Source organism: Streptomyces sp. NPDC056169 (assembly GCF_042268445.1).
GTDB lineage: Bacteria > Actinomycetota > Actinomycetes > Streptomycetales > Streptomycetaceae > Streptomyces.
Genome location: NZ_JBHJUO010000011.1, coordinates 113,417 through 168,179 on the forward strand (window position 1 = coordinate 113,417; position 54,763 = coordinate 168,179).

Annotated in this window: 52 protein-coding genes and 1 other RNA gene (1 of these 53 only partly in view); 19 read left to right on the forward strand and 34 right to left on the reverse strand. The window is 73.8% G+C overall.

Annotated features, from left to right (window positions below; translation table 11 throughout):
• The first annotated feature begins 25 nt into the window (after nt 1-25).
• Both ACFC0G_RS19335 and ACFC0G_RS19340 read left to right on the forward strand, forming a co-directional pair.
• Nucleotides 26-973 (forward strand): nucleotide disphospho-sugar-binding domain-containing protein, encoded by a 948-nt coding sequence (locus ACFC0G_RS19335; protein ID WP_376404720.1) that lies wholly within the window; start codon nt 26-28, stop codon nt 971-973.
• 126 nt (nt 974-1,099) lie between these two features.
• Entirely contained in the window at nt 1,100-1,354 is a 255-nt protein-coding gene (locus tag ACFC0G_RS19340; RefSeq protein WP_376404722.1) for an acyl-CoA carboxylase epsilon subunit, read from the forward strand.
• Between the two features lie 126 nt (nt 1,355-1,480).
• On the opposite strand, the gene ACFC0G_RS19345 is transcribed toward ACFC0G_RS19340, so the two are convergent.
• Together ACFC0G_RS19345 and ACFC0G_RS19350 are read right to left on the reverse strand one after the other, a co-directional pair.
• A complete protein-coding gene (locus tag ACFC0G_RS19345; RefSeq protein WP_376404724.1) occupies nt 1,481-2,467 on the reverse strand; it encodes an MBL fold metallo-hydrolase in 987 nt (328 codons plus the stop codon).
• A complete protein-coding gene (locus ACFC0G_RS19350) occupies nt 2,464-4,062 on the reverse strand; it encodes a class I adenylate-forming enzyme family protein (protein WP_376404726.1) in 1,599 nt (532 codons plus the stop codon). Before ACFC0G_RS19350 ends, ACFC0G_RS19345 begins: the two co-directional genes overlap by 4 nt.
• Before the next feature lie 226 nt (nt 4,063-4,288).
• On the opposite strand from ACFC0G_RS19350, the gene ACFC0G_RS19355 reads away from it, so the two are divergent.
• The gene (locus tag ACFC0G_RS19355; protein WP_376404729.1) at nt 4,289-4,735 is read left to right on the forward strand and encodes a nuclear transport factor 2 family protein; all 447 of its coding nucleotides are present in this window, start codon (nt 4,289-4,291) and stop codon (nt 4,733-4,735) included.
• A gap of 82 nt (nt 4,736-4,817) precedes the next feature.
• Here ACFC0G_RS19355 and ACFC0G_RS19360 read toward each other — a convergent pair whose 3' ends face one another.
• The gene (locus ACFC0G_RS19360; RefSeq protein ID WP_376404731.1) at nt 4,818-5,591 is read right to left on the reverse strand and encodes a cyclase family protein; all 774 of its coding nucleotides are present in this window, start codon (nt 5,589-5,591) and stop codon (nt 4,818-4,820) included.
• Nucleotides 5,592-5,831: 240 nt separating this feature from the next.
• Here ACFC0G_RS19360 and ACFC0G_RS19365 point away from each other — a divergent pair, with 240 nt between their 5' ends.
• A complete protein-coding gene (locus ACFC0G_RS19365; protein ID WP_376404733.1) occupies nt 5,832-6,296 on the forward strand; it encodes a nuclear transport factor 2 family protein in 465 nt (154 codons plus the stop codon).
• 170 nt (nt 6,297-6,466) lie between these two features.
• Here ACFC0G_RS19365 and ACFC0G_RS19370 read toward each other — a convergent pair whose 3' ends face one another.
• The 12 genes from ACFC0G_RS19370 to ACFC0G_RS19425 form a co-directional block, all read right to left on the reverse strand.
• A complete protein-coding gene (locus ACFC0G_RS19370) occupies nt 6,467-6,730 on the reverse strand; it encodes an acyl carrier protein (RefSeq protein WP_376404735.1) in 264 nt (87 codons plus the stop codon).
• A gap of 16 nt (nt 6,731-6,746) precedes the next feature.
• The gene (locus ACFC0G_RS19375) at nt 6,747-7,658 is read right to left on the reverse strand and encodes a 4'-phosphopantetheinyl transferase family protein (protein ID WP_376404737.1); all 912 of its coding nucleotides are present in this window, start codon (nt 7,656-7,658) and stop codon (nt 6,747-6,749) included.
• Entirely contained in the window at nt 7,655-9,388 is a 1,734-nt protein-coding gene (locus ACFC0G_RS19380) for an acyl-CoA dehydrogenase family protein (protein WP_376404739.1), read from the reverse strand. The genes ACFC0G_RS19375 and ACFC0G_RS19380 overlap by 4 nt, the downstream gene beginning before the upstream one ends.
• Before the next feature lie 4 nt (nt 9,389-9,392).
• Entirely contained in the window at nt 9,393-10,367 is a 975-nt protein-coding gene (locus ACFC0G_RS19385) for an aromatase/cyclase (RefSeq protein ID WP_376404741.1), read from the reverse strand.
• Nucleotides 10,368-10,457: 90 nt separating this feature from the next.
• Nucleotides 10,458-11,252, reverse strand: a complete 795-nt coding sequence (locus ACFC0G_RS19390) for an SDR family NAD(P)-dependent oxidoreductase (RefSeq protein ID WP_361970487.1) — start codon at nt 11,250-11,252, stop codon at nt 10,458-10,460.
• The gene (locus ACFC0G_RS19395; protein WP_376404744.1) at nt 11,225-12,433 is read right to left on the reverse strand and encodes an acyltransferase domain-containing protein; all 1,209 of its coding nucleotides are present in this window, start codon (nt 12,431-12,433) and stop codon (nt 11,225-11,227) included. The genes ACFC0G_RS19390 and ACFC0G_RS19395 overlap by 28 nt, the downstream gene beginning before the upstream one ends.
• Entirely contained in the window at nt 12,430-13,653 is a 1,224-nt protein-coding gene (locus tag ACFC0G_RS19400) for a ketosynthase chain-length factor (protein ID WP_376404745.1), read from the reverse strand. Before ACFC0G_RS19400 ends, ACFC0G_RS19395 begins: the two co-directional genes overlap by 4 nt.
• Complete coding sequence (locus ACFC0G_RS19405) at nt 13,650-14,918, reverse strand: beta-ketoacyl synthase (RefSeq protein ID WP_024758999.1); 1,269 nt, start codon at nt 14,916-14,918, stop codon at nt 13,650-13,652. The genes ACFC0G_RS19400 and ACFC0G_RS19405 overlap by 4 nt, the downstream gene beginning before the upstream one ends.
• A gap of 67 nt (nt 14,919-14,985) precedes the next feature.
• A complete protein-coding gene (locus ACFC0G_RS19410; protein ID WP_376404748.1) occupies nt 14,986-16,218 on the reverse strand; it encodes a ketoacyl-ACP synthase III family protein in 1,233 nt (410 codons plus the stop codon).
• Between the two features lie 47 nt (nt 16,219-16,265).
• Entirely contained in the window at nt 16,266-17,759 is a 1,494-nt protein-coding gene (locus tag ACFC0G_RS19415) for a DHA2 family efflux MFS transporter permease subunit (protein WP_376404750.1), read from the reverse strand.
• Between the two features lie 220 nt (nt 17,760-17,979).
• A complete protein-coding gene (locus ACFC0G_RS19420; RefSeq protein ID WP_376404752.1) occupies nt 17,980-18,654 on the reverse strand; it encodes a response regulator in 675 nt (224 codons plus the stop codon).
• A complete protein-coding gene (locus ACFC0G_RS19425) occupies nt 18,651-19,937 on the reverse strand; it encodes a histidine kinase (protein WP_376404754.1) in 1,287 nt (428 codons plus the stop codon). Before ACFC0G_RS19425 ends, ACFC0G_RS19420 begins: the two co-directional genes overlap by 4 nt.
• A gap of 169 nt (nt 19,938-20,106) precedes the next feature.
• On the opposite strand from ACFC0G_RS19425, the gene ACFC0G_RS19430 reads away from it, so the two are divergent.
• On the forward strand, nt 20,107-21,264 hold the full coding sequence (locus ACFC0G_RS19430; RefSeq protein WP_376404756.1) for a serine hydrolase domain-containing protein: 1,158 nt from the start codon (nt 20,107-20,109) through the stop codon (nt 21,262-21,264).
• Nucleotides 21,265-21,364: 100 nt separating this feature from the next.
• Here the strand turns inward: ACFC0G_RS19430 and rnpB are convergent.
• An RNA gene (rnpB, locus tag ACFC0G_RS19435) (RNase P RNA component class A) lies at nt 21,365-21,763 on the reverse strand.
• A gap of 30 nt (nt 21,764-21,793) precedes the next feature.
• Complete coding sequence (locus ACFC0G_RS19440) at nt 21,794-22,372, reverse strand: Uma2 family endonuclease (RefSeq protein WP_376404758.1); 579 nt, start codon at nt 22,370-22,372, stop codon at nt 21,794-21,796.
• A gap of 134 nt (nt 22,373-22,506) precedes the next feature.
• On the opposite strand from ACFC0G_RS19440, the gene ACFC0G_RS19445 reads away from it, so the two are divergent.
• Nucleotides 22,507-23,256, forward strand: a complete 750-nt coding sequence (locus ACFC0G_RS19445; RefSeq protein ID WP_376404760.1) for a MerR family transcriptional regulator — start codon at nt 22,507-22,509, stop codon at nt 23,254-23,256.
• Complete coding sequence (locus ACFC0G_RS19450; RefSeq protein WP_376404762.1) at nt 23,253-24,107, forward strand: hypothetical protein; 855 nt, start codon at nt 23,253-23,255, stop codon at nt 24,105-24,107. The genes ACFC0G_RS19445 and ACFC0G_RS19450 overlap by 4 nt, the downstream gene beginning before the upstream one ends.
• Here ACFC0G_RS19450 and ACFC0G_RS19455 read toward each other — a convergent pair.
• The gene (locus tag ACFC0G_RS19455) at nt 24,052-25,494 is read right to left on the reverse strand and encodes an RNB domain-containing ribonuclease (RefSeq protein ID WP_376404764.1); all 1,443 of its coding nucleotides are present in this window, start codon (nt 25,492-25,494) and stop codon (nt 24,052-24,054) included. The genes ACFC0G_RS19450 and ACFC0G_RS19455 overlap by 56 nt on opposite strands.
• A gap of 93 nt (nt 25,495-25,587) precedes the next feature.
• Between ACFC0G_RS19455 and yaaA the strand changes: the two genes are divergently transcribed.
• A complete protein-coding gene (yaaA, locus tag ACFC0G_RS19460; RefSeq protein ID WP_376404766.1) occupies nt 25,588-26,355 on the forward strand; it encodes a peroxide stress protein YaaA in 768 nt (255 codons plus the stop codon).
• Nucleotides 26,356-26,418: 63 nt separating this feature from the next.
• Nucleotides 26,419-27,084, forward strand: coding sequence for a bifunctional 4-hydroxy-2-oxoglutarate aldolase/2-dehydro-3-deoxy-phosphogluconate aldolase (gene eda, locus ACFC0G_RS19465; protein ID WP_376404768.1), 666 nt, complete (start codon nt 26,419-26,421; stop codon nt 27,082-27,084).
• Here the strand turns inward: eda and ACFC0G_RS19470 are convergent.
• The 5 genes from ACFC0G_RS19470 to ACFC0G_RS19490 form a co-directional block, all read right to left on the reverse strand.
• Nucleotides 27,074-27,883: a GNAT family N-acetyltransferase gene (locus ACFC0G_RS19470; protein WP_376404770.1), complete on the reverse strand. Its 810-nt coding sequence runs from the start codon at nt 27,881-27,883 to the stop codon at nt 27,074-27,076. The two genes, eda and ACFC0G_RS19470, sit on opposite strands and share 11 nt — an antisense overlap.
• An 82-nt stretch (nt 27,884-27,965) precedes the next feature.
• The gene (locus ACFC0G_RS19475) at nt 27,966-29,537 is read right to left on the reverse strand and encodes a histidine phosphatase family protein (RefSeq protein ID WP_376404772.1); all 1,572 of its coding nucleotides are present in this window, start codon (nt 29,535-29,537) and stop codon (nt 27,966-27,968) included.
• Nucleotides 29,537-30,277: a zinc ribbon domain-containing protein gene (locus ACFC0G_RS19480; protein WP_376405217.1), complete on the reverse strand. Its 741-nt coding sequence runs from the start codon at nt 30,275-30,277 to the stop codon at nt 29,537-29,539. Before ACFC0G_RS19480 ends, ACFC0G_RS19475 begins: the two co-directional genes overlap by 1 nt.
• Nucleotides 30,274-31,092 carry a Nif3-like dinuclear metal center hexameric protein gene (locus ACFC0G_RS19485; RefSeq protein WP_376404774.1) on the reverse strand — a complete coding sequence of 273 codons (819 nt, stop codon included), beginning with the start codon at nt 31,090-31,092 and terminating at the stop codon, nt 30,274-30,276. The genes ACFC0G_RS19480 and ACFC0G_RS19485 overlap by 4 nt, the downstream gene beginning before the upstream one ends.
• A gap of 65 nt (nt 31,093-31,157) precedes the next feature.
• A complete protein-coding gene (locus ACFC0G_RS19490) occupies nt 31,158-32,195 on the reverse strand; it encodes an ABC transporter substrate-binding protein (protein WP_376404776.1) in 1,038 nt (345 codons plus the stop codon).
• A 263-nt stretch (nt 32,196-32,458) separates the two neighbouring features.
• On the opposite strand from ACFC0G_RS19490, the gene ACFC0G_RS19495 reads away from it, so the two are divergent.
• Nucleotides 32,459-33,598: a hypothetical protein gene (locus ACFC0G_RS19495; protein ID WP_376404778.1), complete on the forward strand. Its 1,140-nt coding sequence runs from the start codon at nt 32,459-32,461 to the stop codon at nt 33,596-33,598.
• A 281-nt stretch (nt 33,599-33,879) separates the two neighbouring features.
• Here the strand turns inward: ACFC0G_RS19495 and ACFC0G_RS19500 are convergent, their stop codons facing one another.
• The 3 genes from ACFC0G_RS19500 to ACFC0G_RS19510 form a co-directional block, all read right to left on the reverse strand.
• The gene (locus ACFC0G_RS19500) at nt 33,880-34,824 is read right to left on the reverse strand and encodes a 3-oxoacyl-ACP reductase (RefSeq protein WP_024758182.1); all 945 of its coding nucleotides are present in this window, start codon (nt 34,822-34,824) and stop codon (nt 33,880-33,882) included.
• 113 nt (nt 34,825-34,937) lie between these two features.
• A complete protein-coding gene (locus ACFC0G_RS19505; RefSeq protein ID WP_376404781.1) occupies nt 34,938-36,014 on the reverse strand; it encodes a Zn-dependent alcohol dehydrogenase in 1,077 nt (358 codons plus the stop codon).
• A gap of 41 nt (nt 36,015-36,055) precedes the next feature.
• Complete coding sequence (locus tag ACFC0G_RS19510) at nt 36,056-36,928, reverse strand: MaoC/PaaZ C-terminal domain-containing protein (RefSeq protein WP_376404783.1); 873 nt, start codon at nt 36,926-36,928, stop codon at nt 36,056-36,058.
• Nucleotides 36,929-37,234: 306 nt separating this feature from the next.
• Between ACFC0G_RS19510 and ACFC0G_RS19515 the strand changes: the two genes are divergently transcribed.
• The 4 genes from ACFC0G_RS19515 (at nt 37,235) to ACFC0G_RS19530 (ending at nt 40,833) form a co-directional block, all read left to right on the forward strand.
• Entirely contained in the window at nt 37,235-38,176 is a 942-nt protein-coding gene (locus ACFC0G_RS19515; RefSeq protein WP_376404785.1) for an ATP-binding cassette domain-containing protein, read from the forward strand.
• Nucleotides 38,173-38,892 (forward strand): ABC transporter permease, encoded by a 720-nt coding sequence (locus ACFC0G_RS19520; RefSeq protein ID WP_376404787.1) that lies wholly within the window; start codon nt 38,173-38,175, stop codon nt 38,890-38,892. The genes ACFC0G_RS19515 and ACFC0G_RS19520 overlap by 4 nt, the downstream gene beginning before the upstream one ends.
• A 13-nt stretch (nt 38,893-38,905) precedes the next feature.
• Nucleotides 38,906-40,063, forward strand: a complete 1,158-nt coding sequence (locus ACFC0G_RS19525) for a sensor histidine kinase (protein ID WP_376404789.1) — start codon at nt 38,906-38,908, stop codon at nt 40,061-40,063.
• 137 nt (nt 40,064-40,200) lie between these two features.
• The gene (locus tag ACFC0G_RS19530; RefSeq protein WP_376405218.1) at nt 40,201-40,833 is read left to right on the forward strand and encodes a response regulator; all 633 of its coding nucleotides are present in this window, start codon (nt 40,201-40,203) and stop codon (nt 40,831-40,833) included.
• 22 nt (nt 40,834-40,855) lie between these two features.
• On the opposite strand, the gene ACFC0G_RS19535 is transcribed toward ACFC0G_RS19530, so the two are convergent.
• The 5 genes from ACFC0G_RS19535 to ACFC0G_RS19555 all read right to left on the reverse strand — a co-directional run bounded on the left by ACFC0G_RS19535 (nt 40,856) and on the right by ACFC0G_RS19555 (nt 48,315).
• A complete protein-coding gene (locus tag ACFC0G_RS19535) occupies nt 40,856-42,154 on the reverse strand; it encodes a phospholipase D-like domain-containing protein (RefSeq protein ID WP_376404791.1) in 1,299 nt (432 codons plus the stop codon).
• Nucleotides 42,155-42,179: 25 nt separating this feature from the next.
• Nucleotides 42,180-43,670, reverse strand: coding sequence for an MFS transporter (locus ACFC0G_RS19540; protein WP_376404793.1), 1,491 nt, complete (start codon nt 43,668-43,670; stop codon nt 42,180-42,182).
• Between the two features lie 192 nt (nt 43,671-43,862).
• Complete coding sequence (locus ACFC0G_RS19545) at nt 43,863-45,062, reverse strand: lipid-transfer protein (RefSeq protein WP_376404795.1); 1,200 nt, start codon at nt 45,060-45,062, stop codon at nt 43,863-43,865.
• 13 nt (nt 45,063-45,075) lie between these two features.
• Nucleotides 45,076-47,238 carry an acyl-CoA dehydrogenase gene (locus ACFC0G_RS19550; protein WP_376404797.1) on the reverse strand — a complete coding sequence of 721 codons (2,163 nt, stop codon included), beginning with the start codon at nt 47,236-47,238 and terminating at the stop codon, nt 45,076-45,078.
• A 99-nt stretch (nt 47,239-47,337) separates the two neighbouring features.
• Nucleotides 47,338-48,315 (reverse strand): endonuclease/exonuclease/phosphatase family protein, encoded by a 978-nt coding sequence (locus ACFC0G_RS19555; RefSeq protein WP_376404799.1) that lies wholly within the window; start codon nt 48,313-48,315, stop codon nt 47,338-47,340.
• Nucleotides 48,316-48,449: 134 nt separating this feature from the next.
• Between ACFC0G_RS19555 and ACFC0G_RS19560 the strand changes: the two genes are divergently transcribed.
• On the forward strand, nt 48,450-48,854 hold the full coding sequence (locus ACFC0G_RS19560; RefSeq protein WP_376404801.1) for a DUF4259 domain-containing protein: 405 nt from the start codon (nt 48,450-48,452) through the stop codon (nt 48,852-48,854).
• A 77-nt stretch (nt 48,855-48,931) separates the two neighbouring features.
• On the opposite strand, the gene ACFC0G_RS19565 is transcribed toward ACFC0G_RS19560, so the two are convergent.
• Nucleotides 48,932-49,210 (reverse strand): DUF397 domain-containing protein, encoded by a 279-nt coding sequence (locus ACFC0G_RS19565; protein WP_376404803.1) that lies wholly within the window; start codon nt 49,208-49,210, stop codon nt 48,932-48,934.
• Nucleotides 49,170-50,018 (reverse strand): helix-turn-helix domain-containing protein, encoded by an 849-nt coding sequence (locus ACFC0G_RS19570; protein WP_376404805.1) that lies wholly within the window; start codon nt 50,016-50,018, stop codon nt 49,170-49,172. Before ACFC0G_RS19570 ends, ACFC0G_RS19565 begins: the two co-directional genes overlap by 41 nt.
• A 135-nt stretch (nt 50,019-50,153) precedes the next feature.
• Between ACFC0G_RS19570 and ACFC0G_RS19575 the strand changes: the two genes are divergently transcribed.
• Together ACFC0G_RS19575 and ACFC0G_RS19580 are read left to right on the forward strand one after the other, a co-directional pair.
• Complete coding sequence (locus ACFC0G_RS19575; RefSeq protein ID WP_376404808.1) at nt 50,154-50,510, forward strand: ATP-binding protein; 357 nt, start codon at nt 50,154-50,156, stop codon at nt 50,508-50,510.
• Between the two features lie 47 nt (nt 50,511-50,557).
• Nucleotides 50,558-51,190: a class I SAM-dependent methyltransferase gene (locus ACFC0G_RS19580; RefSeq protein WP_376404810.1), complete on the forward strand. Its 633-nt coding sequence runs from the start codon at nt 50,558-50,560 to the stop codon at nt 51,188-51,190.
• A gap of 6 nt (nt 51,191-51,196) precedes the next feature.
• On the opposite strand, the gene ACFC0G_RS19585 is transcribed toward ACFC0G_RS19580, so the two are convergent.
• The gene (locus tag ACFC0G_RS19585) at nt 51,197-52,591 is read right to left on the reverse strand and encodes a hypothetical protein (protein ID WP_376404812.1); all 1,395 of its coding nucleotides are present in this window, start codon (nt 52,589-52,591) and stop codon (nt 51,197-51,199) included.
• A gap of 741 nt (nt 52,592-53,332) precedes the next feature.
• Here ACFC0G_RS19585 and ACFC0G_RS19590 point away from each other — a divergent pair.
• Nucleotides 53,333-54,262 (forward strand): N-acetylmuramoyl-L-alanine amidase, encoded by a 930-nt coding sequence (locus ACFC0G_RS19590; protein WP_376404814.1) that lies wholly within the window; start codon nt 53,333-53,335, stop codon nt 54,260-54,262.
• A 112-nt stretch (nt 54,263-54,374) separates the two neighbouring features.
• Nucleotides 54,375-54,763, forward strand: partial view of a hypothetical protein gene (locus ACFC0G_RS19595; RefSeq protein WP_376404816.1) — the 5' portion only. Its footprint extends 499 nt past the window's final position; only the first 389 of its 888 coding nucleotides appear in the window; the start codon lies at nt 54,375-54,377; its stop codon lies off the right edge, out of view.

The window sequence follows — 54,763 nt, forward strand, 5'->3', positions numbered from 1 at the left end:
CACGGCGCGGCCGGAGGGGGAACCCATGCGTGTCCTGTTCACCGCGCGGCACTCCGTCTCGCACCTGCTCGCGATGACGGCCGCCGCGCAGGCCTGCGCGGCCGCGGGCCACGAGGTCCGCACGGCCGGGCCGCCCGGCGCCCCGCTCTCCGCCGCGCTGCGCGGCACGTCGCCGCCCGGCCCCGGCTGGCACCCCGACCTGGTGGTGTCGGCGGAGGACGGCGACGCGACGGCCGGGGTGCTCCCCGGTGCGCGGGTCGTACGGTGGACGCCGCTCGACCACCGGAGCGCCGACGGGCCGGCGCCGGTCCGCATCGACCCCTGCCCGCCCGGGCTGCGCGACGGCGCCGACGCGGGTGCCGGGTCGGACGCGCTTTCCGTACGTCAACCCACCTGCCACGCCGGGCAGTTGCCGTACGCGCTGCGCGATCCGCACCATCTGCTGCGGGTGTGTCTGCGCCCCGGCCCGCCCGGTTCCCCGCGGAGCTGGTCGCCCGAGCGGCTGCAGCTCGTCGCCCGGGCCGCGCTCGGCCTGGACGTCGAGCTGATCGTCCTGGTGCCCGCCGCCGAGCGGGCCCGCATGGGCGGCACGCTCGGGCCCCAGGTCCGGTTCGCGGAACCGGAGTTGCTCGGCCCGGTCCTGGCCACCTGCGTGGCCGTCGCCCATGAGGGCGGCCCCGACGTGACCCTGGAGGCCGCCGCCCACGGCGTCACGCAACTGGTGATCTCCGACGCCCGTCCGGCGGGCGACCGGCTGGACCGGATCGGCGCCGGGCGGCGGCTCGTCGCCGCCGAGGAGCCCGGGGAGACCGGGAGTCCGCTGCGGCTGCGCCGCCATCTCGCCGACCTCCTCTACGGGGGCCGGGCCCTGGCGACCGCCCAGCGGCTGCGCTCCGCGATCGCCGCCCTGCCCTCGCCCGAGGCCTTCGCCGGCCGCCTTGAGGACCTCGCCGCCCTGCCGGACAGGCCCTAGAAGGCGTCCGGCCCCACCCCGTACACCTGCCGTCCGGCCGGGCCCCGTACACCTGGGCCCAGGTCCGCCTCACCCACCGTCCGTCCGCCCGAGGGGCCCGCCCCTCCCCCGCAGGAGGCCACCGCCATGAGCGCATCGACCCCGTTCCCGCTTCCGCCGCACCCGGCGGACTCCACCGCCACGCCGGTCCGCCCCCTGCGGATCCTGAACGGCAACCCCACGCCGGAGGAGGTCGCCGCCGTGACCGCCGCCCTGCTCGCGACGCTGCACCGCGAGCCGCCCCGCCCGCAGAGCACCGGGTCCGACCGCGCGGCGCGCTGGAGCAGGTCGCACACCTCGCAGGCGGCGGGCTCCTGGCGCTCGGTGCCCCGGGGCCGCTGACGGATCGGGCGACCGGTCCCCCGGAGCGACCGGCCCCACATACGCGTACGCGCCGGACGGGATGCCCTCACATCCCGTCCGGCGCGTCCGGCTCGAACGGCTCATACGCCGCGTACGGCTCGACTCCTACGGCCCCGGCGGCGGCAGCGACCGCCCCTCGCCGACCGCCAGCGGCCACAGGTCCGCCGGGTCGCGGCCGGTCTCCCGCCAGGCGGCGCGGGCCCGTTCGAGCGGGTCGAGCAGCGGCTCGCCCGACAGCGCGAACGTGCCCCAGTGCATCGTCGCCATCCTGGCTGCGCCCGCGTCGAGGCAGCCGCGCACGGCCTCCTCCGGGCTGACGTGCGCGTGGGAGAGGAGCTCGCGCGGTTCGTACGCGCCGATCGGCATCAGCGCCAGGTCGATGCCGGGGAAGGCCTCCCCGATCTGCCCGAAGTGCGGCCCGTACGCCGTGTCCCCGGCGAAGTAGACGCGGTGCCCGGGGCCGGACAGCACCCACCCCGACCAGAGGGTGCGGCACAGGTCGAAGGGGCCGCGACGGCTCCAGTGGCGGGCCGGGACGCAGCCGAACCGGACGCCGCCGAGCTCCGCCTCCTCCCACCAGTCCAGCTCGGTGACCTCGCCGAACCCGCGTTTCCTGAACCACCGTCCGAGCCCGGCGGGCACGAACACCGGTGTCGTCCGCGGCAGCCGGCCGATCGTGGCGGCGTCGAGGTGGTCGTAGTGGCTGTGGCTGATCACGACGGCGTCGACCGGCCCGACCGCGTCCCACTCCACTCCCGGCGGCGTGAGCCTGCTGCCCGCCCCGAGGATGGCGTCCGACCACACGGGGTCGGTGAGCACGGTGAGCCCGCCGATCCGTACGACGTAGGTGGCGTGCCCCACCCAGGTGGCCGACGTCGTGTCCGGCGCGGAGCCGAACCCGGCGTGCCGCTCGGGGTGTACGGGGATGAGCGCGGCCTGCGACTTGTCCGGCCGGAGCTTCCCCGCGACGACGGCGGCCAGCATGTCCCGGGGGCTCGGCAGCGGATCGGCGAGCCGGTGCCGGTACCCGTCGGCGCGGTCGCGGGTCGCCCCGAGCGGCCGCCGCACGATCTCGGGCCGGACCTCGGTCATCCGGAGACCGCCGCCTCTGCGGGGCGGGTGCCGAGGGCGCGCAGGGCCGCCTTGTCCAGCTTGCCGTTGGGCAGGCGCGGCAGGGCGCCGACGCGGACCACGCGGTGCACCCGGTCGGTCTCGGGGCCGTCCTCGGCGGCGAGTCGCTCCTCCCACGTGTCCTCGGCCCCGTCCCGTACCGCCACGAACGCCGTGGTCAGCAGCGGCCCGTCGGTGCCCGGTCCGGGGAGGCCGAGCACCGCGCACTCCCGGACGGCGGGGTGCGCCGCGAGGCGGCGCTCCACCCGGCCGGGCGAGACGAGGGCGCCCGCGTGGTGGTAGAGGTCGACGACCCGGTCGAGGACGTACAGGTCGCCCTCGGGCGAGAGCCGGCCCGCGTCGCCCGTGGCGAACCAGCCGTCCGGCCCGGCGGCCGGGGCCACCGCGAGCCGCCCCTCGGCGTCCGGCGAGACGTAGCCGAGCGCGACGTGCGGGCCGGAGATCTCGATCTCGCCGAGACCGCCGTCCGTGACCGGCTCCCGGGTCGTCAGGTCGACGATCCGGGTCGCGGCCTCCGGCAGGGCGGGGCCGACCGAGCCCTCGGGAGCGCCCGCGGCACCGGCGGAGTGGGCGAGGCCCGCCGTCTCCGTCAGCCCGTACCCCTGGACGAGGGGCGCGCCGAAGGACGCGCTCAGCCGGTCGGCGGTGGCGGGCGGCAGCGGGAGCCCGCCCGTGCCGACGAGCCGGACGTCCGGCAGGGCCAGGGCCGCCGGCTCGGGGTGCTCGGCGAGGCCGGCCAGTTGGAACGGCAGGGCGTAGAAGTGGGTGGCGCGCCGCTCCCGGGCCAGCCGGACCGCGCCGGCCGGGTCCGGGCCCGCCGCGAGGAGCTGGGTGGCACCGGCGGTGACGGCGGCGTTGAGGTGCATCGGGTGGTAGAGCGGCAGCGCGTTGAGGACGACGGCGTCCGCGCCGACGCCGTGCGCCGCGCCGATCTGCCGGGCGCCGGTGAGCAGGTTGCGGTGGGTGAGGGCGACGCCCTTGGGCCGGCCGGTGCTGCCGCTGGTGAACATGATCGCGGCGATGTCGTCGGGTGTGGTCGGGGCGCTTTCGTACGCCGGCACGTCGCTCCCCGGCGCGTCGCTCTCCGCCGCGTCGTTCTCCGCCGCCTCTTCCGCTCCCGGCAGCTCCTCGAAGGTCACCACGGCCCGCAGCGACGGCACCGCCGCCAGCGCCGGGCCGACCTTGGCCCGTACATCCGCCGCGAGCACCACGGCCGCCGCCCCGACGGAGCCGAGCAGCCCCTGCCAGACGGGCGGCGGGAGGAAGGGGTTGACGGGCGCGACGATGTGACCGGCGCGGGCCACCGCGTAGTAGACGGCGGGGAAGTCGGCTCCGAGGACCGAGGACACCGCGACGACCTCGCGCCGCCCGGTGCCGAGCAGGGCGACGAGCCGGGCGGCGATCGCGTCGACGCGCGCGTCGAGCTCCGCGTACGTCAGGGCGGTGCCGGCGGCCTCCACGGCGACGTGCCGCCCGGACCGGCGTGCGGCCTCGCGCGGCAGCTCGCCCAGCAGGACCGGCGCCCCCTCCGAGAACCCAAGACGCTGTACGACCACGACGACTCCCCCATTTCCCTTCACCCGGCAGATTCCGGAAGCCTCTCCAGCCGCCCTTGAGCGGGCGTCGAGCGGTGGTGAACAAGGGCCGCCCGAGCGCCCGCCGAGCCGCCGGGGCCAGCCTGCACCCCCACGCCCCGCGCACCCGGCGCGCCGCGCCCGGCGCCCAGCACTCGGCGCCCGATGCCCGACGCCCGACGCCCGACGCCCCGACCGAGGAGCCTTCGTGTCCGCTACCGCCGCCGCCCGCCGCCAGTCCCTCCTGGACTTCTACGCCCGCCAGATGCACGCCGCCGACGGCGACGACGTCGACGCGTACGTGGGCACGTTCACCGACGACACCGTCTTCCGGAGCAACGCGCTGCCCGGCCCGGTCCAGGGCCGGGAGAAGATCCGCGCGGCGACCCGCAGGCTGGGCGAGGCGCGCCGCGCCGACGGGGTCGTACGGCGGCACCTGCTGACCTCCCTGGCCGTGACCGAGCTTGCGGACGGCGCGCTGGCCACCCGCGCGTACGTGCTCCTGGTGGAGACGGCCCGGGAGGGCGCCCCGCAGGCGTACCTGAGCACCGTCATGGAGGACGAGGTGGTCGCGGCGGACGGCGGGTGGCAGGTGCGCCGGCGCGACGTGCTCCGCGACGACCTCCCGCCGCTGGGGGATGTCGCCGCGGCCTGACGGCGGAAGCGGGAACGGCAAGAGAAACGGGGCGGAACCCTTACTCCAGGGTTCCGCCCCGCTCCGCGTCCCGCGTCTCCGGTCACTCGGGGACGTGCGCCACCGCCCGGGTCCAGCCCGCCCCGGCCCGGGCTATCTTGACGGGGAAGCAGGTGACGGTGAAGCCGAACGGGCGCGGCAGGCTCTCCAGGCCGGCGAGCCGCTCGATCTGGCAGTACTCGACCTCCCGGCCGGCGAAGTGCGCGGGCCACAGCACGTCGCGGTCGCCGGTCTCCTGGAACGTCTTGATGATGTGCCCGAAGGGGGCGTCCAGGCTGAAGGCGTCGGTGCCGATGACGCGGATGCCCAGGTCGAGCAGGTAGCGCACGGCCGAGCCGTCGAGTCCGGTGAAGTCGGTGAAGTAGCTCTGGGTGCCGACGCGGGCGGCGGCGCCGGTGTCGAGCAGCACGATGTCCAGCGGCTGCGGCTCGTACCCGATGTCGGCCACGGCCTTCCGCAGCCGGTCGGCGCCGACCGTGCCGGTGCCCGCGTCCCGCAGGTCGAGGACGAAGGCCGGGCGGTGGAACCAGTCGAGCGGCATCTGGTCGATGGTGCGGGGCACCCCGTAGGTGCCCCGCGACCCGTAGTGGGCGGGGGCGTCGACGTGGGTGCCGGTGTGCGCGGTGAGGGTGAGGAAGTCGTTGGTGAGGAACTCCCCGTCGGGCAGCACCGAGGTGTCGAAGTCGACGCCGAACACCCGCTTCATGCCCTCGGCCATGTGCCGGGCGCCCTCCTCGGCGGACATGATCGTGTGGGTCACGGTGTCCGGCTCCCAGAACTCGCCGTCCACCGGCGAGGAGAGATCGATCAGAGGCATGGGCATGCTCCTTGGCAGTGGGCGGGCGGAGGCCGGGCGGCGGAGGCCGCCGAATCCCGCGATCAGGGCTCGGGCGGCCGCTCGCCATCGTCGGACGGCGTCCTCGTACGCCCCTGGAGGGACTGTGAACCGGCCGCTCTTCAGCAGCGGCCGAGCCCTCTTCGAGGCGCCCCGGCGACCGTGGTGGCGGGGCACGGGCCGACCGCGTCCGCCGACCGCCCCACCACCGGAGGGAACACCATGCCGACCGTCCAGTCCGACGCCCCCGCCACCGGAGCGCAGACCGAACTCCGCCACGAGGTCGAGGAGTTCTACGCCCGGCACTTCCAGGCCGGGGACGGGGGCGACGCGGTCGCCTGGGCCGAGGGCTTCGCCGTGAACGGCTCCTTCAGCTCCAACGCCCGCCCCGAGCCGGTGGTCTCGCGCGCCGTCATCCTGCCCGCCGTCACCGCGATGTTCGCGGCCCGTACGGCGGAGGGCGTGCAGCACCGGCACATGCTGACCCAGCTGACCGCCGAGCCGCGCGAGGACGGCACCGTGCTCACCCGCTCGTACGTCCTCGTGACCTCGACGGCCCGCGAGGGCGGTCCCACCCTGCTGGCCAGCACCCTCGTCACCGACGTCCTGAACCGCGAGGACGGCGCGCTGCGCATCCTCAGCCGGCACGTCGACCGCGACGACCTGCCGCCGACGTCCGCGCTCTGATTCGCCGGCCGCACCGCGCGCTCACCCGCACACCCACCCGACTCCGTGCCCCGGTCCCATCCCCCGTGACCGGGGCACGGTCATGCCCGCGAAGGCGCACGGCGGACGGCGAAAAGGGGCGGGGCCCGGCCACCTTCCGGTGGTCGGGCCCCGCCCCTCTACCGCCCCGTTCAGGCGGCGACCGCCACGGCCTCCGCGCCGTTGACCAGGTCGAGCAGGAGCGCCGGCGTCTCCGCCTCGGCCACGACGTCGTCGGGGAGGGCCACTCCGAAGTCGCGCTCGATCCGGCCGGTCGCCTGGAGCAGGGCCAGCGAGTCGTAACCGAGCTCCACGAAGGGGGTGTCGAGGATGTCGCCCCCGAGGTCCACGCCCTCCTCCTCGCCCGCGCTCTCGCGGAGGATCTGCAACAGGGTGTCAAGCGTCAGCCGGGCCATGGTGGAAGTCCCTTCCCTACAGGCTCTGTTGAGCCACTTGATAAGCTTTTTGATTTCTTACAAGGAGATTCTCGGCCGTCTTCCTCGACGACCGATCGAGCGGATCTGAACACTCCGCATCTCCCTCCTGCCGGGTGTCGCGCACCGCGAGACCCACCAGGTGGGTGCCGCCCAGCGGCTGGGTCGTGAACCGCCAGGCCGGGTCGGCCACGGGCGTCCCGTCGAACCGCAGCAATTCCGCCTCTCCCCCGTCCGCCTTGCCTCCGTCCGCCCCCTCTCCCCCGTCCGCCCCCTCTCCTCCGTCCGGCCGGAAGCCGAAGGACGTGAAGGGGAGCAGCCGCCCCTGGGCCAGGGCCTTGGTGTACGCCTCCTTGAGCACCCAGAGCCGCAGCAGCCGGGCGTCGCGCTCCGCCTCCGGCAGCCGGGCGAGCGCGTCCCGTTCGGAGGGTGCGCACATCCGGGGCTCCAGGCCCGTGTCGTACAGCCGGCGGCCCGCGTCCTCCACGTCGACGCCGACGCCTCCGACGACGGTGACCGCGACGCACAGCAGGTCGCCGGTGTGGCTGAGGCTGAGCGCGACCCCGGGCCTGCCGCGTACGAGGGGGCGGCCGGTGAGTCCGTAGGCGAGTTCGAGGCCGTCCGGCGCCGTCCGCAGGGCCTGCGCCGCCGTGTACTTGAGCAGCAGCCGGCCGGCGGCGAACCGCTCGGCATCGGCCCCGTGCCGGGCCTCGTACCGTGCCCGGTCGTCGCCGAGCAGCGCCCGCAGCCGCGCGGGGTCGGTCAGGCCGGGGTGCCACGGCGCCACCCGGGACCACGCGACGGCGGTGCCGCAGCGCGCCAGGTCCCGGGCGACCGGCGCCCACGGCCCGCGGGGCCCCGGTACGTGCCGGGGTACGGGCGCGGCGGCGAGCTCTGGTGCCGGGCTCATCCCGCGAGCACCCGGTCGTCGAGGTCGTAGCTGCGGGCCTCGGCGGCCCGGCGCAGGACCTCCTCGCAGAGGCCGGCCTCGACCCCGGGCGGGAGCGGCGGGGCGGACCTGCCGAGGCGGCGCAGGATCCGGTGGAGGGCGACGGCGAGCCAGCCGGGGTCTGCGGCGCGGGTGTCCGGGGGGCTCTCCCGCCAGACGCCGAAGCCGGCGGCGGCGGCGAGCAGCAGGGCGTACCTGTCGGTGAGCGGGAACACCCGGGACGGGTAGGGGCCCGCCCCGAACCTGCCGAGGCCGGCGCAGGCCTCCTGGAGACGGACGGTCTCGGCGGCGAGCAGCCGGAGCTGGGCCCGGAGCGAGCGGAGTACGGGATCGTCGCCGGCGAGCCGGTGCTCGCCGGGCGCCTCGGCGAGGAGGGCGCAGAGCCCGTCCCGGCCGTCGGCGGCGGTGAACACGGCGGGGTCCAGGGGCGGCAGCACGGGCCCCGGGCGGAAGAGCGCGGCGGGCGGGGGCGCTTCGCCGGTCCAGCGGCCGCTGCCGATCCATCCCAGGTGCTGGGCCATGACGGTCTGGCAGACAACGTTGCCGACGTGGCCGAAAGTGACCGTGGGGAAGTCCCGTACGTGCTTCTGGAGGATGGCGTAGGCGCCGTCCCGTGCGTGGAAGGCGCCGCCCAGGATCACGGAGAGGGCGTTGAGGTTCTCCTCGACCCCCGCCGGGACGAGGTACTTGGCGGCGGCGGCCAGCACCGGGGAGCCGCCCGGCAGCAGGTGGAGGGCGCGGGCGGCCGTGCGGGCGAGGGCGTCGGCGAGCAGGAGGTCGGCGAAGGCGCCCGCGACGGCGGTCCGCGCGTACGAGACCTGCGGCAGCGGACGGCTGAAGGGCCGCTGCTCCGTCGCGTAGAGGGCGGCGGTGCGCAGGGCGGTGTCGGAGACCCCGATGACCATGGACGGGACGGCCGCGTGGATGAGCGGGAAGACGGAGAGGCTGTGGCGCACGCCGCCGCCCCAGCTGCCGAGCAGCGCGGTGCGGGGCAACGGGCGCTCGGTGAACTCCAGGCTGCCGACGCGCAGTCCGCGCATCCCGGCGGCCGGGCGGGTCTCGCCGCGGCGCACCCGCGGGCCGGTGAGGGCGGCCGCGTCGAGCAGGAAGAGCGAATGCCCGCGTCCGGTGTCGTCGCCCTCGTCGGTACGGGCGAAGGCGACGACCAGCCGGGCGTCCTGGGCGTTGTGGACGGCGCGCTTGCGGCCGTCGAGCCGGTAGCCGTCGGCGGTGCGCCGGGCGTGCAGTTCGTCGCTGACGAAGTCGTTGCCGTGGGCGAACCGGTGGTACGCGATGGTGGCGCGGCCCCCGTCGAGCAGGGCCTCGGCGGTCCTGGCCCGCTGGGCGTCGTCGCCGAAGGCCCAGACCGCGGTGGCGGCCATGAAGGAGGTGAGCGCGCTGCCGACGCCCAGTGCGGCGTCGCGGCGGAACAGGGCGCGCAGGACGGGCCCGAGCTCGTCGGTGCCGTGCAGCCGGCCTCCGAGGGAGGCCGGCACGAACTCGGCGTTCAGACCGAGGCGGTCGTAGAGCGCGACGCCCGCCGGGGGCAGGACGCGCTCCTCGTCGGCGGCGAGCACCGCGGCCCAGCCGACCGGGTTGGCCGGGTCGCGGGGATCGCCGAGCGCGGCTTCGACGGCGTCGATCCGCACGCCGACCGGGACCGCCGGCCCGGTCCCGCCCAGCGTGCTCATGGGGTCACGCCCGGGCGGCCTCGGCGTACGCCTTGGCGTGCCGAAGCGTGGTGGAGCTGTTCGTGCCGAGGGCGTGGCGCACGAGGGACCGGGCCTCGGCGAGCGTCGCGCTCTCGCCGAGGGCCTGCCGGACACCGGCGGGGTCCAGGGTCACGGTGTGCCAGGAGGTGGCCGTGACCTCGTCGCCGTGCTGGACGATGGTCCAGCGCCCGGTGTGGCCGGCCATGACCGGCGGCACCTTCAGCTGCTTGTAGACGAGCAGGCCCCGCTCGGGGAAGCTCACGCGGACGGACCGGGTGTTGTGGAGGGAGCCGTCGGGGCTGCGGGTGTCCATGTCGAGGACCTGGATGCCGCCGTCCTCCTCGGTGAAGCGGGTGGCGGCGACGTGCGGCAGCCGGTCGGGCCACTGGTCGGCGCGGTCGAGGAACGCGTACACGTCGCGGGCGGAGCCCTGGATCCGCTCGCTGTCGCTGAAGGTGAAGGTCAGCTCCTCCCCCTCGCCGCCCGCGGCGGCCTGCTCGGCGGTGTCCCGCAGGGCGGCCAGCTCCTTCACGCTGTTGGTCCCGACGGCCCTGGCCACCCACTCGGCGGCCTCGGGGTCGTCGTCGACGACGGCGTAGTCGTGCAGCAGGACCACCCGGCAGCCGCCGGCCCGGTCCTCCTCCACGCGCCATTCGCCGCCCATCGTGGCCACCGGCGCCGAGGAGACGACCTGGCGGAAGACGATCGTGCGCGCGGTGCGGTCCAGGGTGCGCCGCGAGGCCCAGGAGCGGACCTCGCCGTTGGCGAAGGCCCAGATGCGCAGGTCCTGGTCGGTGCCGTCGTCCTGGGTGACCTCGGCGTACACGGTGGGGCCGAAGACCTGGGGCCACCGGGTCACGTCCGCCACCAGGGCGAAGACCTCCTCGGGCGGGGCTGCGACGACGGTCTCGTGCCGGGTGACGTGGACGGTCGGGGCGGTCGGGGCGGTGGTGGTCAAGGCGGACTTCCTTCCGGGGGCGAGGGCCGGCGCCACCGCAGGGGGCGGCGCCGGGAGAGGGTGCGGGCGGCCGGGGCCGCCGCGTGCGGGTCAGTAGTTGCCCAGGCCGCCGCAGACGTTGAGGGCCTGCGCGGTGATCGACGCGGCGGTGTCGGAGGCGAGGTAGCCGACGAGGCCCGCGACCTCTTCCGGGGTGGAGTAGCGGCCGAGCGGGATCTTCGCCTGGAACTTCTCCAGGACCTGCTCCTCGGTGGTGCCCCAGTGGTCGGCGTACCCCTGGCGCACCCGGCCCGCCATGGGCGTCTCGACGTAGCCGGGGCAGACCGCGTTGACGGTGATGCCGGCGCGGGCCTGGGCGAGCTCCAGGCCGAGGGCCTTGGAGAAGCCGACGACGCCGTGCTTGGAGGCGGAGTACGGGGCGGCGAGGACGACGCCCTGCTTGCCGCCGGTGGAGGCGATGCTGATGATCCGGCCCGCCTTGCGCTCCAGCATGCCGCCGGTGGTGAGCGCCTCGCGGGTCAGGCGGAAGACGGCGTTGAGATTGGTCTCGATGACGTCCTCCCACAGCTCGTCGGAGAGTTCGGCGGTGATGCCGCCGCCGCCCCGGCCCGCGTTGTTGACGAGGACGTGCAGGGGGCCGAAGCGGTCGACGGCGGCCCGGACGACGTCCTTGGCGTCCTGCTTGGAGGTGACGTCGGCGCGGATGCCGTCGGCCTCGTGGCCGGCGCTCCGCAGCTTGTCGACGACGGCGCGGACGTCGTCCTCGTTGCGGGAGCAGACGAAGACGGCGTGCCCCTGCTCGGCGAGGAGTTCGGCACAGGCGAGACCGATTCCGCTGGTGCCGCCGGTGATGAGGGCTACGCGGCGCCCGCTGTTGCTGTCCATCTCTGGTCCTCTCGCTCTCGCGTGGAAGGGGTGGTGGGGTCGACGGGGACTACGGGGGCCACGGGGGCTCCGGGATCGACGAGGCCGTCCGTGGGGGCGCGGTGCCCGAGCCGATGCCCGTGCTCCCGCAACTTCCGTGCCACGGCCGCCAGTTGCTTGATGTCGAGCGGGGCTCCCGCCCGTACCGGGGAGAGGGGTACGACGGCCGATCCGTTCCGCGTGACGGCGGGGTGGCGGCGGGCGAGCATGGAGAGCCCTTGGCCCGGGCCCGCCTCGACGAGGAGGAAGGGGCCGCCGCCGACGGGCCCTTCGCCGTCGAGGAGGTGGCTGAGCGCCGGTCCGAAGAGCACGGTCCTGGCCGGCTGCATCGCCCAGAACCCCGGGTCGCTCAGCTGTGGTTCGGCCAGGGCTCGCGTGGTGTATCCGGAGACGACGACGGTCCGCGGCGCCTTGTAGGCGATCCGCTCGTACGCGGGCCGGGTGCTCGCGCAGGCCGCCTCGACGGAGGGGCTGTGGAAGCCGGTGGTGGCCTTGGCCCGCATCCAGGTCAGCTTGCCCGCGTCGAGGGCGTCGGTGACGGCGGACAGGTGGGGCTCGGGTCCGGCGATCATCACCTGGGAGGGCGCGTTGACGGCGCCGACGACGACCTGCGAGGTGAGCCAGGGCGTGAGCAGCGCCGGGCTCGCGGCCACGGCGGCCATGCCGCCGCGCGGGGCGGTGGCGAGCGCCCGTACGCGGGCGTCGAGCGCGGCCACCGCGTCGGGCAGGTTCATGATCCCGGCGAGGACGGCGGCCGCGTACTCGCCGGCGCTGTGCCCGACGAGCGCGACGGGCCGGACGCCCCAGGAGGCGAGGAGGGTGCCGTAGGCGACGTCGAGGGCGAAGAGGAGGGGCTGGGCGCGGGTGACGTCGTCGATGTCGACGAGCGGCCGCTCGGCCAGCCAGTCGTCCCGCACCCGCCGCCCCTCGGCCCCGAGCAGCCCGAGGACCTCGTCGACGACCCGGGTGAAGACCCCTTCGGTGCCGTAGAGGCCGTGGGCCATGCCGGGGTACTGGGAACCCTGCCCCGGCAGCATGAGGATGACGGGGGTGGGCGCCGGCGCACCGGCCGGGGTGGGCGCCGCCGCGTCCACCGAGGTCGACGCCGCCGCACCCACCGAAGTGGGCGCCGCGCCGTTCACCGGGTGCTCCCGCTCCCGCGTAGCACGACGGCGCTGTTGAAGCCGCCGTGGCCGCGGGCGACGACCAGGGCCGTGCGGAGCCGGGCCTCGCGGGCGGCGCCGGTGACCAGGTCGAGGCCGTACGCGGGGTCGGCGGCGTCGACGTACGGGGTCGGCGGGATCACGCCGTCGCGCAGGGCGAGCAGCGCGGTCGCCGTGTCGAGGGAGCCGCCGCCGGCGAAGAGCCGGCCGGTGCCGGCCTTCGGCGCGGTGACGGGCACGCCGCGGGCGCCGAAGACGGCGACGAGCGCGTCGGCCTCGGCCCGGTCCCGGTCGGGCACGCCGGCCGCGTCGGCGAAGACGACGTCCACGTCGGCGGGGGCGGCCCCGGCCTCGGCGAGGGCCGCGCGGATCGCCCGCTCCAGGCCGGGGGGCCGTCCGGAGCCGGGCTTCGGGTCGAGGGTGGCCGCGTATCCGGCGATCTCCCCGTACACCTGGTGGGCACCGCGGGCGCGGGCCGCCTCGGCCTCCTCGACGACGAGGAGCGCCCCGCCCTCGCCGGGCACGTAGCCGGACGCCTCGGCGGAGAACGGCAGGTAGGCGCGCTCGGGGTCGTCGACGCGGCTCAGCTCGCCGGTGGCGATCTGGGCGACCCAGCCCCACGGGCAGAGCGCCCCGTCGACGCCGCCGGAGACGACGAGGCCGGTGCCGCGGCGCAGCTGGCGCCGGGCGTGGCCGAGGGCGTCGATGCCGCTGGCCTGGTCGGTGACGAGGACGCCGCTGGGGCCGCGCAGGCCGTGCCGGATGGATATCTGGCCGGTGTTGACGGCGTAGAACCAGGCGAAGGACTGGTAGGCGGAGACGTACTCCTTGCCCTTGCTCCACAGGTTCTGGAGCTCGCGGTGGCCGAACTCGACGCCGCCGCCGGAGGCGCCGGTGATGACGCCCATGCCGTACTCGTCGAGCGCGGCGGTGTCGACGGCCGCGTCGGCGAGCGCCTCGTCGGCGGCCTTCAGGGCGAGCCGCGTCATGTGGTCGGTCTGCGGGATGAGCCTGCTGGGCAGGTGCTCGGCGGCGTCGAAGCCGTCGACCTCGCCGGCGATCCGCGTGGGGTACTGCGTGGCGTCGAAGCGGGTGAGGGGGCCGAGACCGCCCTGCCCGTCGAGCGCGGCCTTCCAATAGGCCTCGACGCCCAGGCCGTTGGGCGCGGTGACGCCGATGCCGGTCACTACCGCGGTCACGGGTTCCTCCTGTCGGGGTCGGCGAGGACCATCGCGGTCTGGAAGCCGCCGAAGCCGCTGCCGACGCTCAGGACGACGTCGGTGCGGTGGTCGCGCGCGGTCAGCGGCACGTAGTCCAGGTCGCAGTCGGGGTCGGGGTTGTGGAGGTTGGCGGTGGGCGGGACCACGTTGTGCTCGATGGCGAGCGCGCAGGCCGCGATCTCCAGGGCGCCGATCGCGCCGAGCGAGTGCCCGATCATCGACTTGATGGAGCTGACGGGTACGTCGTAGGCGTGGGCGCCGAGGCTCCGCTTGAAGGCGGCGGTCTCGTGGCGGTCGTTCATCTTGGTGCTGGAGCCGTGCGCGTTGACGTAGTCCACGGCGTCCGGGGAGATCCGGGCCTCGCCGAGGGCGCGGTCGATGGCCTCGGCCATCTCCCGTCCGTCGGGCTTGAGTCCGGTCATGTGGTACGCGTTGCAGCGCGAGGCGTAGCCCGCGATCTCGGCGTAGATGTGGGCGTTCCGGCGCCGGGCGCTCTCCAGCTCCTCCAGGACGAGGACGGCGGCGCCCTCGCCGAGCACGAGGCCGTTGCGGGTGAGGTCGAAGGGCCGGGAGGCGGCGTTCGGCTCGTCGTTGCGCGGGGTGGTGGCGTGAATGGCGTCGAAGCAGGCGGAGGTGATCGGGGAGATCGGGGCCTCCGTCGCTCCGGCGATCATCACGTCGGCGCTGCCCTCGCGGATGAGTTCGGCGGCGTGCCCGAGGGCGTCGAGGCCGGAGGTGCAGCCGGTGGAGACGACGGCGGAGGGGCCTTCGGCGCCGGCCTGCCAGGCGAGTTCGGCCACCATGGAGCTGGGCACGAAGTGGCGGTAGAGGTCGGCGACCGCGTACTCGTGGTCGACCTCCCACTTGCGTCCGCCGTCGCTGACGACGACGTACTCGCGCTCCAGGCTGGTGGTGCAGCCGACGGCGTTGCCGAGGGTGGAGCCGATCCGGCCGGGGTCGTGGGCGGAGAGGTCGAGCCCGCTGTCGGCGAGGGCCTCCCGGGCGCTGACGACGGCGAACTGGGCGGCCCGGTCGAGGCGCCGGATCTCCTGGGGGCTGAGCCCCGCGGCGCGCGGGTCGAAGTCGACCTCGGCGGCGAGCCGGGAGCGGAACGGCGAGGCGTCGAAGTGGGTGATGGTCCGGGTGGCGGAGCGGCCCGCGGTCAGCAGCTCCCAGTAGGCCTTGACGCCCACGCCGCCCGGGGCGACGGCCCCGATGCCGGTGATGACGACTCTGCGGGTCACGGGCGCACCCCCGCTCGGCTGCGGAGCGCCTCGGCGGCGGCTCCTCGCACGACTCGTACGACTCGGGTCACTTCTGTGGTCCTTCCACGTGGGTGGATATGAGCGGGGCGGCGGGAACGGGAGGGGCGGCGGGCGGCACCGACGGGACGACGGCACCACCGGAGGCGACGGCGCCACCGGGTACGGCGGCACCACCGGGAAGGGCGGCACCACCGGAGACGGCGACGGCACCACCGGGAACGGCGGCGTCACCGGGAACAGGCACCGGCGGCGGCACCGGCGGGGTGTCGAGGACGCGGACGACGGCACAGGACCAGGTGAATCCGGCCCCGATGCCGGCGAGCAGGCAGAGCTCGCCGGGCCGGAGTCCGCCGGTGGCGGCGAGGTGGGCGAGGGCCGCGAACTGGTCGGCGGCGCCCAGGTGGCCCACCGTGCGGCCCCAGTCGAAGACGGTGCGCTCCTCGGGGATGCCGTAGGGCTGGAAGAAGGCGGCGTCGAGGCGGCGCCATCCCAGGTTCGGCAGGACGAAGCGGTCGATCCGGTCCAGGGTCACGTCGGCCTCGGCGAGCGCCCTCTTGAGGGCGGCGCGCTGGCCGGCGGCGACGCGGGCGACGGTGAACGACATGCCCGCCCCGCCGACGTAGGCCCGCTTGTGGCGTTCCATGTCGACGACGGGGTGCCGGACGAACGGCGCCGTACCGAACGGGTCGTCGCCCCGGTGCATGCCCTCCAGGTCGGAGTCGGCGACGGTGGCGAGGCTGAGCAGCCGGGCGAACCCGGCGCGCCGGGAGAGTACGAGCGCGGCCCCGGCGTCGCCGTAGAGGGTGCCCGGGTCGGAGCGCCACCGGTCGAAGGCCGGTTCGCAGAACCGGTCTCCGGCCGTGAGCAGCGCCGCCGACCTGCTGTCGCCGCCGAGGAGGTATCCGGCGGCGAGGTCGAGCGCGGCCATGCCGCCGTTGGACATCTGCCGCACTTCCAGGGCGGGCCCGTCGCCGCACGGCACCTCGCGCTGGATGTACGAGGCGGGCGGCCACAGGTCGTGGCCCTGGTAGTGCACGGTGGCGTGGAGCAGCAGGTCGATGTCCGCGGGGCCGAGCCCGGCGTGGGCCATGGCCTGGCGGCCGGCCGCGGCGGCGAGCACCGGTCCGGGTTCGGACGCGGACACCGCGACGCTGTCCATCCGCATCTGCCGGGCGGTGCGCTCGTCGATCCGCCCTTCGGCGACGGCGTCGCGCACCCGGCGGGTTGCCGGGACGCGGCTGCCGACCCCGGCGATGAAGATGTCGCGTTCGTACCTCAACTGGGTCCCTCCACAGGGATGGTCGGGCTGTGTACGGGGGCGGAAGGTCAGCCCCGCGCGCCCACCGGCTCCTTGACGGGGCGCTCGGCACCGGCGCCGGAGGCCTTGACCTCGCTCACGCCCTGCTCACCGGAGCCGGCCACCTCCTTGCGTCCGTCGAGCCACAGCGACCAGACGGCCGCGGCGGCGACGGCGCCGGCACCGATCCAGAGGGCGGTGACCATGCCGTCGACGAAGGTGTGGGCGTCGGTGTAGCCGCCGTAGGAGGCGAAGACCGCGGCGAGCGCGGCCACACCGAAGACGCCGCCGAGCTCCCTGATGGTGTTGTTGACGCCGGAGGCGATGCCCTCGTCCTCGCGGCGTACCGCGCCGAGCGCCAGGTTGGCGGCGGGGCCGAAGTAGAGCCCCATGCCGAGCCCGTTGAGCACGAAGGCGGGGAGCAGCGTCAGGAACCCGGAGGTCTCGGTGACGGTGGCGGCGATGAGCGCGAGGCCGGCGGCCTGGAGCACCATGCCGGCGATCACGATCGGCCGGCCGCCGATCTTGTCGGAGAGGACGCCGCCGATGGGCGCGGCGATGAGCGTCATGCCGGTCCAGGCGAGCAGCCGGACACCGGCGCCGAGCGGCGAGGCGCCCTGCACGGTCTGCACGTACTGGGTGACCAGGAAGATCGAACCGAACATGCCGAAGTACATGAGGAGCGAGACGCCGTTGATGGCGTTGAAGCCGCGGTTGCGGAAGAGGGAGAGCGGCATCATCGGGTGCGTGGTCCGGCTCTCCCACACGAGGAAGGCCACGAGCGAGAGGACGCCGACGGCGAAGCTCCCGAGGACCCGAAGGCTGGTCCAGCCGGCCGCGTTGCCCTCGACGAGACCGAAGACGAGACCGAGGATGCCGACGCTGGCGAGGACGGTGCCGGCCAGGTCGAGCGGCTTGCGCTCGCCGTGGCTCTCGGCGAGCCAGCTGGGCGCGAGGGCCAGCAGGGCGATGCCGATCGGCACGTTGATCCAGAAGATCCACTGCCAGGTCAGGTAGTTGATGACCACGCCGCCGACGACGGGCCCGAGCGCGACGGCGAGTCCGCCGACCGCGCCCCAGATGCCGAGCGCGGCTCCGCGCTTCTCCGGCGGGTACGCGGCCGAGAGCAGCGTCAGCGTGAGCGGCAGGACGATCGCGGCGCCGACGCCCTGCACACCGCGCCCGGCGATGAGCATCCCCATGCCGGGGGCGAGCGCGGACATCACGGAGCCGACGGTGAAGACGGCGATGCCGAGGGTGAAGAGCCGCTTGCGCCCGAACCGGTCGGCGACGACCGCGGCGGACAGCAGGAGCACGGCGAAGACCAGGGTGAACGAGTTGACCGTCCACTCCAGGGCGCTGAGGCTGGCGTGGAGGCTGTCCCGGAGCTCGGGAAGCGCGGTGGTGACGACCAGGTTGTCCAGGGACACCATGAACACGGCCACCGCGGCGACGGCGGCGGTCCGTCCCGGATGGCCGTGTGTCACCCCGGAACCTGTGGGCGGTACGTCGATGGAGGCCATCGTGGGAACCCTCTCCTTCTTCACAACGTCGACTGCTGCCGTGAAGAAAGGTCACCCCGGGCGATAGCGCACCACTGGAGCACTTCTGAAGCGGCCCGGTGGCCGGATTCAGCAGGAAACGACACCACCCCCCGGAGTGCACGAGAGCCGCCCCTCCGGTCCCCCGGGGTGGGGAATCAGAGGGGCGGCTCCGGTACGAGTCCCGACGACGTTCCGGGGCTCAGCCGGCGAACCCCGGGACCACCAGGCCGGATTCGTACGCGATCACCACCGCGTGGGTCCGGTTCTGTGCACCGAGCTTGGTCAGCACGTTCCCGACGTGCGTCTTCACCGTCTCCAGGCTCACCGTGAGCGACTCCGCGATCTCCGGGTTGGACAGGCCGGTGGCCATCAGCCGCAGCACCTCCTCCTCCCGCCCCGTCAGCGCCGCCCTCGGCAGGGCCTCGGCGGAGTGCAGCGGTCGGGGTGCGACCATCCGGCGCAGGGTCGCCGGGAAGAGGATCGCCTCCCCCGCCGCCACCACCCGCACCGCCTCCGCGATCTGCCGGACCGGAAGCCGCTTCAGCACGAACCCGCTGGCGCCCGCGCTGAGCGCGGCGGTGACGTGGTCGTCGTTCTCGAAAGTGGTGATCACCACGACCTTCGGCGGTTCGGCCGACCCGGCGAGGAGGTGCCGGGTGGCCTCGATCCCGTTGCGGCGCGGCATCCGTACGTCCATCAGGACCACGTCCGGACGCAGCCGCCGTGCCTGTTCGACCGCCTCGACGCCGTCGGCGGCCTCGCCGACCACCGCGAGCCCCGGCTGTGCCGCGAGCAAGGTGCGCAGACCGCTGCGGGTCACCTCGTCGTCGTCCGCGATCAGGAGGGTGACGGGTGTGCTGCCGGTGCCGGTCATGGCGACAACCGTACGGGGAGCCGGACGGCCAACCGCCAGTGCCGCGGCCCGTCCGGGCCCGCGTCGATCTCGCCGTGCAGCAGTCGCACGCGCTCGGCGAGGCCGGGCAGGCCGTGCCCGGACGTGGGGAAGGCGCCCGGCCCCGTGCTCGTACGCGGCCCGTCCCCGGTCCGGTTGACCACACCGAGCTCCAGCCGGTCCGGCGCGGCCGCCACGCGGACCTCGATCGGACCGCCCGCTCCGTGCCGCATCGCGTTCGTCAGCCCCTCCTGAAGGATCCGGTAGGCCGCGCGGGAGAGCGTCCCCCGCACCTGCGCCGGGTCCCCCGACAGCTCCAGCTCCACCACCGCGCCCGTGTGCCGCAACCGGTCGAGCAGCTCGGGCAGATCGGCCAGGGTGCGGGTCGGCGCCGTCTCGGCCTCTCGTTCGCGCAGGACGCCGAGGACGTAGTCCAGGTCCTCCAGCGCGGCCCGGGACGACTCCTCGATGCTGCGCAGGGCGGCCCGCGCCGCCACCGGGTCGGCGGAGAGCGCCTCGCCCGCCACCGCCGCCTGGATCGTGGTCGTCGTGAGCGTGTGCCCGATCGAGTCGTGCAGTTCGTGGGCCAGTCGGTTGCGTTCGGCCAGCCGCAGTTCCCGCTCGGCCGCCAGCGCGAGCCGCTCGGCCGAGGACGGCCCGAGCAGCCGGGGCGCCGACCAGCGCAGGGCCTTCGTCACCACCACGCACACGCTCGCCGCGAGCAGCAGGCAGCCGAGCGCGACCGCCCAGCTCTGCCAGCCGCCCTCCACACGTACCGTCCGGCCGAACAGGCTCAGCCCCACCTCGGCGTCGAGCCAACCCCCCGGAAGGGTCAGGCCCGCGAAGAGCAGCACGCCGCTCGCCAGTGCTCCCGTCCATCCGAGCGCCACGTGCAGCAGCAGCCAGAGAGGAGTCCGCCAGCGGTCGACGCGGGACGGCACGGCGGCAGCGGCAGCCGTCCCGTCGCCGGGCCGGCTCGTGGGCGTACGTACGGCGACGGGATCGGGCAACGACACCCTCAGCAGCCGGCGGGCGGACACGACCAGCACCCGCCGCGTGGTGCGCGCGAGACCGACCAGGCCGATCAGTGCCGCCCAGCCGAGCAGGACCACGACGATCTGCACGCCCTCGGGAGCCGAGCGCCACGCCAGCGCCGGCAGCAGCGCGAAGGAGAGAAGGGGAAGGCTCGCCAGGACGGCGCCGTAGGCGAACAGCGCACCCGAGTACGTGGAGCGGCGCAGCAGCGGCCGAAGTCCCTTGATCATGATCGGCCAGTATCCACGGGCGGCTCACGCGCGGCCTCCCCCGATCGGGGGAGCACGCTCTCCCGCTTTCCCGCGATGTGCGCCGGAGCCCCGGAATCCATGATCGTGCCCTGCCCGGTCGACGGGCGGCTCAGCCGACAGCACCCCACGATTCCCCTGGAGTTGACTCATGCGTGAGCAGACCTGGCACGGGCCCCGTACCTCCACGACGCGGCGCCGCGGAGTGCTGGCGGCCGCGGCCGCGGTGGCCGTCGCCGTCATGACCACGGGCGCCCTGGCTCCGGCCACGGCATCCGCCGCCCGGCCGGACACCGTCCAGCAGGGCCTGAACGAACTGGTGCGCGACGGCCGACCCGCCGCGCTGGCGACCGTCCAGGGCCCTGACGGCCGCACCCGTACCTACACCGCGGGCGTCGGCGACCTGGCCACCGGTGCGAAGGTGCCGAGGGACGGCCAGGTGCGGATGGGCAGCAACACCAAGACGTTCGTCGCGGTCGTCGTGCTGCAACTGGTCGGCGAGGGGAAGATCGCCCTCGACGCCTCCGTCGACACCTACCTCCCGGGCCTCGTACGCGGGAAGGGCAACGACGGCCGCCGCATCACCGTCCGTCAGCTCCTGCAGCACACCAGCGGGCTTCCCGAGTACGGGGACCGGATCAGCGACGACGAGATCGCGTACCGGTACTTCGAGCCTCGCGACCTCGTCGACATCGCCCTCAAGCACAAGGCCGAGTTCCGGCCCGGGACGAAGTGGAGCTACAGCAACACGAACTACGTCCTGGCCGGCCTCATCGTCCAGAAGGTCACCGGCCGCCCCCTCGCCGAGGAGATCGACCGGCGCGTCGTCCAGCACATCGGGCTGCGCCACACCTACTTCCCCGCCCCCGGCGACAGGACCATCAGGGAACCCCACCCGAAGGGCTACCGCGTGATGCCGGCGGGCGAGCCGCTGCGCGAGTACACCGAGATCGACCCGTCGGCAGGCTGGGCGGCGGGCCAGATGATCTCCACCAACTCCGACCTCAACCGCTTCTTCACCGCGCTCCTCGACGGCGACCTCCTCCCGGCCGCCCAGCTCGCCCAGATGCGCACCACCGTCCCGGTCGGCGACACCGGCGCCCACTACGGCCTGGGCCTCATGAGCAGGAAACTGTCGTGCGGCGGCGTCTACTGGGGCCACGGCGGCGACATCGTGGGATACGAGACCCGAGGTGGAGCGACCGACGACGGCTACGCCGCGAACATCGCGGTGACGAGCATCCCGGCCGACATCTCGGGCACGAGGCGCGTCGAAACCGTCGTGGACACGGCCCTCTGCCGCCGCTGACGCCGCCTCGCGCCGGGGATCGGCTCGCCGGTGGCCGACACACGAGAAGGGCCCCTGACCAGGCATCAACCTGATCAGGGGCCCTCCCCACGTGGGCCGACAGACGAGTCGGGCTGTACGCCGGGTTCTGTGCCCCGGGACCTCGCGGTCGTCGGGGCGACGGCCATCCATCTAGGACCGGCGTTGCCGCCGGCCTCCTGCGGTCTACCCGCGGACTCGGGCGAGCAGCCCTCGAACATCCGCGCAGGGACACCGGAGTGTCCCCTCTTGACCTTGCTCCGAGTGGGGTTTACCTAGCCGCCTGAGTCACCTCAGGCGCTGGTGGTCTCTTACACCACCGTTTCACCCTTACCGAGGGCCGAAGCCCCCGGCGGTCTGTTTTCTGTGGCACTGTCCCGCGGGTCACCCCGGGTGGCCGTTAGCCACCACCCTGCTCTGTGGAGCCCGGACGTTCCTCGGGAAGATCCGAGGATCTCCACGCGGCCGTCCGCCCGGCTCGTCTGCCGTGCCGACCATGCTACCCGCCGTTTCAGAGGAAGTCGGCCGTCTCCAGATCGAAGCCGAAGGGCTCGGGGAGCGGCAGCCGCTTGCCGAAGGCCACCATGTGCGACTCCTGGTAGTCGCCGCCTTCAGGCTCCCTGAAGAGGGTCAGACATCCGGTGTCCCGGTCCACCAGAAGGTAGAGCGGGATACCTCCCCGGGCGTAGCAGCGACGTTTGGTCTCACGGTCCGCCTGCGGACGCGTCGAAGTGACCTCGAGCACCATGGCGACTCCCTCGCAGGGCATCCACGAGTCGGCGGCCCGGTACAGGCGCAGCTCTCGCGGCGCGAAGGTGCCGTCCGGGATGACATGGTCCCGCGGACTGTCGGGCACGTCCTTCAGCGTCAGCCCCTTGTTCCCGGAGAATTGCATCCGCTGCCGGGAGCGCCCGTACACCTGCTCCACGATCAGTGCGATGTAGTCCTCGTGCTCCCCGTCCGGCGGCGGCGTCACGACGATCTCCCCCTCGATCAGTTCCGCGCGGAAGCCCTCCGGCGTCCCCAGCGCCAGGAAGCCCTCCAGCAGGAACTCCGCCTGCGTGAGCGGTTCGTGCGGCATGGCAGTCATGTCGTGATCGTCGGACATCGAGGCACCCGCCGTCCCTGTGATCGGGGTCGTTCCCTCGATCGTGGCACATGATCGACGAGCCGTACCGGAGCACGCTTGACCTTGTCGCAGCGTCAGGGTTTCTACTGGGGGCCATGCGTATCGGCGAGATCGCCGCGCTCGTCGGGGTCACCCCGCGGGCCGTGCGGCACTACCACCAGTCGGGGCTGCTGCCCGAGCCCCCGCGGCGGGGCAACGGGTACCGGGAGTACGGGATCCGGGACGCCGTGCTGCTCGCCCGGATCCGGCGGCTGACCGAGCTGGGGCTGGGGCTCGACGAGGTGCGCGGGGTGCTCGCGGACGACGAGGGGCGCGGGCTGGTGGAGGTGCTCCGGGAGCTGGAGGAGGACCTCGCCCGGCAGGAGGCGGTCATCCGGGAGCGGCGGGAGCGGCTCGCCGCGCTGCTCGACCGGGCGCGGGGCGGGCTGCTGCCCGCCGAGGGGCCCGTGTCGGCGGAGCTCGGGGAGCTGCTGGCGGGGCTCGGCCCGGTGTCCGACTCGCCCATGGCGGCGAAGGACCGCGAGATCCTCGCCCTGCTCGACACCGTCGTCCCGGAGGAGGACCGGGCCAGGCTGATGGGCCTGCTGCACGGGACCGCGGAGTACGCGCACGAGGTGTACGCGCGGCTCGACGCCCTCGCCGGGGCGGAGCCCGACGACCCGCGGGTGGCCGAGGCCGCCCGGGTGCTCGCCGACTGTCTGCCGGACGAGGCGGGCGTGGAGCTGCCGGCCGAGGGGGCGGGCGCGCTCGCGGACGCCTTCCTCGGCGACCTCGCCCCCGCCCAGTCCGCCGCCGTCCGCCTGGCGATGTCCTTGGTGCGGGAGCGACAGGAGGGGAACCGATGACCGGCCGCCTCCGGGGCGTCGAGGCGGGGCTCCTCCGGGGCCTGCGGCTCGTCGCGTACACCGCGCTGCCCGCCGAGCTCGTCCTCGCCGTGTGTCTGGTCGCCGGGGTGCGGATCCCGGGGGCCGTCCTCGCCGCCGCCGAACTCGTGGTCGTGGCGCTCGTCGCCGGCGAGGTGCTTCTCTTCCTCCGGCTGCGGCGGCGCGGGCTGTCCGCCCGGGAGGCCGTGGCGGAGCTCGTGCCCGAGCCCGTGCTGCGGCTCGTCGGGCACGAGCTGCGGCTGATGACGAGCCTGGCGCGGTGGGTCGCGCGCCGGCCGCACGGGGTCGCCGGCGCGGACGGGGTCTTCCCGCACGCCCGTGACCAGGCCGCGCTGATGTACGGCTTCGCGTTCGTCTGCCTCGTCGAGACGGTCGGCATGTCGTACCTGCTCGCCGACTGGCCCGTCGTCCACGCGGTCGTCCTCGTCCTCGACGTGTACACCGTGCTCTTCGTGCTGGGGCTGCACGCCGCCTCGGCGACCCGCCCGCACGTCCTGACCGGCGACGTCCTGCGGCTGCGGCAGGCCGCGCACGTCGACGTACCCGTACCGCTCGGCCTGATCGCCGCCGTCCGGCGCGAGTCGCTGTTCTCGCACGAGAAGACCGAGGGCGAGCTGAACCTCGCCGTCGGCTCGCAGACCTCCGTCACCATCGAGCTGACGGAGCCGGTCGACGCGCCGCGGCTGCTCGGCGCGCCCCGGCCCGTACGGATCGTCCGGGTCCACGCCGACGACCCGAAGGCGCTGGCCGACGCGCTCACACGGGCGCGAACAGCACCTTCGCCGACCCCGGGTCCGCCTCCGCGAGTCTGACCCGCAGCCACTCCCCCAGCGGCAGGTGGGACGTGCCGCCCGCGATCCGGGCGACGACCGCCGGGTCCTCCAGGTGGACGGTGCCGACGGCCGGTTCGCGTTCCTTCACGTCGATCACGTACGCGTCGAAGACCTCGCCGATCCGCTCGCTCAGGAGCGCCGCCTCGACGATGTCGACGCTCTCGCGCTCGACGGTGTTGGCGCGGCGCGAGCCGGTGGCCATCTCGTCGGGGAGCCCGGGCAGGGCGGCCCGTACCCACTCGGGCGGTTCGTTCCCCGCCACCGCCGCCACGCACAGTTCGCCCGCGTACCGGTCGACGAGCCGGCGCAGCGGCGCGGTGCAGTGCGTGTACTCGTCGGCGACGGCGGCGTGCACGGCCGGGGTGGGGATGTGGCCGTCGGTGAAGACGGTGTACCCGGCGCCGCGCAGGAGGGTGGTGCACTCCTGGAGGAAGGCGGCGTGGCGCGGGTTCGTGGGATCGGCGGAGCGGACGACGTCCGCGTACGAGACGTGGTGCGGCCAGTCGACGCCGAGGGCCCGCGCGGAGCGGCGCAGCCGGGCGACCGCGCCGTCGGGGGCCGTGGGCAGCGTGCGGAGGATGCCGGTGCCGGCGGCGGTCATGAGGTCGGCGGCGGCCATGCCGGTGAGCAGGGAGATCTGGGCGTTCCAGCCGTCGGCGGGGAGCGGCGCCCGGTAGGCGAGGGAGTACGTGTGGTCGGTCTCGACGATCTCCTGCTCGGGGACGCTGAGGGAGATCCCGCCGCGTTCCTCTTCGAGGGCTTCGCGGAGCCGTCCGATCTCGCGGAGGAGGGCGAGGGGTTCCTCGGCCGTACCGGAGTCGATCTGCCGCTGCACGCCCGCGTAGTCGAGTTTGGCGCGGCTGCGGACGAGGGCGCGGCGGACGTCGGTGGCGACCCTGCGCCCCTCGGCGTCGAGGTCGATCCGCCAGAGCAGGGCGGGGCGGGGCTCGCCGGGGAGGAGGCTGGCGGCGCCCTCGGAGAGGACGGCGGGGTGGAGGGGGACCTTGCCGTCGGGGAAGTAGAGGGTGAGGACCCGCCGGTGGGCCTCGGCGTCGAGCGCGGAGCCGGGTGCGACGAACGCGGCGACGTCGGCGATGGCGTAGTGGACGCGGTAGCCGCCGTCGGCCCTGCGGGCCAGGTGCATGGCCTGGTCGAGGTCGGTGGAGGTCGGCGGGTCGATCGTGAGGAACGGCAGGTCGGTGGCGTCGTACGCGGGGAGCCGGGGGGCCTTCGCGACGGCCTCGGCCTCGGCGAGGACGGCGGGCGGGAAGGCGTCGGGGATCGCGAGCTCGGTACGGAGTGCGCGCAGGGCGGCCCGCAGCGGAGCCTCGGCTGCGCCGGTCACGTGGATGTGGCGGCGTGGCATGGGTCGAGCCTATGGCGAGGGGTGGGGCGCGGCACTTTGTAGGCTGGAGCCGGGGCCGCACCCCCACCCCCGTCCGTACGAAGGAGAACCACCGTGCTCGTGCTGTTGCCGCCCTCCGAAGGCAAGGCCTCCTCGGGGCGCGGGGCGCCGCTCAAGCCGGAGTCGCTGTCCCTGCCGGGGCTCGCGGAGGCGCGGGCGGCGGTCCTGGGCGAGCTGGTCGAGCTGTGCGCCGCCGACGAGGAGAAGGCGCGGGAGGTCCTCGGGCTGAGCGAGGGGCTGCGCGGCGAGGTCGCGAAGAACGTCGAGCTGCGGACGGCGGGCGCGCGCCCGGCCGGGGAGGTCTACACGGGCGTCCTGTACGACGCGCTGGGTCTGGCGACGCTGGACGCGGGCGCCCGGAAGCGCGCGGGGCGGTCCCTGCTGGTGTTCTCGGGGCTGTGGGGCGCGGTGAAGGTGACGGACCGGATTCCGTCGTACCGCTGCTCGATGGGGGTCAAGCTGCCGGGGCTCGGCGCGCTGGGCGCGCACTGGCGGGGCGCGATGGCGTCCGTGCTGCCGGAGGCGGCCGGGGACGGGCTCGTCCTGGACCTGCGCTCGTCGGCGTACGCGTCGGCGTGGAAGCCGAAGGGCGAGGTGGCGGCGCGGACGGCGACGGTGCGGGTGCTGCACGCGCCGACCCGGAAGGTGGTCAGTCACTTCAACAAGGCGACGAAGGGCCGGATCGTCCGGAGCCTCCTGGAGGCGGGTGCGGAGCCGGGGTCGCCGGAGGAGCTGGCCGTGGCGCTGCGGGATCTGAAGTACGTGGTGGAGGAGGGCGGCAAGGCGGGGGCGCTCGACGTGCTGGTGGACGAGATCCACTAGCTCCTGTTGCACCCTGCGCAACGCTCGTTGCGCGTCACGCTCGCCATGGGCACGATGAGGCCCATGACGAGCGTGACGAGCGTGTTCGACCTTGCCCCGGAACCGTCGGGAGCCCCCTCCGTCCCTGTCGTCCCCGTCGTGGTGATCGAGGACGCCGCCGACGCCGTCCCGCTCGCCCGCGCCCTCGTCGCCGGCGGGCTGCCGCTGATCGAGGTCACCCTCCGCACCCCCGCCGCGCTCGACGCCGTCCGGGCGATCGCGGCCGAGGTGCCGGAGGCGGTCGTCGGCGCGGGCACGGTCGTCTCCCCGGCCGGGGTCGCGGACGCGGTCGGCGCCGGGGCCCGGTTCCTGGTGAGCCCGGGGTGGACCGAGCGGCTCCTCGACGCGATGCGGGAGTCGGGCGTGCCCTTCCTGCCGGGTGTCTCGACGACCTCGGAGGTCGTGGCGCTGCTGGAGCGCGGGGTGCGGGACATGAAGTTCTTCCCGGCCGAGGCGGTGGGCGGCGTCCCGTATCTGAAGTCCCTCGCGGGCCCCCTCCCGCAGGCCCGGTTCTGCCCGACGGGCGGCATCTCCCTCGCCTCCGCCCCCGCCTACCTGTCCCTCCCGAACGTCGGCTGCGTCGGCGGTACGTGGATGCTGCCGCCCGACGCCCTCGCGGCCCGCGACTGGGCCCGGGTCGAGGCCCTCGCGCGCGGCGCGGCGGGGCTCAGGACCGCTCTCAGCGGGTGAGGCCGGTGAACTCGACCCCCAGGTGGTCGGTCACCGGGCGGTAGCCGAGCCGCTGGTAGAGGGCGTTGCTGGTGGGGTTGGCGAGGTCCGTGAAGAGGAGGACCTGCGCGGTGCCGCCGTCGCGCGCGGCCCGGCTGACCGCCGCGGTGGCACCGGCCGCGTAGCCGCGTCCGCGCTCGGCGGGCGGGGTGTAGACGAGGTGGACGCGGGCCTGCCCCTCGATCGTGCGCGAGACGGCCGCCATCGACACGGGGCGGCCGTCGGGCGTCTCCCAGAGGACGAGACGGCCGCCGGCGACCCGTTCCGTGACGTGCCCGGTGAAGTCCTTGCCCGTGACGTCCTCCCCGATGTCCCGGGCGAACTCGCGCGCCCAGGCGGCGACGAACGGGATGTCGGCCTCGTCCGCGACCCGGGGGCGGCCGGCGGGGGCGGGGTCCGGCGGGACGAGCTCGCCGAGCCGGAAGAGCCGCATCCGGGCGATGGGAGTCCAGGGGCGCCCGCTGGCCTCCGCGAACGCCTCGACGGCCGCCGTCTCCCCCCGTACGGTCGTCGGCTCCTCGCCCGCGGGGAAGGCGAGGGCGCGGGCCGCCTCCACCGTCACGGTCCCGAAGGAGGGCTCGCGGGGCGGGGACACCGCGAGCACCCCGGTGACCCGGCCGTCCGGCTCGGCCCACCAGCCGAGCCGCCCGGCGGAGTCCATGAGGGTGAGCACGGCGGTGTTACGGGCCGCCTCGGCGGCCAGCAGGTCGGCTGCGGCGGCCCGGAAGGCGGCGGCGTCCTCGGTGAAGTACCACGTCATGAGCGGTGATGGTGGTACGCCCCCGGGGACGGGGTCCAGCCGTTTACCACCCGCCCGTTCCCGGCCGCTCCCCCACTCCGGCTCAGCGCAGGTGCGAGGTGTCGTTGAGGAGCCGTACGGACGCGTTGCCGTCGGCGTAGTAGGCCACCGCCGAGATCGAGGCCGCCGACAGCTCCATCCGGAACAGCGACTCCGGCGGCGCGCCGAGCGCGAGCCGGACCAGGGTCTTGATCGGGGTGACGTGGGTGACCAGGAGGACGGTACGGCCCGCGTGGTCGGCGGTCAGCCGGTCCCGGGTGGCGGCGACGCGCCGGGCGACGGCCGCGAAGCTCTCGCCGCCGCCGGTCGGCGCGGCCTTCGGGGAGGCCAGCCAGGCGTCGAGGTCGTCGCCGTACCGCTCGCGGACCTCGCCGAAGGTCAGCCCCTCCCAGGCCCCGAAGTCGGTCTCGCGCAGCCCCCGCTCGACCCGCACGTCGAGCCCGAGGCGGGCGGCGACGGCAGCGGCGGTCTGGCGGCAGCGGGTGAGGGGCGAGCTGACGATCTCCTGGACGGTGCCGCGCGCGGCGAGCGTCTCGGCGACGGCCTCGGCCTGGCGCAGCCCGGCCGCCGACAGCTCGGGGTCGGTGCCGCCGCTCCCGGAGAACCGCTTCTCGGGCGTGAGCGCGGTCTCGCCGTGGCGCAGCAGCACGAACGTCGCCGGGGCGCCCATGTCGGGCCCGGCCCACCCCTGGCGGGGCGCGGCGGGGGCCGCCGTCGACGGCTGGGCCTCCGGCGTCCTGCCCTGCGCGGGTGCGGCCGGCTCCGTGTGGAGTACGGCGGCGGCCTCGGCCTCGAAGTCGCCGGTCGCCTCCGCGTGCGCGGCGGCCGGCGCGTGCGTGGCCGAGGCGAGGGAGGCGCGGGCCTGGGCCGCGAGGGCCTCGTCGTGGGCGAACAAGCCGTCGTCGGGCTGTCCGGCGGAAGAACCGGAAGTCCCGAAAGAACCAGAAGTCCCGGAAGAACCGAAGGAACCGGAGGAACCGGAGGAACCGGAAGTCCCGGTCACGGCGGACCCTGCCCCGGAGGTCGCGCCTCCGGTGGGCGGCTGCGTCCCGCCCGGCCGCGTCGCCAGGGCCGCGCGGGCACGGGCCGCGCCCGCGGTCGCGTCGCCAGGGGGACCCGACGGGGGCGGGGCGGCGGCGTTGCGGGCGGCCGAGGCGTCCAGGCCGGCCGTGGAGGCCGACGGCTCCCACTTGCGGCCCTGCTTGCCGGCGTCCATCGCCTCGTTGGCGAGCCGGTCCGCGTGCTTGTTGAGCTCGCGCGGGATCCACTCGTAGCGGACCCGGCCCGCCGGGAAGACCCGGCCGGCCTCGGCCGCCAGCGGCTTCATGTCCGGGTGCTTGATCTTCCAGCGGCCGGACATCTGCTCGACGACCAGCTTGGAGTCCATGCGGACGTGGACGGTGGCGTCCGGGAAGAGCTCCCGGGCCGCCGTGAGCCCCGCCACCAGGCCCTTGTACTCGGCGACGTTGTTCGTCGCCACGCCGATGTACTCGGCCGCCTCCGCGAGCGTCTCGCCCGTCACCGGGTCCAGGACCACGGCCCCGTAACCGGCGGGCCCCGGGTTGCCCCGGGAGCCCCCGTCCGCCTCGACGATCACCTCACGAGCAGGCGTCATTACAGACCGGACTCCGAGGTGCGGACCAGGATGCGGCGGCAGTTCTCGCACCGGACGACGGTGTCGCGGGCGGCGGCGCGGACCTCGTTGAGCTCGGTGATGTTGAGCTCGATGTGGCAGCCCTCGCACTTGCGCTGGTACAGCCGCGCCGCGCCGACGCCGCCCTGCTGCTCGCGCAGCTTCTCGTACAGCTTGAGCAGGTCGGCCGGGACGGAGCCCGCGACGAGCTGGCGCTCCTTGGTGACGGAGGCGGACTCGGCGTCCAGCTCGCCCTGGGCGGCGTCGCGCCGGGCGGTGGCGTCGTCGGTCTTGGCCTGGACGGCGGAGGACCGCTCGGTCAGCTCGGCGACGCGCTCCTGCGCGGACTCGCGGCGCTCCATGACCTCCAGGACGATCTCCTCGAGGTCGCCCTGACGCTTGGCGAGGGAGACGATCTCGCGCTGGAGGTTCTCCAGGTCCCTCGGGGAGGCCGCGCCGGAGTCGAGCCGCTGCTGGTCGCGCGCGGCGCGCTGGCGGACCTGGTCGACGTCCTGCTCGGACTTGGTCTGCTCGCGTCCGCAGTCGCTCTCCTCGGTCTGCGCGGCGACGAGCAGGTCGCGCAGCTGCGTGAGGTCCTTGGTCAGCGACTCGATCTCGGCGTGCTCGGGCAGCGACTTGCGCCGGTGGGCGAGCTGCTGGAGTCGGACGTCCAGGGCCTGGACGTCGAGGAGGCGGATCTGGTCGGCGGGCTCGGCGTTCAGTTGGGGGCTCCAGGAGAGGTGTGGTGGGAGGACCAGGGGTCGGTGACCGTCTTCGAGACGTGGACGCGGAGGTCCCAGCCGTGACGGTCGGAAATCTCGTCGAGCTGGGCGGCGGCCTGCTCGCACCAGGGCCATTCGGTGGCCCAGTGGGCGGCGTCGACCAGCCCCAAGGGGGACTGTTGGGTGGCCTCGGAGACCGGGTGGTGGCGCAGGTCGGCGGTGAGGAAGGCGTCCACGCCCGCGGCCCGTACGGCGTCGAAGAGGCTGTCGCCGGAGCCGCCGCTGACGGCGACGCGGCGGACGATCATGTCGGGGTCGCCGGCGACCCGGATGCCCTGCGCGGTGGCGGGCAGCCGCTTCGCGGCGCGGGCCGCGAACTCGGCGAGGGTCTCGGGGTGGTCGAGCTCGCAGATCCGGCCGAGGTTGTTCTCGGGCACGAGGGGGCCGGTGACCCGGAGGTCGAGCGCGCCGGCGAGGGCGTCGGAGACGCCGGGTTCGGCGGTGTCGGCGTTGGTGTGCGCGACGTGGAGGGCGATGTCGTGCTTGATGAGGCCGTGCACGACGCGGCCCTTGAAGTGGCCGGCCGAGACCGTCGTCGTCCCGCGCAGATAGAGCGGGTGGTGGGTGACGAGCAGGTCGGCGCCGAGGGCGATCGCCTCGTCGGCGATCTCCTGGACGGGGTCGACGGCGAAGAGGACGCGGCCGACCTCGGCGTCGGGGTCGCCGCAGACGGTGCCGACGGCGTCCCACTGCTCGGCGCGCCGGGGCGGCCAGAGGGCGTCGAGCGCGGCGATGACTTCAGACAGACGGGGCACAGGGGAAAGGCTACCTGTCCCCCGTGCCCCGCAGTCCGGGCGTACCTGCGTACTCCCTCTTCCGTCTACTTCTTCACGAGGTCGGCGCGCAGGTCGTCGAGGACGCTGTTCGCGGCGGTCACGCCGAGGCCGAGGTACCAGGTCTCGTCCGGGACGTCCTTCGCCTGGCCGGCCTTGACGGCCTTGAGGTTCTTCCAGAGCGGGTTGGCCTGGGCGGCGTCCTTCTTGGTGGCCTTGGCGTCGCCGTAGACGCCGGTGAAGATCCAGTCGGCGTCGGCCTCGTCGATCTTCTCGGGGCTGATCTCGGCGGCGAGCTCGTCGATCTGCTGGTTCTTGGGCCGGGGCAGACCGGTGTCCTCCAGGATCGTGCCGATGAAGGAGGCCTTCGCGTAGAGGCGGATCTTGCCCGGGAGGTAGCGGACCATGGAGATCGTCGGCTTGTTCGCGCCGATGTCCTCGCCGAGCTGCTTCGCCTTCGTCTCGTACGCGGAGAGCTTCGTCTTCGCCTCGGCGGTCTTGTCGAGCGCGGCGGCGTTGAGGAGGTAGTTCTCCTTCCAGGTGAAGCCCGGACGGATGGAGAAGACGGTCGGCGCGATCTTCGACAGCTCGTCGTACTTGTCGGCGGCGCGCAGCTGGCTGCCGAGGATGAGGTCGGGCTGGAGGTTGGCGATGGCCTCCAGGTTGAGGTTGTTGATGGTGCCGACGGACTTCGGGGCGCCGGCGTCCTTCTCGAGGTAGGCGGGGATGCCGTCGTCGCCCTCGGAGGGGGCATAGCCGACGGGCTGGATGCCGAGGGAGACGACGTTGTCGAGCTCGCCGACGTCGAGGACGACGACCCGCTTGGGGGCGGCCTTCAGTTCGGTCGTGCCGAGGGCGTGGGTGAGCGTGCGCGGGAACTGGCCCGGCTTCGCGTCGGTGCCCATGGCCGCGGTCTTGGCGGCGGCGTCGCCGAAGTCCTTGCCGCCGGTGGCGACGTCCTTCTTCTTGGTCGCGTCCTCCTTCGCGGAGGTGTCGGAGCCTCCGTCCCCTCCTCCGCAGGCCGCGAGGGAGAGCGCGGCGGCGAGGGCGACGACGGTGGCGGTGCCGCGACGGCGGAAGGACATGAGAAGGCTCCTGTACGGGCTGCTTGAGGCGCTGCTGCGTGGTGCCGTGCGCGCTTCTGTACGGGGATACGGGTACGACCGGCCGGAGTCACAGACTCCGCTTAGGCTCGCCTTACCTTACTCATCACGGGTCACTCCAGCACAGCCACCCCCTCCCCCTCAGCCGAACCGCCGGACGACCACCCTTATGTGTGAAGTGACCGGGCTCGTGTTGTTCGGCAGGAAGTGCGAAAACTAGCTTCGTGGCCGGAGGTGACGAGTCGATGACAGCGTGTGCCATCGAGACCGCGGCCGAGGACGACGACCGCGACAAGGACCCCACCGGGTCGGCCGGCTTCACGATCACGGCCAACGGCGCGTACGCGGCCAGGCTCGCGGGCGCCGGTGACGCCCTGTACGTGGAGCGGTGGACGCTCGACGGCCCCGAGCCGTACGCCGTCCCGCTCCCCCTCGGCCAGCCGGAGGAGCCGCACACCCGGCTGCTGCCCCTCGCGGACGGCCGGGTCCTCGCCGCCCGGCGCGTGGACGGGCGGCGGAACACGTTCTCGCTGCTCTATCCCACCGGCCCGGCCACCGGGGAGCTCCAGCTCGGCGCCGTGGAGGCACCCGGATCGGAGCGGCTGGTCCTGCTGCCGCCCTCGCCGGACGGCATCTGCGCGTACGCGATGTGCGTCGGCCCCGACACGACGACGCTGTGGCTCGTCGCGGGCGGCGCCTTCGGCCCCGAGCAGGTCGCGGAGGTCAGGGGCCGCTGCACGGGCGGGGTGTGGCTCGACCGCACGGGCCGGATGCTCGCGCTCGACCGCCGGCTCGACGGCGGGCCGGTGAAGGCCGTCGCCGTCGACCTGGAGCGGGGCGGCGAGGTGACGCCGCTGCTCCAGATCACCGAGGAGAGCGACGACCGGCTGCTCCTCGCCGACCCGGACAGCGGGCTGCTCCTCATCCGCTCCGACGCGCCGTCGCCGGGGCGCGAGCGGCTCGGCTGGGGCGTGCTCGGCAGCCTGCTGCCCGTGCGGTTCCCGGAGTGCCTGCGGCTCGACGACGCGGCGGTGACGCCGTTCGCGGTGCAGCCCGGGCAGGTCCTGATGCCGGAGAGCTGCTCGGTGGCGCTCCGGATCGACGCGGCGGGCGGGAGCTGGGTGGGGAGCTGGCAGCCCTCGTCCCGCCGGATGGCCCAGTCGGCCGCGCCCGCGGGCTGGCTGGCCGGCGCGGGGCTGTGGACGGCCGAGGGCGTCCTGCGCCTGCCGTACGCGACGGCCGAGGCGCCGTGCGGGCTCGCGGACCTGGAGACGCCGCCCGAGCCGGAGCCGGTCCCGGTGGTGGTGGCCGTCGACGAGCCCCGGATCTGCCGCCCGGTGCCGTTGCAGCAGGCTCCTCTGACGGACCGTAGGCCCGCTGGCTAGACTCGCTGGCCGCACAGCAAGACCGATTTCTACGGGGTGAGTTCCAGCATGTCGGATGCAAGCACGGAGGGTCAGGAGCCGAACGGCTCCGGAAGGCATCGTGGTGAGGCGTCGCCGGCGGAGGACTCCACGTCCTCCCCGCACGGTCGCCACCGCCGCGAACCCGACGGGCAGTGACCGAGTAGTCCAGCACGCGGTTCCATGAGCGGTTCAACACGGTGAAGGGCCCCGGGTCTCCCCGGGGCCCTTCACCGTTCCCCCACCCCCATGGGGTCCCCGCCTCAGCCCTTCTTCAGGCCGAGCACCTCCGCCGCGGCGAACGTCTCGCCCGCCGGGCGGGACGCGTAGTGCGGGGTCAGTACGGAGTCCAGTTCCTCGTACGTGAAGGCCTCCTTGGCCGTGTCGAACTTGGCCGACACCCTGGGCCGGTCCACGACCGCCACCATCCCGCCGTGGACGACGAGCAGCTGGCCGTTGACGCCGGCCGCCGCCGGGGAGGCGAGGTAGCCGACGAGCGGCGCCACGTGCTCCGGGGACAGCGGGTCGAGGTCCCCCTCGGCCGTCGGCTCCGCGAAGCCCGCGAAGACGTCCTCCGTCATCCGGGTCCTGGCCCGCGGGCAGATCGCGTTGGCCGTCACGCCGTACCGGGCGAGCGCGAGCGCCGACGAGGTCGTCAGGCCCACGATGCCGCCCTTGGCCGCCGCGTAGTTGGGCTGGCCGGCCGAGCCGGCGAGGAAGGCCTCGGAGGAGGTGTTGACGATCCGGCCGTAGACGCCGGTCTCCCCCGCCTTGGAGCGGCCCCGCCAGTGCACCGCGGCGAAGTGGGTGGTGTTGAAGTGGCCCTTGAGGTGGACCCGTACGACGGAGTCCCACTCGTCCTCGCTCATCGAGAAGACCATCCGGTCGCGCAGGATGCCCGCGTTGTTGACCAGGACGTCCAGCTTCCCGAACTCGGCGACCGCCAGGTCGATCAGGCCCCGCGCCGTCTCGAAGTCGGAGACGTCGCCGAGGTGCGCGACCGCCCGGCCGCCCGCCGCGCGGATCTCCGCGGCGACCTCCTCCGCGGGCGCGGCGGAGGCCTCTCCGGAGCCGTCGCGGCCGGCCTGCCCGTAGTCGTTGACGACGACGGCCGCGCCGAGCCTGGCCAGTTCGAGCGCCTCGGCGCGGCCGAGGCCCCGTCCGGCGCCGGTGACGATCGCGCTCAAGCCCTCAAGGGGGAGTGACATCTCGCGGAAGTCCTCTCAGATCTCGCAGATCTCGATGCGGGTTCGGATCCGACGCGGGTTCGGATCTCTGTGCGGGTTCAGATCTCCGTGCGGGTTCGGATCTCTGTGCGGGTTCAGATCTCTATGCAGGTGCGGAGGGCCGTGCCCGTCCGCATCTGCTCCAGTGCCTCGTTGATCCCGGCCAGCGGCACCCGGTGGGTGATGAGCGACTCCAGGTCGATGCGGCCGGCCCGCCAGAGCGCGATGGTCCGCTCGTACGACGTGAGGACGTCCCCGCCGCCGTACATGGACGGCAGGATCCGCTTCTCGTCGAAGAACAGCTCGAACATGTTGAGCTGGAGGAAGTCGTCGAGGGCGCCCGCGCCGACGATGCAGAGGGTGCCGCCGCGCCGGGTCGTCTCGTAGGCGGTACGGGCGGTGGCGGACCTGCCGACGACCTCGAAGACGTAGTCGAAGCCCTCCCCCGCGGTGATCCGCTGCTTGGCGTCGGCGAGCGCGTCCGGGGCGACCGCCTCGGTGGCGCCGAAGCGCAGCGCGGCCTCGCGCCGGGACGCGACGGGGTCGACGGCGATGATCTGGGCGGCGCCCTGGAGCTTGGCGCCCTGGATCGCGGAGATGCCGACGCCGCCGCAGCCGATGACGGCGACCGACGAACCGGCCTCCACCTTCGCGGTGTTGATGGCCGCGCCGAGGCCCGTGGTGACGCCGCAGCCGATGAGGGCCGCGATGTCGAAGGGCACGTCGTCGGGGATGGGGACGGCGCAGCCCGCGTCGACGACGACCTCCTCGGTGAAGGTGCCGGTGCCGGCGAAGCCGAAGACGTCCCCGCCGGGGCGCTTGAAGTTGGGCGTGCCGGCGTTCATGAAGCCGGCGAGGCAGAGCTGCGTCTGGCCGCGCTTGCAGGCGGGACAGGTGCCGCAGGCGGGCAGCCAGCAGAGCAGGACGCGCTGGCCCGGGGTCAGGTGGGTGACGGCGTCGCCGACGTCGAGGATCTCGCCCGCGCCCTCGTGGCCGGGGATGAAGGGGGCGGGCTGCGGGAGCACGCCGCTCATCGCGGAGACGTCGGAGTGGCAGAGACCGGTGGCCCGGACGCGGATCCGCACCTTGCCGGGCCCAAAGCCCACCGCCTCGACGTCGTCGAGGACTTCGAGTTTGTCCTGGCCGATCTCGTGCAGTACGGCTGCGCGCATGGTGCGGCTCCCTTCAGGAGTACGGGACGGGGTGGGAGGTCTCAGGAGTGTTCGACGACGGTGTCGGCGAGTACGGGGGCGTCGTCGCGCTCCACGGCGGTGACCGTCACCTGCACGCTGCCCTCGCCCGACCACATCCGGACGCGCAGGGTCTCGCCGGGGAAGACGATCCCGGCGAAGCGCGTGCGGTACGCGCGGACCCGGGTGACGTCTCCGTCGAGCAGGGTGTCGACGACGGCCTTGAGGGTCATGCCGTACGAGCAGAGTCCGTGCAGGATCGGCCGGTCGAAGCCGGCGAGCTTGGCGAACTCGGGGTCGGCGTGGAGCGGGTTCCAGTCGCCGGAGAGCCGGTAGAGCAGGGCCTGTTCCTCGCGGATCGGCCGCTCGACGGTGGCGTCGGGGGCCCGGTCCGGGAGCGCGAGGCGCTCGGAGGGGCCGCGGTCGCCGCCCCAGCCGCCCTCGCCGCGGACGAAGATCTGGGCGTCGTTGGTCCAGAGGGGGCCGTCGACGTCGGAGGCCTCGGAGCGCAGGACGAGGACGGCGGCCTTGCCCTTGTCGTAGACGGCGGCGACGCGGGAGGTGGAGACGGCCCGGCCGCTGACGGGGACGGGCCGGTGGAGCGTGACCGACTGGCCGCCGTGCAGGACGGCGGCGAGGTCGATGTCGATGCCGGGGGCGGAGAGCCCGCCGACGACGCCCATGCCGGCGCCCGCGACGGTGGCGAAGCTGGGGAGGACGTGGAGTCTGGACTCCAGGGTGTAGCGGAGCTCGTCGGGGTCCGTGGCGGGGCTGTGCTTGCCTTGGAACGAGCCGGCGCCGAGTCCCAGGTGGTAGAGCTGGACGTCCTTGTGGTCCCAGGAGATCTCGGCGCTGCGGGGTTCGGCGGCGACGGCCTTGGCGGGGTCGATCGGCATCGGGCTGCTGCTCCTCGTGGGCGAGGTGGCGGGGAAAGACCTCGGTGCGACCGTCCGCACCGTCGGTCGCACCGAGGCCGTGCGGGACCGTCCCGGAACGCGGCCGTTCTAGAACGCGTTCTAGGTCGGTGGATCTCATGTATAGCCGAGGCGAAAGGAGTTGGGAACCCTCCCCGCACCCCTCACCTGACGGCGCGTCAGAAATCCCTCGGGTGGCCTCCCGGGGCCTCCCGGGACATTTGTCACGGCCAGGTCCGTACATTCACGCCTGCCGGGCCGGGGCCCCCGCTCCGTAGCGTCGTCCCCATGACGAACGAACCCGCGGTCGCCTTCGAGGCCGCCTCCAAGGCGTACGGACCGGTCCGCGCCGTCGACCGCCTCGACCTCGCCGTCCCGCCCGGCGAGACCGTGGCCCTGCTCGGCCGGAACGGCGCCGGCAAGTCCACGGCCATCGGCCTGCTCCTCGGCCTCGACACACCCGACAGCGGCCGGGTCCGGCTCCTCGGCGGGACCCCGGCCCGCGCCGTCGCGGCGGGCCGGGTGGGCGCGATGCTCCAGGAGGGCCGGCCGATCCCCCGGGTCACGGTCCGCGAGCTCGTCGCCTTCGTCGCCCGGACGTACCCCTCGCCGATGCCGGTGCCGGAGGCCCTGGCGCTCGCCGGCCTCACCGACCTGGCGGACCGCCGGGTCGAGCGGCTCTCCGGCGGCCAGGTCCAGCGGGTCCGCTTCGCCGTCGCCCTCGCCGGGAACCCGGAGCTGATCGTCCTGGACGAGCCGACGAACGCCCTCGACGTCGAGGCCCGCCAGGAGTTCTGGGACGCCATGCGCGGCTACGCGCGCCGGGGCAACACCGTCCTGTTCTCCACCCACTACCTGGAGGAGGCCGACGCGCACGCCGACCGGATCGTCGTCCTCGACTCCGGCCGGCTCCTCGCCGACGGCACGGGCGAGGAGCTCAAGCGGGCGGCCGGCGGCAGCCTCGTCGCCTTCGACCTGGCGGGCGGCCCGACGGAGTGGCTCGGGGCGCTGCCCGGGGTGGCCTCCGTCGAGATCCGCGGCGACCGCGCCCGGCTGCGTACCGACGACCCCGACGCCACGGTCCGCGCCCTGGCCGCGCGGGACGCGATCCGGGCCCTGGAGGTCGCCCCGGTCTCGCTGAACGACGCGTTCCTGGCCCTCACGCACAGAGCCGCCGCCCACGCGCACACCCATGAAGCCGCACCCGCAGACCTGGAGCCGTCCCGATGATCACCGCATACGTAGGCCTGGAAGTCCGCCGCACCCTGCGCGACACCGGTTTCGCGATCTCCACGATCGGCGTCCCGGTGATGATGTACCTCCTCTTCACCAACCTGGGTGCGGACGACGGCTCGTTCAAGACGGCCGCGATGGTCGGCATGGCGGCGTACGGGGCGCTCGGCGCCGCGCTCTCCCTGGGCACCGGGGTCGCCGAGGACAAGTCCACGGGCTGGCTGCGGCAGCTGCGCGTCACGCCCATGACCCCGCGCCAGGTGGTGACGGGCCGCGCCCTGACCGGCTCGGTGGTCGTCCTCCCGGCGATCGCGGGCGTCCTCCTCGCGGGCGGCCTGGCCAACGGCGTACGGCTGGAGGCCTGGCAGTGGCCGGCGCTCGCCCTCGTCCTCTGGCTGGGCTCCCTCCCCTTCACCCTCCTCGGCATCGGCAACGGCTACCGCCTCTCCGCCCAGACGACGGGAGTCGTCAACGTGGCCTGCAACCTCGGCCTCGCGGTGGTCGGCGGCCTCTGGTTCCCGACGGTCCTCTTCCCGTCCTGGCTCCGCACGGTCTCCGAGTACACCCCGACGAACCGCTTCGCGGAGCTGGGCGTGGCGGTGACGGAGGGCACGGCGCCGGGGGCGGCGGCCCTGGCCGTCGTGGCCGTGTGGACGGCACTCTTCGGCGTGTACGCGGCGGTCTCGTACCGTCGTTCCGCACGGACGGCGTGAAAGGCGGGCGGGGATGCGAACCTGGCGACGGTGGCGAAGGACGGCACGGGCCCACGCGGACCGGGGCCCGAAGGGGCTGAGCCTCCTCCCCTGGCTCCTGATGGGGATGGGCGCGCTCTCCCACCTCCTCGGGGGCGAGGCCGCGAACCCCTGGATCGGCGGCCTCGGCCTGATCACCTTCAACACCCTCTACATCGCGATCGTCTTCCGCGCGTTCGTACCGGAGCTCCGCGAGTCCCGCCTGACCTGGACGCTCCTGGGCTGCCTCGGTCTCCTCACCTTCGCCCTGGCCATCGGCTACGGCCGGGAGTGGCTGCTCCTGTTCCCGCTCCTGGGCCTGGCGGTGGGGGCGGTGGTGCGCCGGGGCAGGAAGCTGACCCTGATCACCGTCCCCGTGGTCCTGGGGGCCGGGGTGGTGACGTTGTGGCGGGACGAGTGGGACTCGATCAGCGTGGTGTACGGAACGTTCATCTCCATCATGGTGACGGCGGCGATCCTCGCCCTGGACGATACGGTCCGGCAGCTGCGGGCGACCCGCGAGGAACTGGCGAGGTCGGCGGTGGAGAAGGAGCGGCTCCGCTTCTCCCGCGACCTGCACGACCTCCTCGGCCACACGCTCTCGGTGGTCGTGGTGAAGTCGGAGGCGGTACGCCGCCTGGCGCCGCACGACCTCGACGGCGCCCTGACCCAGCTCGCGGACATCGAGTCGGTGGGCCGCCAGGCGCTCACCGAGATCAGGGAGGCGGTCACGGGCTACCGCGAGGGCAGCCTCTCCACGGAGCTGGACCGGGCGCGCGACGCGCTCTCCTCCGCCGGCATCGAGCCGGTCGTCCGCCGCTCGGGCCCGCTCCTGGAGCCGCAGGCGGAGGCCCTCCTCGGCTGGGTCGTCCGGGAGTCCGTGACGAACGCGGTACGGCACAGCGGCGCGACCCGCTGCGAGATCGCCCTCGACGGCACGGCCGACCGGGTCCGCCTCACGGTCACGGACGACGGCCGGGGCCCCACCGAAGGCCCCCCGGGAACCGGCCTCCGGGGCCTGCGCGAGCGCGTCGCGACGGCCGGCGGCACCCTGGACTCGGGACCGACGCCCCGGGGCGGCTTCCGGGTCACCGCGGAACTCCCCACGGAGACCCCGGATCCGGACGGCACTCCGCCCCGGCCCGAATGCTGAGCACCTCCCCACCGCGCCCGGACCGGCCCCGCCGGCCGCGATCCGCCGGACAGGCCCTGGTGGTTCGACCACCACGTCACGGGCCGCCGGGCGGGCCCCGACGAGCAGTCCGTCCTACTCTGTCTCCCGTGACCGAGATGCCGCAGGACCACCGCCCGGTAAGGGGTATCAGGGTTCTCCTCGCCGAGGACCAGGGCATGATGCGCGGGGCGCTGGCCCTGTTGCTCGGGATGGAGCACGACATCGAGGTCGTGGCGCAGGTCGGGCGGGGGGACGAGATCGTGGACGCCGCGCTGCTGGCGCGGCCCGATGTGGCGCTTCTCGACATCGAGCTGCCGGGGCGCAGCGGTCTCGACGCCGCCGCCGACCTTCGGGACGAGGTTCCGGACTGCCGGGTGCTGATCCTCACGACCTTCGGCCGGCCGGGGTATCTGCGCCGGGCGATGGAGGCCGGTGCGGTGGGGTTCCTGGTGAAGGACGGGCCCGTGGAGGAGCTGGCCGAGGCGATCCGGAAGGCCCTGCGCGGGGAGACGGTCGTCGACCCGGCGCTGGCGGCCGCCGCTCTCGGCGCGGGTCCGAACCCGCTGACGGGGCGCGAGCGGGAGGCCCTGGCCGCCTCCGTGGACGGCGCGACGATCGCGGACATCGCGCTCAAGCTCCGTCTGTCGGAGTCGACCGTCCGGAACTACCTGTCCTCCGCCATCGGCAAGACGTCCACCCGCAACCGCATGGAGGCGGTGCGGGCGGCGCGTCAGCAGGGGTGGCTGTAAGAGCCGCGGCCCCCGGCAGGCCCTAGAGGCCCTCGGTCAGTGCCGCCGTCCGCTGGGACTCGAAGTTCCGTACGTACGCGTCGAAGACCGTCGCGTCCTCGTACTTGAGCAGCGTCTCGTCGTTGTACCTGAGGGCCGTCTGCGTGTAGGTGTGGCTGCCCGTGAAGACGATCTTCTTGTTCGCGCCGCCGTAGTACGTGCCCTCGATCAGCAGGTACTTGGTGTGGGAGTCGGAGCCGCCGCGCTTGTCGTTGTCGAGCTGGTGGAGGGTGATGCGGCCCTTGCCGGTCACCGGCCTGGTGAGCCAGTTGGCCACCTCCGACATGGGCTTGCCGGTCACGTCGCTCCAGTTGTCCAGGGAGCGGTAGACGATCTCGATCTGGCAGCCCGCGTTGGCGAGTTCCCAGAGCTTCTTGGCGACGTCGGTGCGGGTGATGTGGCCCTGCGCGATGCGGATCTTCGTACGGCCGTCGGTCGTGCCGAAGCCCGGGGAGTTGCCGCCGCAGGAGTCCGCGGTGCCGACCGGGGCCACCGTGGCGAGGATGTTGACGACGGGGTCGATGGTCGCCCGCGGGAAGAAGTAGACCTTGGCCTTGCCCGCCTGGGTGTCGTGCGCGTAGTCGGCGACCTGCGGCGTCTGTCCGACGGCGGCGGCGGCCTGGTCGGCGAAGTACTGGGTGTACGCGTCGAACAGGGCCGTGTTGCCGGCGACCGTCAGCGCGTCGTTCCACCAGTCGTCGGTGTCCTGCGCGGTGAGGTTCCCGGAGGCCTGCACGACCACGTCGTCGGCGTAGGTGTCGCCCTTGCCCTTGGTGCGGGAGAACAGGAAGAACTTGTTGTGGTTGACGTTGTCGTACGTGCCCTTCGGGTCCTGCTCCGTGGTGCCCGGGTCCAGGGCCAGGCAGGCCTCCTCCTGCTTGCAGCCGCGGACCCAGGAGTCGGAGCTGCCCGCCGGGTCCGCCAGCCGGGTCTTCAGGGTGTCGAGCCCCGTCGACCTGCTGTCGTCGTCGACGACGACCTGGACGGTGACGCCCCTCTTCTGGGCGTCGCCCAGCTTGTTGGCCAGGTACACCGACTGGAAGAGGTAGAGGGAGATCCGGATGGACGACCCCGCCTCCGCGCCGTCGACGAGGTCCGCCAGGTGGAAGAGGATCCGTCCCCGGGCGGCGGCTTCGGTGCTGTTCGGGTCGTTGAACAGGGCGCCGGTCGTCACGGTCAGGACCGGCTCCGCCGACGCCGACGTCGACGGCGCGACGGTCAGGGCGGCGCCGACGGCGAGCGCGGTCACGGCCGTTCTGAACTTGCTCTTGATCGATATCACCGGGGCATTGTCGCCCCGGGCCCGGTCACCCGATGCGCCGGACCGGCTTCGGGAGCCACAGGAGCATCAGGACCGACGCCACCACGAGGACGCAGGCCGAGACGCGGAAGGCCATGGCGTAGCCGGGGACCAGGTAGTCCTGGGAGACGGTGAGGGCCAGGAGCGGGGCGTCGCCTTCGAGGGGGACGTAGCCGCTCGCGGGCGTGGCGGCCGCCGCCGCGGCAACCGTCGAGAGGACGGAGAGCCCGAGGGCGCCGCCCATCGTGCGGGAGGTGTTGACGAGCCCGGAGACGAGACCCGCGTCGCCCGGTTCCGCGTGCGAGGTGGCGAGCGTGGCCAGCGGGGTGGTGGCCAGGCCGAGGCCCACCATCATCACGACGCCGGGGCCCAGGATCGTCCCGAGGAAGGTGCCGTCGGCGGTCAGCGTCGACTGCCAGGCGAAGCCCGCCGCCCCGATGAGGGCGCCGGCCACGGCGACGTTCCGGGCCCCGAGGGCCGGCATGAGGCGCGGGGCGAGCTTGGAGCCCAGGATGACGCTGAGGGAGCTGGGGACGAGGGCGAGGCCGGCCTGGAGCGGGGTGTAGCCGAGGACGTTCTGCGCGTACACCGTCATGAAGAACCACATGCCGAAGGAGCTCGAACCGCACAGCAGGATCGCCGCGTTGGCCGCCGACACGGCCCGGTTGCGGAAGATCTTCAGCGGCATCAGGGGGGCCGCCGTGCGCGCCTCGACGGCGATGAAGACGGCGAGGAGGGCGAGGCCGCCGAGGAGCGTCAGGAGGGTCGACGGGGCGCCCCATCCGGCCTCCTCGGTCTGGACGATGCCGTACGCGAGGGTGGCGAGGCCGCCGGTGACGAGGACGGCGCCCGGCAGGTCGAGGCGGCGGCCGGTGCCGGTGGGGCCCTCGCGGAGCCAGAGGAGCGCGGCGGCGAGGACGAGGATGCCGATGGGGACGTTGATGAGGAGGACCCAGCGCCAGGACAGCAGGTCGACGAGGACGCCGCCGACGAAGCCGCCCGCCGCGCCGCCGGCCGCGCCGACCGCCGTCCAGGTGCCGATGGCCCGGGTGCGGGCGGGTCCGGCCGCGACGGCGCCGGTGACGAGGGTCAGGGTGGCGGGCGAGAGGAGGGCGGCGCCGAGGCCCTGCACGGCGCGGGCGCCGATCAGGTACTGGCCCTCGGGTGCGAGGCCGCCGACGACGGACGCGGCGGTGAAGAGCCCGAGCCCGAGCAGGAACATCGCCTTCCGCCCGTAGAGGTCGGCGGCGCGTCCGCCGAGGAGCATGAAGCCGGCGAAGGCGATCGAGTACGCGCTGAGCACCCATTGCAGCCCGAAGGCGGAGAGTCCGAGGTCGGTCCGCATCGACGGCAGTGCGACGTTCACGACGGAGACGTCGAGGACGACGAGGAACTGGCCGGCACAGGCGGTCAGGACGACCAGCCACGGGCGGGGGGTGCGTATCGAGGGGGCGAGGGAAGCGCTCGTGGCGGAGTCGGTCTGCGGCATGAATGTCATGGTCGCAGACCGACTCCGCCCCGTACATGGGGATTCGGTCCTACGCCTCCCGCGGCCCGGCGCCCCCGAAGCCCTACGCCCTGCGGTCCGTGCCGCCGACCCCTGCGCCCTGCGGCCCGTGCCGCCGAGGCCTTACGCCCCCTCGCCCCGTGCCCCGAACCCTGCGCCCCCTCGGCCCGTGCCCCCGAAGCCCTACGCCTTCCGCAGCAGGGTCACGACCGCCGCCCCGCCCAGGCCGATGTTGTGCGCGAGCCCGACCCGCGCCCCGACGACCTGCCGCGGGCCCGCCTCGCCGCGGAGCTGCCACACCAGCTCGGCCGCCTGCGCGAGGCCGGTCGCGCCCAGGGGGTGGCCCTTGGAGATGAGCCCGCCGGAGGGGTTCACGACCCAGCGCCCGCCGTACGTGGTGGCGCCGGACTCGACGAGCTTGCCGGAGGCGCCCTCCTCGCACATGCCGAGCGCCTCGTACGTGAGGAGTTCGTTGATCGAGAAGCAGTCGTGGAGCTCGATGACGTCGACGTCCTCGATGCCGAGCCCGGAGCGCTCGTACACCTGGCGGGCGGCGGCCCGGGACATGGGGCGGCCGACGGCGTCGATGCAGGACCCGGAGGCGAACGACTCCTCGGTGTCGGTGGTCATCGCCTGGGCGGTGATCTCCACCGCCCGCCCGCGCAGCCCGTGTTCCTCGACGAACCGCTCGGAGACGACGACGGCCGCCGCCGCGCCGTCGGAGGTGGGCGAGCACTGGAGCTTGGTGAGCGGCCGGTGGACGGTCCTGGCGGCGAGGATCTCGTCGACGGTGTAGACGTCCTGGAACTGCGCGTTCGGGTTGTTCGCGGAGTGCTGGTGGTTCTTGGCGCCGACGGCCGCGAGCTGCACCTCGGTCGTCCCGTACCGCTCCATGTGTTCCCGGGCCGCGTTGCCGAAGATCTGCGCGGTGGGCGGGGACATCTCGAAGCCGTGGCCGGCGGCCATGATGCCGTAGTGCCGGGCGACGGGCGAGGTCTTGAAGTCCTCGGCGCCCGCCGAGCCTCCCCCGCCCAGCGAGCCGCGTGCCATCTTCTCGAAGCCGAGGGCGAGGACGCAGTCGGCGACGCCGCCCTCGACGAACTGGCGGGCGGTCATGAGGGCGGTGGAGCCGGTCGCGCAGTTGTTGTTGAGGTTGTAGACGGGGATGCCGGAGAGGCCCAGTTCGTACACGGCCCGCTGTCCGGCGGTGGAGGCCTGGAAGCAGTAGCCGACGGCGGCCTGTTCCACGCTCGCGTACGGGATTCCGGCGTCGGCGAGGGCGGCCGTGCCCGCCTCCTTGGCCATGTCCCAGTACTGCCAGTCCCGGCTCTCCGGCTTCTCGAACTTCGTCATCCCGACGCCGACGACGTATGCCTTGCCCATGAGCTGTTCCCCCTCAGTCCCTCGGTAGGCCGAGCAGGCGCTCGGCGACGACATTGAGCTGTACTTGGGTGGTGCCGCCCGCGATGGTGAGGCAGCGGGACATGAGCATTCCGTGCAGCGCCCGTTCACCGGGGCCCTCGCGCAACGCGCCCTCCGGGCCGAGCAGTTCGAGGGTGAGTTCGGCGAGCTTCTGCTGGTGGAGGGTCTGGACGAGCTTGCGGACGCTGGCGCCCGCGCCCGGTTCGAGCCCGGAGACCTGGAGCAGGGTGGTGCGCAGGCCGATGCAGGCGAGGGCGTGCGCCTCGGCGACGAGCGCCCCGATCCGCGCGCGGACGGAGCTGTCGGCCTGCTCGGCCCGCTCGATGAGGGCTTCGAGGCCGGTGTCGAAGGCGACCTGGTCGGCCATGTGGACGCGTTCGTTGCCGAGGGTGTTGCGGGCGACCCGCCAGCCGTCGTTGACCTCGCCGACGACGGCGTCGGCGGGGAGGATCGCGTCGTCGAACCACACCTCGTTGAAGAGGGAGTCCCCGGTGATCTCCTTCAGCGGCCGGATGTCGATGCCGGGGGTGTTCCGCATGTCGACGAGGAAGTAGGTCAGCCCCTGGTGCTTGGGGGCGGCGGGGTCGGTGCGGGCGAGCAGGATGCCGTGGTGGGCCCATTGCGCGGCGCTCGTCCACACCTTCTGTCCGGTGATCCGCCAGCCGCCGTCCTCGGTGCGCTCGGCGCGGGTGCGGAGGGAGGCGAGGTCGGAGCCGGCGCCGGGTTCGGAGAAGAGCTGGCACCAGAGCCGTTCGCCGCGCAGGGTCGGCCCGAGGTGCGTCTCCTGCTGCTCCGGGGTGCCGTGGGCGAGGAGGGAGGGCACGACCCAGGCCCCGATCCCGAGCCCGGGAAGACTGATCCCGGCCTCGTCCAACTCCCTCTGCACGGAGAGCTGTTGGAGCGGGTTCGCGCCGAGTCCGTACGGCTCCGGGAGGTGCGGGGCCGCGTAGCCGGTGGGGGCGAGGGCGCGCCGGGCGGCGGCCGGGTCGAGCCCGGCGGCGGGGGCGACGGCCTCGCGGGCGGCGGCGCGGTACACGTCGGCCTCGGGCGGCAGGTCGAGGCGGAGGCCGCGCCGGACGCCGTCGGCGGCGTGCCGCAGGGCGGCGAGGCGGTGGTGGTCGCCGCTGCCGAGGAGCTGGCGGGCGACGACGGCGCGGCGGAGCAGCAGGTGGGCGTCGTGCTCCCAGGTGAAGCCGATGCCGCCGAGGATCTGGATGCAGTCCTTGGCGCAGGTGTAGGCGGCGTCGAGGGCGGTGGCGGCGGCGAGCGCGGCGGTGAGGGAGCGGGCCTCGTCGTGGCCGGCGCGGGCGGCGTCCCAGGTGAGGGCGCGGGCCTGTTCGAGCCGGACGAGCATGTCGGCGCAGAGGTGCTTCACGCCCTGGAACTGCCCGATGGGCCGCCCGAACTGTTCGCGGGTGCGGGCGTGTTCGGCGGCGGTCTCGACGGCGCGGGCGGCCGTTCCGCAGGCGTCGGCGGCGAGGAGGACGGCGGCGAGGTCCCGTACGAGACCGGCGTCGAGGGTGAGTTCGCGGACGGCGGGGACGTGGGCGGCGCGCGCGGTGACCTCGCCGGTGGGCCGGGTCGGGTCGGCGCTCTCGTGGGCCCGTACGGCGAGCCCTTCGGTGTCGACGGCGAGCCAGACGGAGCCGTCGGCGGTGGCGGCCCGGAGGAGGACGAGATCGGCCTGCGCCCCGCCGAGGACCGGGGGCGCGGCGCCGTCGAGGAGCCAGCCGCTCGCGGTGCGGACGGCGGTGAGGCTCCCCGTGCCGCCGAGGGCGACGGCGGCGATGCGCTCGCCGCGTGCGATCGAGGAGGCCAGCTCCCCCTGTCCGGCGCGGTGGAGGACCTCGGCGGCGAGTACGGAGGGGAGGTACGGCCCCGGCAGCAGCGCCCGGGCCGCCTCCTCGACGACGACGGCGAGGTCCACGAGGTCGCCGCCCCCGCCGTCGCACTCCTCGGGGAGGTGGAGCCCGAGGAGGCCCTGCTCGGCGGCGGCGTCCCAGTACGCGGGCCGTCCGGCGGCGGCGTCGGGGACGTCCAGGTGCTTGCGGACCTCTTCGGGCGGTACGGCGCGGGCGAGCCAGCCCCGGACGGATCGGCCGAGCTCCCGCTGTTCGTGCGTGATGGCGATGCCCATGCGCCGCAGACTAGAACACGTTCCATTCTGACGGAAGGTCAGAAAGTATTTCGGCTCGGGGAATCCGGGCCGAACCTCCCGCCCTGGACCCGGGAGGGGTTACTTCTCCCAGGCCGCCGCGCCGCGCAGGGGGTGGTGGTCGGACATCCCCGGCGGGCAGGGCAGCGCGTCTCCCTGCACGGTCTTGAACCACTCGTAGCTCAGGAAGACGTAGTCGATCTTGCTGGTCACGGTGGTGTGCTCCGAGCAGGTCGGGCTGGCGGTCGCCTCACCGCTGCGGCAGCGGTCCGCCGTCTGCGGGCAGTCGACCCCCGCGAACTGCTCCTTGTCGTTCTCGTCGACCTCCTGGAACCGGCCGGTCGAACCCGTCCCGTGGTTGTAGAGGGAGTTCATGTCGCGGTGGTCGGGAACCTGGTTGAAGTCCCCCGCGAGGACCGCCGGCTCGCCGCCCTCCCTGGCGGCCTCGACGAGAGTCGCCACCGCCGGGACCTGAAGGGCCGTGGTCGCGTCGTGGAAGTCGACGTGGGTGTTGCAGGCGCGGGCCGACCGGCCGTCCAACTGCGCCTGGGCGCAGAGGAGGATGCGGTCCTCCGTCGGGACCGTGGGCTCCTCGGGGAGGAACGTGACGGTCCGCGTCCCGGCGACGATCGACCCCTGCCCCTTCGAGAAGATCGCCAGCCCGAAGCGACGGTCGGCCGGGTCCCACTGACCGCAGCCGGAGGCGGACGGCAGTGCCGCGCCCCACACCGTGTCGTAGCTGACCTGCCCGACGCGCGACTGCGGCGACAGGGCGTCACGGATCAGCTTCCACTGCCCGTAGCAGAGCTCCTGGAGCATGACGAGGTCGGAGTCCCAGGTGTCGATCTCCTTCACCAGGTTGTTCACCCACGCGGACCTGCCCCCGTCCGTCGGGTCCGCGAGGGGACAGTTCGCCCCGCACACGTTGTACGAGAGGAAGCGCACCGGCTTCGCGGTCTGCGGGGTGACCTCGTCGGCCTGGGCGGGCCCCGTCCCGGCGGTGAGGAGCAGTCCTATCGAGAAGAGCGCGGCGAGCAGCGCTCTGAACGACGCGCGCATGGGCACGTCCTTTCATGATCGGCAACGGACGGCGCATCGTCGCACGGCCGCCCGCGCCAGGGGGCGTTGTCAGTGGGGCCTGTCACGATCCCCAGAGAACGCGAACAGAACGCGCACAGAGGAGCGAACGCACCATGGGCACCTGGGACATCGGACCTTTCGACAACGACACCGCCGCCGACTTCTCGTACCGCGTGGACGAGGCCCCGCCGGAGAAGCGGGCGGAGGTGCTGCGCGCGGCCTTCCACGAGGTGACCGCGACCGGTGACGGCTACCTGGATTCGTACGAGGCGGTGCAGGCGATCGCGTCGGCGGCACTGGTCGCGGCGCAGTGCCCGGGCGGCGACCCCGTCACGACGGCGTACGGCCCGAAGCAGCCCCTGCCCGAACTCCCGGCGGATCTGCGCCCGCTGGCCGTAGCGGCGCTCGACCGGGTCCTCACCCCGGAGTCGGAGCTCCTGGAGCTGTGGGAGGAGTCGGACGGCGAGGAGTGGAAGGCGGGCGTACGGCAGCTGCGGGCGGTCCTGGCCGGGGCCTGACCAGGCGCTCAGTCCCGGCCGAAGACCCGCCGCAGTGCGTCTCGACCAGGACTCACCATCCCCCGCCGCCGCTCATGTCAGCGGAACCGCCCCTTGACGGCGGCGCTCACGAAGGCGGTGAAGGCGGCGGGGGTGGCGAGGAAGGCGGGCCCTTCGGGGTTCTTGGAGTCCCGGACGGCGACGTGAGCGGTGAGGTCGGCGACCTCGATGCATTCGCCGCCGTTGTCGCCGCTGTACGAGGACTTCTGCCAGGCGGTGGTGCCGAGCGGGGCGCACTCGATGCACTGACCGCCGTTGTCACCGCTGTACGAGGACTTACGCCAGCGCGCGCCCGCCAGGTTCCGGTTGGTCTCCATAGTGCTCCTTCATGACGCGGGTGATCAGCGCGGTCGAGTCCTCCACTGAAAGAGCGGCCGCTCGGAGGTGATCGTAACGGAGCAACCCCTCCCTGAACGCGGCCGAATCCACGGTCAAATGCCCCTGGACGAAGTCCTCGGTATAGACGAGGTCGGGGTCGTCGTCGAAGCGGAGGAGAGTGAAGGAACCCAGCGATCCCGTGTGCGCTCCGACCTCGAACGGGAGGATCTGGATCTTCACCCACTCGCGCTCCTGCATCTCCAACAGGTGAGCCAGTTGCTCCCGCATCACCTCCCGCCCACCGATCTCCTGGCGCAATGCCGCCTCGCTCATGACGACCCAGAACAGCGGCGGGTGTTCGCGGTCCAGGATCCGCTGGCGCTCGATCCGGGCGGCGACCAGAACGTCGAGGTCGTTCTCGAATCTGGCCCCCATAAGAGCCTGGGCGTAGTTCTTCGTCTGAAGCAGGCCGTCGACCAGCTGCACCTGGAAGGAGCAGATGTACGTCGCCTTCGCCTCCATGTCCGCGTACGGCCTGAACCACGACGGCAGTTGGCTCTTCAGCACCAGCCCCACCAGGCGTGTGAAGAACCCGCCCGTCATCAGCGCCGCGTCGAGCCGCTCCGAGAACTCCCTGGTCGGGACCTTTCTCGCCGTCTCGATCTGACCGACGAGCGAGCCGGTGCAGAAGAGGATGTCGCCGAGCTGCGACTGACTGAGCCCGGCCCCCTCTCTCAGGCGGCGGAGTTCGAATCCGTAGTAGTCCAGCGGCGAGGCGCTGGGATCCAAGGCACGGATGTTGACCACGGCGAGGTCACCCCCAAGCTCACGCGGTGAGGCGTTGCGTTCAGTCCGTAGCCGAGCGTAACGAAACGAGCCCACTCTGGTGGCATGAATCAGGCAACAGACCCCTATCCTGCGGTACTTGCGACGAGCTACCGCATGGGGTTCACCGTCGGTGACCACTCCGCCGGTCACATGCGCCGCATCCTCCGCATCTTCCTCACGCGTTGGGAGCTCGACCACCTCGCCGACTCCGGCACGCTCGCGCTCACCGAGCTCGTCGCCAACGTCGTCCGGCACGTGCCCGGCCGGCGGTGCTCCGTCCTGATGCTGCGGGAGCCGTACGGGCTGCGGGTGGAGGTCGCGGACGCCGTCCCCGGGGCCGTGATCGCGAAGCTGGCCGGTCCGCTGGAGGAGAGCGGGCGGGGGCTCGCGCTCGTGGAGGCCGTGACGGACCGGTGGGGGGTCGACGAGAGGGCCGACGGGAAGACGGTGTGGTTCGAGTGCGACGCGTAGGGCACGATGGGCGGCCGTAGCCGCGTACTCGCCAGTAGGAGACCACCATGTCCGTGCCCGCGCCCGAGATCCTTGCCGCCTTCGAGGCCGCGAAGGGCTTCATGCCCGTCGGGGAGGGCCTCGCGCTGTACGAGGCGGCCACGGAGGCCGCCAAGCTCGGGCTGCCGCTGCTCGAGGTCGGGACGTACTGCGGGCGGTCCACGATCCTGCTCGGCGACGTGGCCCGGCAGGCGGGGACGGTCGCGGTGACCGTGGACCACCACCGGGGCAGCGAGGAGCAGCAGCCGGGCTGGGAGTACCACGACCCGACCGTCGTCGACCCGGAGGTGGGGCTGATGGACACCCTCCCCACCTTCCGCCGGACCCTGCACAAGGCGGGCCTTGAGGAGCACGTCGTCGCGGTCGTCGGCCGGTCGCCGCTGGTCGCGAAGGCGTGGGGCGGGCAGCTCGGCCTCGTGTTCGTCGACGGCGGGCACACCGACGAGCACGCCACGAACGACTACGAGGGCTGGGCCCCCAAGGTCGCCCCCGGGGGCCTGCTCGTCATCCACGACGTCTTCCCGAACCCGGAGGACGGCGGCCAGGCTCCGTACCGGATCTACCTCCGTGCTCTGGAGTCGGGCGACTTCGACGAGGTCTCGGTCACCGACTCGCTGCGGGTCCTGCGCCGCCGGGGCTGAACGGACTCAGAACCTCGACGTCACGTACAGGCAGTTGGTGTAGCTGTAGCCCGGTTCGATCTTCACCTTGCTCGTCTTGGTGTCCCCGGCGGAGGAGGTGCTCCCGCCCCGCTTCTGGAGGAAGTGGTAGTCGCCGGCGGGCAGCAGCAGGGTCGCCTTCGGGTACTTCGAGGACGGACCGGTGCAGGCCTTGACCTTCTTGCCCTGGGAGAGGATCGGGCCCGGGTACTCGGTGCAGGTCGCGCAGGTCTTGAGCGTGACCCTGCCGCTCGTCGGACCGGTGTAGAGCACGTCGACGGCGCCCGGCCCGTCGTTGCTGATGACCAGGATCATCCGGCTGCCGCCGGGGTCCTTCGCCGGCGGCAGGTTCTTGCCGGCCGCGGGCTCCTCCTCGGCGATCTCGGCCGCGATGGCGATGGAGCGGGCGTGCGCGGCCTGGGGGCTGTCCGGGTACTCCTTGGCGTACTCGGTCATGGTCTTGATCGCGTTCGCGTAGTCCTTGTCCTTGAACTGGTCGGTCCCGCAGGCGAAGTCGCCCCGCTGGACGGCTTCCTTGGCCTCGCGCGTGGCCCCTTCGAGGGAGGGGTCCGACAAGGCCTGGAGGGATCTCTTGAGCGTGCGCAGCTCGTTGGTGGTGTCGCAGGGCGCGGAGCCGCCGTCGAGCGCGGTTGTACGCGTCTTGATGGCCGCCCGGACCGCCGGCTCGACGCGGTTGGTGTGGGACGACTTCGGGAAGGTCTTGTAGAGCTCGTTGAGGTTGTCCTCGGCGGCCGGGGTGGCGGTGTACACGCCGAGCGCCGCCGTCCCGCACTCGTAGAGGGAGTGGGCGAGCGGCTCGTCGGTCTTGTCGGGCCGCGCGCCCAGGAGGTCCTTGTCGACGGTCCCGCCGAGCCCCCGCAGGTGCTTGAGCGGGGCGATCGCCTCGCAGTACGACTTGTCCTCGTACGGGCCGGAGACCGTCTCGTAGTACGCGTCGAGGCGCGCGGGGACCAGCTTCCCGGCCCGCGAGCCCGCGTGCTTCGTGCCGAGGTCCTGGTACACGGCGAGCGCCTTGCCGAGGATCGGCTCGGCCTTGTCGAAGGCGAGGCCGTCGGCCGACTTCACCTGCGCGTCCGCCGCGGAGAGCCGGTCGAGCAGCGCCTGCTCCTTCGCCTCGTCGCGGGCCGCGCCGTAGGCGAGCGAGCCGCCCGCGGGGACGGCGAGGAGCACGACGGCGAGCGGGAGCGCGAGGCGCCGGAAGGAGGCGCCGATGCTGAGGGTCGCGCGCAGGCCGCGCCGGGCCCCGTCGGCGGCGGCGGCGAGCAGGAAGACGCCGTAGCCGACGAGGAGGCCCGCGGGCACGCCGTCGACGTCGGCGGGGAGCGCCATCACGAGCAGGGCTGCGGTGGCGACCCAGCACACGGCGGCGCCGATCCAGTTGCGCAGGAAGACGTAGCCGAGGCCCAGGCAGGAGAGGTTGAGCAGGCCTATCAGGGCGGCCTGGGCCGGGTTCGCCTCGCCGCGCGGCCCGGGGCCCGAGCCGGGCGGCGGACCGTATCCCGGCGGTGCGGCGGGCGGCGGCGGCAGGGTGCCCGCTCCCGCCCAGCCGGGCGCGGTCGCGGGTCCGGTGCCGGGGGCGGGCGCGGGGGCGGAGCCGTATCCGTGCCCCTGTCCTGCTCCGGTCCCGGGCGGCGGGCCGAAGCCGGGGGCCGGGGCGCCGGAAGCGCCCGGGGCCGATGCGCCCGATGCGCTCGAAGTGCCTGGAGCGCCTGGAGCGCCTGGAGCCGGTGCGCCGGGCGCCGGGGCCTCCCAGGGCGCCGGAGCGCCGAAGCCCCCGCCCGTATCCCCACTGCCGGCGCCGGTGCCCGCTCCGCTGCCGGTGCCGTTACTGGCGCCGTTCTGGCCGCCGGGCGTGCCCTGCGGCGGTCTGTTTAACGATCCGTCCCCCGGAATCCGGTCGGACGGCTCGGGACGTGCGTCGTTCGGTTCTTCCCCCACCACGGTTCCCCTCGTGGGTCCATGCGCGGTGACACCCCACCGTCGCCTCTTTCCACCTACCCTTCACCGTCCACGCACACGCGTCCACGGTTTCCCGAACCCGGTGACCAAGCTGCGACCTACCCGCTACCGGCATTCGCCCCGCGAAGGGCCTAAAGTCGCGGAGTGCCGTACGACCACCGGAAGACCGCCCCCCGTACCCTCGCCCTCGCGCTGGCCCTCACCGGCTGCTGCGCCGCGCTCGCCGGCTGCGGTGCCTCCGAGGCCTCCGAGGCGTCGCCGACGGCCGGGAAGGGCGGGACGCAGACCCCGCCGCCCGCCCTCGCCTCCACGACCGGCCCCCCGAGCTCCGCCGGGCAGTCGAGCCGCACCCCGCTCCCGGCCTCCTCCGGGACGCCGGGGACCCGCTCCCTCGCCAGCCGGACCGTCGTCGTCGACCCCGGCCACAACCCCGGGAACTTCCGGCACTCCCGGGAGATCAACGCGAAGGTGAACATCGGCACGGGCCGCAAGGAGTGCGACACGACCGGCACCTCCACGAACGGCACGGCCACGGAGGCCGCCTACACGGAGGCCGCCTTCACCCTGGACGTCTCCCACCGGCTGCGGGACCTCCTCACCGCGCGCGGCGCGAAGGTGGTCCTCACCCACGACGCCGACCGCCCCTGGGGCCCCTGCATCGACGAGCGGGCCGAGACCGGCAACAAGGCCGGTGCCGACGCCGTCGTCTCCGTCCACGCGGACGGCTCGGCCGTCGGACACCGCGGCTTCCATGTGATCCTCCCGGCCCGGGTGAGCTCCGGCGCGGCGGACACGGCCCCGATCGTGGGCCCCTCCCGTGAACTCGGGGAGAACATCGCGGACCGCTTCGCGCGCGCGACGGGCACGGCCCCCTCCAACTACCTGGGGTCCGGTACGGGGTTGGACGTCCGCGACGATCTCGGCGGGCTGAATCTCTCAACCGTCCCCAAGGTCTTCGTCGAATGCGGCAATATGCGTGATCCCAAGGACGCCGCGCTGCTGACGTCGGCGGCCTGGCGGCAGAAGGCCGCCCAGGGCATCGCGGACGGCATCGCCACCTACCTCAACGGGTAGAACCGGCGAGCGATAGATTCGCTCCGTAATATGGGGCCGCCCCCGTGCCACGACCTTGAGCGCCACCCCGACGCGACGACGACGCGACGACGACCCGACGAAGGATTCTTACGTGAATATCCGCTCCCTCACCCGAGGCGATGGCGTGCTGATCGGAGCAGCGGTGGTGCTGTTCATCGCCTCGTTCCTGGGCGTCGCCGGCTGCGACGGCCCCGACGCGATCTGCGACCAGTACGAGACCCCCAACTCGTGGGAGGTGTCCTACCTCGGCTGGGGCACGTTCTTCCTCGGCATCGTCGGCGCCGCACTGATCGTCGTCTCCCGCGGGCTGCCGCAGCAGCGCAAGGTGGCCGGTCTGGAGCTTCCCCAGGTCGGTGCCGGCTTCACCATCGCGGCCGCCTGGTCCCTGCTCATGTGGATCTTCGAGGCGAACAACGCCGGTGCCGGTCTGATCCTCGGTCTGATCGCCGCGCTCGTGCTCGCCGGTGCCGCCGTCACCGG

What these genes read in the sequence shown, in the direction of transcription:
- ACFC0G_RS19470 (WP_376404770.1), bottom strand. Translation starts at nt 27,883, where the DNA reads ATGACGTGGTACTTCACCGAGGACGCCGCCGCCTTCCGGGCCGCCGCA.
- ACFC0G_RS19565 (WP_376404803.1), bottom strand. Translation starts at nt 49,210, where the DNA reads ATGGAGACCAACCGGAACCTGGCGGGCGCGCGCTGGCGTAAGTCCTCG.
- ACFC0G_RS19505 (WP_376404781.1), bottom strand. Translation starts at nt 36,014, where the DNA reads ATGCGCGCAGCCGTACTGCACGAGATCGGCCAGGACAAACTCGAAGTC.
- ACFC0G_RS19440 (WP_376404758.1), bottom strand. Translation starts at nt 22,372, where the DNA reads ATGACTGCCATGCCGCACGAACCGCTCACGCAGGCGGAGTTCCTGCTG.
- ACFC0G_RS19495 (WP_376404778.1), top strand. Translation starts at nt 32,459, where the DNA reads ATGACAGCGTGTGCCATCGAGACCGCGGCCGAGGACGACGACCGCGAC.
- ACFC0G_RS19360 (WP_376404731.1), bottom strand. Translation starts at nt 5,591, where the DNA reads ATGCCTCTGATCGATCTCTCCTCGCCGGTGGACGGCGAGTTCTGGGAG.
- eda (WP_376404768.1), top strand. Translation starts at nt 26,419, where the DNA reads ATGACGAGCGTGACGAGCGTGTTCGACCTTGCCCCGGAACCGTCGGGA.
- ACFC0G_RS19345 (WP_376404724.1), bottom strand. Translation starts at nt 2,467, where the DNA reads ATGACCGAGGTCCGGCCCGAGATCGTGCGGCGGCCGCTCGGGGCGACC.
- ACFC0G_RS19335 (WP_376404720.1), top strand. Translation starts at nt 26, where the DNA reads ATGCGTGTCCTGTTCACCGCGCGGCACTCCGTCTCGCACCTGCTCGCG.
- ACFC0G_RS19375 (WP_376404737.1), bottom strand. Translation starts at nt 7,658, where the DNA reads ATGAGCCCGGCACCAGAGCTCGCCGCCGCGCCCGTACCCCGGCACGTA.
- ACFC0G_RS19455 (WP_376404764.1), bottom strand. Translation starts at nt 25,494, where the DNA reads ATGCCACGCCGCCACATCCACGTGACCGGCGCAGCCGAGGCTCCGCTG.
- ACFC0G_RS19365 (WP_376404733.1), top strand. Translation starts at nt 5,832, where the DNA reads ATGCCGACCGTCCAGTCCGACGCCCCCGCCACCGGAGCGCAGACCGAA.
- ACFC0G_RS19450 (WP_376404762.1), top strand. Translation starts at nt 23,253, where the DNA reads ATGACCGGCCGCCTCCGGGGCGTCGAGGCGGGGCTCCTCCGGGGCCTG.
- ACFC0G_RS19370 (WP_376404735.1), bottom strand. Translation starts at nt 6,730, where the DNA reads ATGGCCCGGCTGACGCTTGACACCCTGTTGCAGATCCTCCGCGAGAGC.
- ACFC0G_RS19560 (WP_376404801.1), top strand. Translation starts at nt 48,450, where the DNA reads ATGGGCACCTGGGACATCGGACCTTTCGACAACGACACCGCCGCCGAC.
- ACFC0G_RS19420 (WP_376404752.1), bottom strand. Translation starts at nt 18,654, where the DNA reads ATGACCGGCACCGGCAGCACACCCGTCACCCTCCTGATCGCGGACGAC.
- ACFC0G_RS19580 (WP_376404810.1), top strand. Translation starts at nt 50,558, where the DNA reads ATGTCCGTGCCCGCGCCCGAGATCCTTGCCGCCTTCGAGGCCGCGAAG.
- ACFC0G_RS19490 (WP_376404776.1), bottom strand. Translation starts at nt 32,195, where the DNA reads ATGTCCTTCCGCCGTCGCGGCACCGCCACCGTCGTCGCCCTCGCCGCC.
- ACFC0G_RS19550 (WP_376404797.1), bottom strand. Translation starts at nt 47,238, where the DNA reads ATGGGCATCGCCATCACGCACGAACAGCGGGAGCTCGGCCGATCCGTC.
- ACFC0G_RS19520 (WP_376404787.1), top strand. Translation starts at nt 38,173, where the DNA reads ATGATCACCGCATACGTAGGCCTGGAAGTCCGCCGCACCCTGCGCGAC.
- ACFC0G_RS19380 (WP_376404739.1), bottom strand. Translation starts at nt 9,388, where the DNA reads ATGAGCACGCTGGGCGGGACCGGGCCGGCGGTCCCGGTCGGCGTGCGG.
- ACFC0G_RS19340 (WP_376404722.1), top strand. Translation starts at nt 1,100, where the DNA reads ATGAGCGCATCGACCCCGTTCCCGCTTCCGCCGCACCCGGCGGACTCC.
- ACFC0G_RS19510 (WP_376404783.1), bottom strand. Translation starts at nt 36,928, where the DNA reads ATGCCGATCGACCCCGCCAAGGCCGTCGCCGCCGAACCCCGCAGCGCC.
- ACFC0G_RS19390 (WP_361970487.1), bottom strand. Translation starts at nt 11,252, where the DNA reads ATGGACAGCAACAGCGGGCGCCGCGTAGCCCTCATCACCGGCGGCACC.
- ACFC0G_RS19515 (WP_376404785.1), top strand. Translation starts at nt 37,235, where the DNA reads ATGACGAACGAACCCGCGGTCGCCTTCGAGGCCGCCTCCAAGGCGTAC.
- ACFC0G_RS19525 (WP_376404789.1), top strand. Translation starts at nt 38,906, where the DNA reads ATGCGAACCTGGCGACGGTGGCGAAGGACGGCACGGGCCCACGCGGAC.
- ACFC0G_RS19540 (WP_376404793.1), bottom strand. Translation starts at nt 43,670, where the DNA reads ATGACATTCATGCCGCAGACCGACTCCGCCACGAGCGCTTCCCTCGCC.
- ACFC0G_RS19545 (WP_376404795.1), bottom strand. Translation starts at nt 45,062, where the DNA reads ATGGGCAAGGCATACGTCGTCGGCGTCGGGATGACGAAGTTCGAGAAG.
- ACFC0G_RS19415 (WP_376404750.1), bottom strand. Translation starts at nt 17,759, where the DNA reads ATGGCCTCCATCGACGTACCGCCCACAGGTTCCGGGGTGACACACGGC.
- ACFC0G_RS19500 (WP_024758182.1), bottom strand. Translation starts at nt 34,824, where the DNA reads ATGTCACTCCCCCTTGAGGGCTTGAGCGCGATCGTCACCGGCGCCGGA.
- ACFC0G_RS19425 (WP_376404754.1), bottom strand. Translation starts at nt 19,937, where the DNA reads ATGATCAAGGGACTTCGGCCGCTGCTGCGCCGCTCCACGTACTCGGGT.
- ACFC0G_RS19555 (WP_376404799.1), bottom strand. Translation starts at nt 48,315, where the DNA reads ATGCGCGCGTCGTTCAGAGCGCTGCTCGCCGCGCTCTTCTCGATAGGA.
- ACFC0G_RS19530 (WP_376405218.1), top strand. Translation starts at nt 40,201, where the DNA reads ATGCCGCAGGACCACCGCCCGGTAAGGGGTATCAGGGTTCTCCTCGCC.
- ACFC0G_RS19445 (WP_376404760.1), top strand. Translation starts at nt 22,507, where the DNA reads ATGCGTATCGGCGAGATCGCCGCGCTCGTCGGGGTCACCCCGCGGGCC.
- ACFC0G_RS19475 (WP_376404772.1), bottom strand. Translation starts at nt 29,537, where the DNA reads ATGACGCCTGCTCGTGAGGTGATCGTCGAGGCGGACGGGGGCTCCCGG.
- ACFC0G_RS19430 (WP_376404756.1), top strand. Translation starts at nt 20,107, where the DNA reads ATGCGTGAGCAGACCTGGCACGGGCCCCGTACCTCCACGACGCGGCGC.
- ACFC0G_RS19575 (WP_376404808.1), top strand. Translation starts at nt 50,154, where the DNA reads ATGGGGTTCACCGTCGGTGACCACTCCGCCGGTCACATGCGCCGCATC.